Source organism: Anaerosolibacter sp. (assembly GCF_029240175.1).
Taxonomy (GTDB): domain Bacteria; phylum Bacillota; class Clostridia; order Peptostreptococcales; family Thermotaleaceae; genus Anaerosolibacter.
The window spans coordinates 1-57671 of the sequence record NZ_JARBTM010000002.1; the positions used below are offsets into that span (position 1 = coordinate 1).

The 57671-nt window shown below is 39.6% G+C and carries 62 protein-coding genes and 1 other annotated feature (1 of these 63 running past the window's edge); of the genes, 48 read left to right on the forward strand and 14 right to left on the reverse strand.

Translation table 11 applies throughout. The features are described 5' to 3' along the window. The 3 genes from K0R93_RS01220 to K0R93_RS01230 form a co-directional block, all read right to left on the reverse strand. The coding region (locus tag K0R93_RS01220) for an aromatic amino acid lyase (protein WP_300296372.1) at window positions 1–447 on the reverse strand (447 nt) is incomplete at its 3' end. Window positions 448–505: 58 nt separating this feature from the next. Further along, window positions 506–2059 (reverse strand): BCCT family transporter, encoded by a 1554-nt coding sequence (locus tag K0R93_RS01225; RefSeq protein WP_300296375.1) that lies wholly within the window; start codon window positions 2057–2059, stop codon window positions 506–508. A gap of 388 nt (window positions 2060–2447) precedes the next feature. Beyond that, window positions 2448–4097, reverse strand: coding sequence for a sigma-54 interaction domain-containing protein (locus K0R93_RS01230; RefSeq protein WP_300296378.1), 1650 nt, complete (start codon window positions 4095–4097; stop codon window positions 2448–2450). A gap of 382 nt (window positions 4098–4479) precedes the next feature. On the opposite strand from K0R93_RS01230, the gene K0R93_RS01235 reads away from it, so the two are divergent. The 5 genes from K0R93_RS01235 to K0R93_RS01255 all read left to right on the forward strand — a co-directional run bounded on the left by K0R93_RS01235 (window position 4480) and on the right by K0R93_RS01255 (window position 8172). After that, complete coding sequence (locus tag K0R93_RS01235; protein WP_300296381.1) at window positions 4480–5703, forward strand: HD-GYP domain-containing protein; 1224 nt, start codon at window positions 4480–4482, stop codon at window positions 5701–5703. Between the two features lie 67 nt (window positions 5704–5770). Continuing rightward, window positions 5771–6229 (forward strand): NUDIX domain-containing protein, encoded by a 459-nt coding sequence (locus K0R93_RS01240; RefSeq protein ID WP_300296383.1) that lies wholly within the window; start codon window positions 5771–5773, stop codon window positions 6227–6229. Between the two features lie 450 nt (window positions 6230–6679). Beyond that, on the forward strand, window positions 6680–7045 hold the full coding sequence (locus K0R93_RS01245; protein ID WP_300296386.1) for a cupin domain-containing protein: 366 nt from the start codon (window positions 6680–6682) through the stop codon (window positions 7043–7045). Window positions 7046–7117: 72 nt separating this feature from the next. Continuing rightward, the gene (locus K0R93_RS01250; RefSeq protein ID WP_300296389.1) at window positions 7118–7450 is read left to right on the forward strand and encodes a nucleoside triphosphate pyrophosphohydrolase; all 333 of its coding nucleotides are present in this window, start codon (window positions 7118–7120) and stop codon (window positions 7448–7450) included. Window positions 7451–7698: 248 nt separating this feature from the next. Continuing rightward, a complete protein-coding gene (locus K0R93_RS01255) occupies window positions 7699–8172 on the forward strand; it encodes a hypothetical protein (RefSeq protein WP_300296391.1) in 474 nt (157 codons plus the stop codon). A gap of 40 nt (window positions 8173–8212) precedes the next feature. Here the strand turns inward: K0R93_RS01255 and K0R93_RS01260 are convergent, their stop codons facing one another. After that, entirely contained in the window at window positions 8213–9043 is an 831-nt protein-coding gene (locus tag K0R93_RS01260) for an MBL fold metallo-hydrolase (RefSeq protein ID WP_300296393.1), read from the reverse strand. Window positions 9044–9238: 195 nt separating this feature from the next. Between K0R93_RS01260 and K0R93_RS01265 the strand changes: the two genes are divergently transcribed. Both K0R93_RS01265 and K0R93_RS01270 read left to right on the forward strand, forming a co-directional pair. After that, complete coding sequence (locus K0R93_RS01265) at window positions 9239–10447, forward strand: Tm-1-like ATP-binding domain-containing protein (protein WP_300296396.1); 1209 nt, start codon at window positions 9239–9241, stop codon at window positions 10445–10447. Window positions 10448–10465: 18 nt separating this feature from the next. After that, the gene (locus K0R93_RS01270; RefSeq protein ID WP_300296399.1) at window positions 10466–11296 is read left to right on the forward strand and encodes a phosphoenolpyruvate hydrolase family protein; all 831 of its coding nucleotides are present in this window, start codon (window positions 10466–10468) and stop codon (window positions 11294–11296) included. A gap of 64 nt (window positions 11297–11360) precedes the next feature. Here the strand turns inward: K0R93_RS01270 and K0R93_RS01275 are convergent, their stop codons facing one another. Then, window positions 11361–12128 carry a protein-glutamine gamma-glutamyltransferase gene (locus K0R93_RS01275; protein WP_300296402.1) on the reverse strand — a complete coding sequence of 256 codons (768 nt, stop codon included), beginning with the start codon at window positions 12126–12128 and terminating at the stop codon, window positions 11361–11363. After that, window positions 12128–13327 carry a hypothetical protein gene (locus K0R93_RS01280; protein ID WP_300296405.1) on the reverse strand — a complete coding sequence of 400 codons (1200 nt, stop codon included), beginning with the start codon at window positions 13325–13327 and terminating at the stop codon, window positions 12128–12130. Before K0R93_RS01280 ends, K0R93_RS01275 begins: the two co-directional genes overlap by 1 nt. A gap of 174 nt (window positions 13328–13501) precedes the next feature. Here K0R93_RS01280 and K0R93_RS01285 point away from each other — a divergent pair, with 174 nt between their 5' ends. The 4 genes from K0R93_RS01285 to K0R93_RS01300 are packed head-to-tail and all read left to right on the forward strand — an operon-like array spanning window position 13502 to window position 17606. After that, on the forward strand, window positions 13502–15103 hold the full coding sequence (locus tag K0R93_RS01285) for a spore germination protein (protein WP_300296408.1): 1602 nt from the start codon (window positions 13502–13504) through the stop codon (window positions 15101–15103). A 3-nt stretch (window positions 15104–15106) separates the two neighbouring features. Continuing rightward, entirely contained in the window at window positions 15107–16279 is a 1173-nt protein-coding gene (locus K0R93_RS01290) for a Ger(x)C family spore germination protein (protein ID WP_300296411.1), read from the forward strand. 13 nt (window positions 16280–16292) lie between these two features. Further along, entirely contained in the window at window positions 16293–16505 is a 213-nt protein-coding gene (locus tag K0R93_RS01295) for a hypothetical protein (RefSeq protein ID WP_300296414.1), read from the forward strand. Window positions 16506–16517: 12 nt separating this feature from the next. Further along, window positions 16518–17606: a GerAB/ArcD/ProY family transporter gene (locus K0R93_RS01300; protein ID WP_300296417.1), complete on the forward strand. Its 1089-nt coding sequence runs from the start codon at window positions 16518–16520 to the stop codon at window positions 17604–17606. A 66-nt stretch (window positions 17607–17672) separates the two neighbouring features. Here K0R93_RS01300 and K0R93_RS01305 read toward each other — a convergent pair whose 3' ends face one another. After that, complete coding sequence (locus tag K0R93_RS01305; RefSeq protein ID WP_300296419.1) at window positions 17673–18872, reverse strand: FprA family A-type flavoprotein; 1200 nt, start codon at window positions 18870–18872, stop codon at window positions 17673–17675. Between the two features lie 240 nt (window positions 18873–19112). On the opposite strand from K0R93_RS01305, the gene K0R93_RS01310 reads away from it, so the two are divergent. From K0R93_RS01310 to K0R93_RS01330, 5 genes are all read left to right on the forward strand, one after another. Continuing rightward, on the forward strand, window positions 19113–20942 hold the full coding sequence (locus K0R93_RS01310) for a thiamine pyrophosphate-dependent enzyme (RefSeq protein ID WP_300296422.1): 1830 nt from the start codon (window positions 19113–19115) through the stop codon (window positions 20940–20942). Next, window positions 20923–21504 (forward strand): indolepyruvate oxidoreductase subunit beta, encoded by a 582-nt coding sequence (locus tag K0R93_RS01315; RefSeq protein WP_300296425.1) that lies wholly within the window; start codon window positions 20923–20925, stop codon window positions 21502–21504. Before K0R93_RS01310 ends, K0R93_RS01315 begins: the two co-directional genes overlap by 20 nt. Window positions 21505–21736: 232 nt before the next feature. After that, a complete protein-coding gene (locus K0R93_RS01320) occupies window positions 21737–22099 on the forward strand; it encodes an ArsR/SmtB family transcription factor (RefSeq protein WP_300296427.1) in 363 nt (120 codons plus the stop codon). A 20-nt stretch (window positions 22100–22119) separates the two neighbouring features. Beyond that, complete coding sequence (locus K0R93_RS01325) at window positions 22120–22488, forward strand: NifB/NifX family molybdenum-iron cluster-binding protein (RefSeq protein ID WP_300296430.1); 369 nt, start codon at window positions 22120–22122, stop codon at window positions 22486–22488. 138 nt (window positions 22489–22626) lie between these two features. Beyond that, window positions 22627–23724 (forward strand): hypothetical protein, encoded by a 1098-nt coding sequence (locus K0R93_RS01330; RefSeq protein WP_300296433.1) that lies wholly within the window; start codon window positions 22627–22629, stop codon window positions 23722–23724. A 160-nt stretch (window positions 23725–23884) separates the two neighbouring features. On the opposite strand, the gene K0R93_RS01335 is transcribed toward K0R93_RS01330, so the two are convergent. Then, a complete protein-coding gene (locus K0R93_RS01335) occupies window positions 23885–24502 on the reverse strand; it encodes a lactate utilization protein (RefSeq protein WP_300296437.1) in 618 nt (205 codons plus the stop codon). Between the two features lie 219 nt (window positions 24503–24721). On the opposite strand from K0R93_RS01335, the gene K0R93_RS01340 reads away from it, so the two are divergent. Together K0R93_RS01340 and K0R93_RS01345 are read left to right on the forward strand one after the other, a co-directional pair. Next, a complete protein-coding gene (locus tag K0R93_RS01340) occupies window positions 24722–25462 on the forward strand; it encodes a SagB/ThcOx family dehydrogenase (protein WP_300296440.1) in 741 nt (246 codons plus the stop codon). A gap of 106 nt (window positions 25463–25568) precedes the next feature. After that, window positions 25569–26546: a quinone oxidoreductase family protein gene (locus K0R93_RS01345; protein WP_300296443.1), complete on the forward strand. Its 978-nt coding sequence runs from the start codon at window positions 25569–25571 to the stop codon at window positions 26544–26546. A 188-nt stretch (window positions 26547–26734) separates the two neighbouring features. Here the strand turns inward: K0R93_RS01345 and K0R93_RS01350 are convergent, their stop codons facing one another. After that, window positions 26735–27622 carry a LysR family transcriptional regulator gene (locus K0R93_RS01350; RefSeq protein WP_300296446.1) on the reverse strand — a complete coding sequence of 296 codons (888 nt, stop codon included), beginning with the start codon at window positions 27620–27622 and terminating at the stop codon, window positions 26735–26737. 269 nt (window positions 27623–27891) lie between these two features. On the opposite strand from K0R93_RS01350, the gene K0R93_RS01355 reads away from it, so the two are divergent. Genes K0R93_RS01355 through K0R93_RS01370 form a run of 4 tightly spaced genes read left to right on the forward strand, consistent with a single transcriptional unit; the run spans window position 27892 to window position 30481 of the window. Beyond that, the gene (locus K0R93_RS01355) at window positions 27892–28095 is read left to right on the forward strand and encodes a 4Fe-4S binding protein (RefSeq protein WP_300296449.1); all 204 of its coding nucleotides are present in this window, start codon (window positions 27892–27894) and stop codon (window positions 28093–28095) included. Between the two features lie 26 nt (window positions 28096–28121). Further along, the gene (vorB, locus tag K0R93_RS01360) at window positions 28122–29192 is read left to right on the forward strand and encodes a 3-methyl-2-oxobutanoate dehydrogenase subunit VorB (RefSeq protein WP_300296452.1); all 1071 of its coding nucleotides are present in this window, start codon (window positions 28122–28124) and stop codon (window positions 29190–29192) included. A gap of 3 nt (window positions 29193–29195) precedes the next feature. After that, window positions 29196–29948 carry a thiamine pyrophosphate-dependent enzyme gene (locus K0R93_RS01365; RefSeq protein WP_300296454.1) on the forward strand — a complete coding sequence of 251 codons (753 nt, stop codon included), beginning with the start codon at window positions 29196–29198 and terminating at the stop codon, window positions 29946–29948. Continuing rightward, on the forward strand, window positions 29945–30481 hold the full coding sequence (locus K0R93_RS01370; protein ID WP_300296457.1) for a 2-oxoacid:acceptor oxidoreductase family protein: 537 nt from the start codon (window positions 29945–29947) through the stop codon (window positions 30479–30481). The genes K0R93_RS01365 and K0R93_RS01370 overlap by 4 nt, the downstream gene beginning before the upstream one ends. Window positions 30482–30618: 137 nt before the next feature. On the opposite strand, the gene K0R93_RS01375 is transcribed toward K0R93_RS01370, so the two are convergent. Next, the gene (locus K0R93_RS01375; RefSeq protein WP_300296460.1) at window positions 30619–31188 is read right to left on the reverse strand and encodes a PadR family transcriptional regulator; all 570 of its coding nucleotides are present in this window, start codon (window positions 31186–31188) and stop codon (window positions 30619–30621) included. A 175-nt stretch (window positions 31189–31363) separates the two neighbouring features. Here K0R93_RS01375 and K0R93_RS01380 point away from each other — a divergent pair, with 175 nt between their 5' ends. The 3 genes from K0R93_RS01380 (at window position 31364) to K0R93_RS01390 (ending at window position 32647) form a co-directional block, all read left to right on the forward strand. Next, complete coding sequence (locus K0R93_RS01380; protein WP_300296463.1) at window positions 31364–31708, forward strand: hypothetical protein; 345 nt, start codon at window positions 31364–31366, stop codon at window positions 31706–31708. Between the two features lie 45 nt (window positions 31709–31753). Next, complete coding sequence (locus K0R93_RS01385; protein WP_300296466.1) at window positions 31754–32074, forward strand: hypothetical protein; 321 nt, start codon at window positions 31754–31756, stop codon at window positions 32072–32074. Between the two features lie 132 nt (window positions 32075–32206). Beyond that, window positions 32207–32647 carry a hypothetical protein gene (locus K0R93_RS01390; RefSeq protein WP_300296469.1) on the forward strand — a complete coding sequence of 147 codons (441 nt, stop codon included), beginning with the start codon at window positions 32207–32209 and terminating at the stop codon, window positions 32645–32647. A gap of 75 nt (window positions 32648–32722) precedes the next feature. Here K0R93_RS01390 and K0R93_RS01395 read toward each other — a convergent pair whose 3' ends face one another. Next, window positions 32723–33076 (reverse strand): GIY-YIG nuclease family protein, encoded by a 354-nt coding sequence (locus K0R93_RS01395; RefSeq protein ID WP_300296472.1) that lies wholly within the window; start codon window positions 33074–33076, stop codon window positions 32723–32725. 36 nt (window positions 33077–33112) lie between these two features. After that, window positions 33113–34198: a DUF2087 domain-containing protein gene (locus tag K0R93_RS01400; RefSeq protein WP_300296475.1), complete on the reverse strand. Its 1086-nt coding sequence runs from the start codon at window positions 34196–34198 to the stop codon at window positions 33113–33115. A gap of 169 nt (window positions 34199–34367) precedes the next feature. Between K0R93_RS01400 and K0R93_RS01405 the strand changes: the two genes are divergently transcribed. The 3 genes from K0R93_RS01405 (at window position 34368) to K0R93_RS01415 (ending at window position 36917) form a co-directional block, all read left to right on the forward strand. Continuing rightward, complete coding sequence (locus tag K0R93_RS01405) at window positions 34368–34805, forward strand: NUDIX hydrolase (RefSeq protein WP_300296478.1); 438 nt, start codon at window positions 34368–34370, stop codon at window positions 34803–34805. A 197-nt stretch (window positions 34806–35002) separates the two neighbouring features. Further along, on the forward strand, window positions 35003–35602 hold the full coding sequence (locus K0R93_RS01410; protein WP_300296481.1) for a nitroreductase family protein: 600 nt from the start codon (window positions 35003–35005) through the stop codon (window positions 35600–35602). Between the two features lie 340 nt (window positions 35603–35942). Next, entirely contained in the window at window positions 35943–36917 is a 975-nt protein-coding gene (locus K0R93_RS01415; RefSeq protein WP_330684960.1) for a sugar kinase, read from the forward strand. Between the two features lie 56 nt (window positions 36918–36973). Here K0R93_RS01415 and K0R93_RS01420 read toward each other — a convergent pair whose 3' ends face one another. Beyond that, complete coding sequence (locus tag K0R93_RS01420) at window positions 36974–37498, reverse strand: tryptophan transporter (RefSeq protein ID WP_300296484.1); 525 nt, start codon at window positions 37496–37498, stop codon at window positions 36974–36976. A 304-nt stretch (window positions 37499–37802) separates the two neighbouring features. Continuing rightward, window positions 37803–38055: a binding site (T-box leader), on the reverse strand. A 626-nt stretch (window positions 38056–38681) separates the two neighbouring features. Here K0R93_RS01420 and K0R93_RS01425 point away from each other — a divergent pair. The 10 genes from K0R93_RS01425 (at window position 38682) to K0R93_RS01470 (ending at window position 48500) form a co-directional block, all read left to right on the forward strand. Beyond that, entirely contained in the window at window positions 38682–39692 is a 1011-nt protein-coding gene (locus K0R93_RS01425) for a ThiF family adenylyltransferase (protein WP_300296487.1), read from the forward strand. A 263-nt stretch (window positions 39693–39955) separates the two neighbouring features. After that, window positions 39956–42421, forward strand: coding sequence for a heavy metal translocating P-type ATPase (locus K0R93_RS01430; protein WP_300296490.1), 2466 nt, complete (start codon window positions 39956–39958; stop codon window positions 42419–42421). Between the two features lie 127 nt (window positions 42422–42548). Then, window positions 42549–43229 carry a hypothetical protein gene (locus K0R93_RS01435; protein ID WP_300296493.1) on the forward strand — a complete coding sequence of 227 codons (681 nt, stop codon included), beginning with the start codon at window positions 42549–42551 and terminating at the stop codon, window positions 43227–43229. A 295-nt stretch (window positions 43230–43524) separates the two neighbouring features. Next, window positions 43525–43656, forward strand: a complete 132-nt coding sequence (locus tag K0R93_RS01440; RefSeq protein ID WP_300296496.1) for an LDCC motif putative metal-binding protein — start codon at window positions 43525–43527, stop codon at window positions 43654–43656. A 205-nt stretch (window positions 43657–43861) separates the two neighbouring features. Next, window positions 43862–44317, forward strand: a complete 456-nt coding sequence (locus K0R93_RS01445; protein ID WP_300296499.1) for an S-ribosylhomocysteine lyase — start codon at window positions 43862–43864, stop codon at window positions 44315–44317. Window positions 44318–44469: 152 nt separating this feature from the next. Further along, window positions 44470–44721, forward strand: coding sequence for a zinc ribbon domain-containing protein (locus K0R93_RS01450; RefSeq protein ID WP_300296502.1), 252 nt, complete (start codon window positions 44470–44472; stop codon window positions 44719–44721). A 147-nt stretch (window positions 44722–44868) separates the two neighbouring features. Beyond that, window positions 44869–46305, forward strand: coding sequence for a two-component system sensor histidine kinase NtrB (locus tag K0R93_RS01455; protein WP_300296505.1), 1437 nt, complete (start codon window positions 44869–44871; stop codon window positions 46303–46305). Beyond that, complete coding sequence (locus tag K0R93_RS01460; protein WP_300296508.1) at window positions 46277–47626, forward strand: sigma-54-dependent transcriptional regulator; 1350 nt, start codon at window positions 46277–46279, stop codon at window positions 47624–47626. Before K0R93_RS01455 ends, K0R93_RS01460 begins: the two co-directional genes overlap by 29 nt. A gap of 50 nt (window positions 47627–47676) precedes the next feature. Beyond that, complete coding sequence (locus K0R93_RS01465) at window positions 47677–48018, forward strand: YbaN family protein (RefSeq protein WP_300296511.1); 342 nt, start codon at window positions 47677–47679, stop codon at window positions 48016–48018. A 149-nt stretch (window positions 48019–48167) separates the two neighbouring features. Then, window positions 48168–48500 (forward strand): biotin/lipoyl-binding protein, encoded by a 333-nt coding sequence (locus tag K0R93_RS01470; protein WP_300296513.1) that lies wholly within the window; start codon window positions 48168–48170, stop codon window positions 48498–48500. 87 nt (window positions 48501–48587) lie between these two features. On the opposite strand, the gene K0R93_RS01475 is transcribed toward K0R93_RS01470, so the two are convergent. Further along, complete coding sequence (locus K0R93_RS01475; protein WP_300296516.1) at window positions 48588–49943, reverse strand: transposase; 1356 nt, start codon at window positions 49941–49943, stop codon at window positions 48588–48590. 83 nt (window positions 49944–50026) lie between these two features. Between K0R93_RS01475 and tnpA the strand changes: the two genes are divergently transcribed. From tnpA to citF, 10 genes are all read left to right on the forward strand, one after another. Then, window positions 50027–50434 carry an IS200/IS605 family transposase gene (gene tnpA, locus K0R93_RS01480; protein ID WP_300296519.1) on the forward strand — a complete coding sequence of 136 codons (408 nt, stop codon included), beginning with the start codon at window positions 50027–50029 and terminating at the stop codon, window positions 50432–50434. A gap of 45 nt (window positions 50435–50479) precedes the next feature. Beyond that, window positions 50480–50773, forward strand: coding sequence for a hypothetical protein (locus K0R93_RS01485; RefSeq protein ID WP_300296522.1), 294 nt, complete (start codon window positions 50480–50482; stop codon window positions 50771–50773). Between the two features lie 4 nt (window positions 50774–50777). Next, window positions 50778–51461: an ABC transporter ATP-binding protein gene (locus tag K0R93_RS01490; protein ID WP_300296524.1), complete on the forward strand. Its 684-nt coding sequence runs from the start codon at window positions 50778–50780 to the stop codon at window positions 51459–51461. A 65-nt stretch (window positions 51462–51526) separates the two neighbouring features. Further along, window positions 51527–52210, forward strand: coding sequence for a response regulator transcription factor (locus K0R93_RS01495; protein ID WP_300296526.1), 684 nt, complete (start codon window positions 51527–51529; stop codon window positions 52208–52210). 1 nt (window position 52211) lies between these two features. Continuing rightward, the gene (locus K0R93_RS01500) at window positions 52212–53672 is read left to right on the forward strand and encodes a sensor histidine kinase (RefSeq protein WP_300296529.1); all 1461 of its coding nucleotides are present in this window, start codon (window positions 52212–52214) and stop codon (window positions 53670–53672) included. 168 nt (window positions 53673–53840) lie between these two features. After that, window positions 53841–54716: a triphosphoribosyl-dephospho-CoA synthase CitG gene (citG, locus tag K0R93_RS01505; protein WP_300296532.1), complete on the forward strand. Its 876-nt coding sequence runs from the start codon at window positions 53841–53843 to the stop codon at window positions 54714–54716. Window positions 54717–54818: 102 nt separating this feature from the next. Then, on the forward strand, window positions 54819–55865 hold the full coding sequence (gene citC, locus K0R93_RS01510; protein WP_300296535.1) for a [citrate (pro-3S)-lyase] ligase: 1047 nt from the start codon (window positions 54819–54821) through the stop codon (window positions 55863–55865). 17 nt (window positions 55866–55882) lie between these two features. Continuing rightward, complete coding sequence (citD, locus tag K0R93_RS01515; protein WP_300296538.1) at window positions 55883–56179, forward strand: citrate lyase acyl carrier protein; 297 nt, start codon at window positions 55883–55885, stop codon at window positions 56177–56179. Beyond that, window positions 56179–57081, forward strand: a complete 903-nt coding sequence (gene citE / locus K0R93_RS01520; protein ID WP_300296541.1) for a citrate (pro-3S)-lyase subunit beta — start codon at window positions 56179–56181, stop codon at window positions 57079–57081. Before citD ends, citE begins: the two co-directional genes overlap by 1 nt. After that, a protein-coding gene (gene citF / locus K0R93_RS01525; protein WP_300296544.1) for a citrate lyase subunit alpha crosses the window boundary here: on the forward strand, window positions 57074–57671 show its start. The gene runs 944 nt beyond the window's last position; only the first 598 of its 1542 coding nucleotides appear in the window; its start codon is at window positions 57074–57076; the stop codon falls past the right edge of the window. Before citE ends, citF begins: the two co-directional genes overlap by 8 nt.

Sequence of the window (57671 nt, forward strand, 5' to 3'; positions counted from 1 at the left end):
AACGGAACCTTCCTTTGGTGCGAAGGGGGTGAGGCCTAGGTTTAAAAACTGTCTATACATTTCAAGGGTTTCAATACGGATACCGCTGTAACCTTGACCTGCGTGTTGAAGAATCATCAATATCACTGCCCGTGCTTCTTCAATGGATAATGGCGTACCAACAGAAGTAGCATGAGATAAAATGATATTCTTCTGCAGTTGTGCTGTTTCTTCTGTTGAAATCACATGGGTATATAGGGCACCGAAGCCTGTATTGATGCCGTACATTACACGACCTTCTTCAATCCATTGATCTACCAGTTGTCGAGATGCCTTTACCCGTTGGATATAGGCATCAGAAAATTCTACATTAGCGCCATAACGAGTCACAGCAGCGAATTCTTCTATATGGATTTTGTCTCCAAGGATAACAGTCCTAATATTTCTTGCATATGTTTGTTCTATCAATGTAGATGCCTCCTTATAAGGAAAAAGGAGAGGAAATGCTCTCCTCTCTACCTATGGATTATCTTTCAATCTTGTCAAAGAAAAACATCTTTATGGCTGAAATGACCTGTAGTACAAATACGAATAGGACCAAGGAGCCCCCAGCCGCAGCGAGATATTTAACACCGTCAACGCCTTGGGCGCCGCCGGCATAGGCTACCATCACAAAGGCGATAATACCGATGGAAAGTCCCCAAAGAAGCTTCTGCCATTTTGGAGGCTCTTCATCATGTTTGATATTTAATGTACATAGTGAAGCAATCGTTCTTGTCATAGAGTCAGCAGCCGTTGAGAAAGATAGAATCAATGTAAGCATGACAATCGGGATGATCACAGCACCCATAGGTAAATTTCCTAGGAAGGCCCATAATCCAGCAACTGCACCACTCGTTGTAATGGTTGTAACCAAGTCTAGTGTCCCTGCTTGCTGCCATTGAAGGGCTGTAGCTCCCCATACACTGAACCAGATGATACTGAAGACGGAAGGAAGAATCCAGTTAATTACCATGAATTGACGGATGGTTCTTCCGTAAGAAATGATGGCTAAGAACAATCCCATAAGTGGAGCATAAGCTATCCAAATCGCCCAGTCATATAATGTCCACCACATAACCAAAGCTTCGCCGCCGATATCAATCGGGTCTAATCCCCATACCCAGAAATTCTGCAGCCAGTAAGCCATTCCAGCAGTAGACATTCTTAAAATATAAAGGGTAGGGCCAACGAAAAATAAGAAGATAAGAAGTATATAGAAAACTTTGGAGTTTAAATCTGACAACCATTTAATCCCCTTATCGATACCCATTATAGATGATAATGTAAAGGTTGCTGTCGTAATAATTGCTAAGACCAGCCAAACCATGATTCCTTGAGGGATGCCATAGGCAGCCTCAATACCAGATCCAACCAAAGCTAGACCAGCACCTAGAGAAGAAGCTAAACCAAGGGCGATGGCAAGAAGTGCCAATGTATCGATGATATTAGCCCATATACCTTCGGTTACTTTTTCACCAAAAAGAGGAATTAAAGTAGCAGTAACAGATAATGGCTTTTTCTTATTAAAATACATATACGCAACAATGAGTCCACATAATGAATACATCGCATAAGGGATAAATGTCCAATTGTAGAAACAACGGGCGAGGGCATAGATTATTGCCATAGGTGTACCTGGTTCTACCCCTGTCTGTGCCATTTCACCATATATATTACCAAAGTAAATGATAGGCTCATTCACACCATAGGTGACAACACCTGTTGCAATACCGCCAGTCAATGCCATGGCAAACCAAGTGATGAAAGGATACTTCGGTTTTGCATCTTCCCCGCCAAAGCGAATATTCCCAAGTTTTGAAAATGTAATAATAGTAACAAGAATAAGAGCTACAATAGATATGATTTGATACAGCCATCCAAGACCTCTTAAAGAGCCTAAGAAAGAATTCATAGCTACATCTGTTAGCATTTTATTATTGAAAATTCCTAGTAAAGCTGCCCCTCCCACTACGAGAAAAGATGGCCAGAATACGCCGCGGCGTATCTTGTGTAAATTTGATTCACTTACCTTTATCATGTAATCTCCTCCCTTTTATTTTTACGCTGCATTGAAATAACACTTTTGGTGTATCCACCTCCTGTTGTGTAGGTTAGCTATTAAGTGTTGATAAGAGACCGCCTTTATAATAGCAAAATGCAAGAATTTAAATATTTCTTGCATTTACATATAGCAAGCATCATGCCAAGATAGTAGGGGTACTTGTTTTCAGGATGCAAACCTTGGAAATGCAAGATTTAACATTGAGAGAGGAATACGACAGAAGGTCAATTGGTTGAATGTTTTAGAATATTAATACTAAAATTGCTCTTATATGCAAAATAATTTTGCATATAAGAGCTAAAAAGAAGAAATAAACAGACGAAATGTGCAAAATAATTTTGCATCACAGCAAAAATATTTTGCACTAATCTATGGAGATATTAAACTTTCTCATTCGATATTGAAGATTTTGTCGACTCATACCCAGTGCTTTTGCACTTTTGGAGACGTTTCTTCCATGGATGTCCAATGCATTTTCTATAAGCTTTCTTTCAAACGCTTCCATACGCTCATCAAAGTTTCCATCGATGGGCAAATTGGTGGGTGGCACGGAAAAAAGTTGGGGTGCCTTATGACTTACCCTTTTTGTGGATTGTAAATAATCGGGTAGATGTTCAAACTCCAGCACCAGTGCATCCTCTGGGGCGCGGGTGAAAGCATACTCGATGGTGTGACGAAACTCCCGTACATTGCCTGGCCATTCATACTGAAGAAATTCATCTAAAGCTTTTTCAGATAGGGTCATGGGAGGCCTATGATAGTGATTACAAAACTCATCTAAAAAGTATCGGGCTAAAGTTGGAATGTCTTCTTTTCGTTCTTGCAAAGTGGGTATATCAATTTTAATCGTAGAAATTCTATAGTAGAAATCCTTTCTAACCTTTTGCTGCTCCATAAGTTCCAAAAAATCTTCATTGGCTGCGGTAATGATTCTTACATCGCTTCGAATGTACTTGCTGCCGCCTATTCGCTGAAAACGCTTCTCCTGTAACACACGCAGCAGCTTGGCCTGCATCTCAGGGGTAATGGAATTTACTTCATCCAAAAAGAGAGTTCCGCCTTCTGCCATTTCAAAAAATCCCTGCTTTGCAATGCTGCCAGTGAAAGCACCTTTTTCCGTTCCGAAAAACATACTTTCAAAAAGGTTGGTTGGGACAGCACTGCAGTTCACATCAATAAAAGGCTTGTGTCTTCTAGGACTAAAAGAATGTATGCTTTGGGCCATGAGCTCCTTCCCCGTACCAGTAGCCCCTACAATGAGGATGCTTGAATCCGTAAGAGAGACTTTTTTTGCAAAGTGAATGGCATCCTTCATGCTTTCCGATTCATGGACGATATCATCAAATGTATATAAGGGTTCTTGGTGGGTAGGATGCTGACTTTCCACATAGGCCTCTAGGTTGAAGGTGCGACTTTTGATTCTCTTTAATCCAGATAGATCGCTCTCAAAGACACAGGCACCATACAGTTGATCACCAATTTTTAAAGGATATCCAGAGTTGATCGTAGTTAATGTCTTTCCTGTAGTCGTTTTGAAATTATCGCAGCGATTGAGAACAGGTTTTTGTGTTCTTAAAACTGTTAACACAGTACTGAACTCTTCCTTTAAATCATAAAGATCCATCACATGTTTTCCTCTAAAATCTTCATTTTTATACCGTTCCAAAGTCTCACTGGCAGGATTGCCATGCAAGAAGTAGCCATTACGATCATAGATTTGGATACCTTCTGCTACCTGTTGTATCGTTTGTTCATAGAGATCCAGCAAAACCCCGTCACGACTGAGGAAAAGTGTTGCACCAAGGGGTTCATCCACCCATTGATATTTGAAGAATCTACTTTGAATTTCTAAGATACCACCTGATGGATGTATGGAAGTACCTAATATATAATCGATCTTATGACCAAGGGACTCAGACCAAGTTTCTGAATCAAACCATTCTTTAGTGATGCTAAGACAACATACTTCCTGCAGTCGATGTTCGAGATCTATTTTAATAATCAAATCCACCATAGTGATTGAAATCCTCCAATTTATTCAGAATATTAATTCCATTATATCATGAACAGCTCTCTATTCAACCTAAGGCTTTGAGGGAGAAGGGGTCAACCCTGTCTATGTATTATTGTAATGTGTGATATTTGTACAGGAATTATAGTCTATCAAGGGAACGACGCCCTCATCGTTCCGAAACTTTATAGAATTGACCTAGTATATAACTCCCATAAATATCAAGGAAAAAAGACCTGAATCAATTGAGTATGTAGAAGGAGTTTTAACTTTAAAGGTGGAATATAAAAATAAGACAAAACAAGACAAAATAATGCATAATTTCACATACACCTGACAGTAGGTAGGGCCTAGAATCAAAATCTCAATGGGGGAGGATGATAGATTGTTATTTTGCCTAAACGATTTCTTAAGGTCTGTCGCAAACACAATAGATGTTGTAGAAACAGATATATTTGGGGTACCAACGAATCATTCAAAAAGAATAGCATATATCTCTTCGAAAATAGCAGTTGAACTTGGCCTGCCAATTCAGGATGTTTTTGACCTTATATCGTTTGCAATACTTCATGATAATGGGGCCAGTTTGAAGGTTCTTCATGATAGTTTACGAGGTGACTCAAAAGAGAGATTAAGTTTAATAGAAAACATGCAGGAGCACTGCATCATTGGAGAAGAGAATATTAAACATTATCCATTTTTGAATACACACCATAATATCATCAAATATCATCATGAAAGATATGATGGATCAGGATTTTTTAACATATCAGGTGATGATATCCCTATGATGTCTCAAATCATTAATTTTGCAGACACATTAGACTTAAATTATGATCTGAGAAATGTGAAGAAGAGCTCTAGCTTTGAAGAGCGTATCGTTGATTTTATAGAACAACAAAGAAATAAATTCTTTTCTGTTCAAATAGTGGATGCTTTCTTCAACGTTATGAAAGAAGACGACTTTTGGAATGAGCTATCAGATCAGGCTATAGATGCTGCTTTAAAAGAAAATACACCGTCATTTAGTAAAGACTTGACATATGAGCAAATACATAATGTCACAAAAACTTTTTCAAAAATTATTGATGCAAAATCTCAATTTACTCAAACCCATTCTGCTGGTTTAGCAGATAAAGTTGAAAGAATGGCAGCCTTTTATCATATAAATCACGAAGATAAGATGAAATTATTAATTGCTGCCGACCTCCATGATTTAGGGAAGTTAGCTATTAATAATTGTATATTAGATAAAGCGGGTAGTTTGACAAGGGAAGAGTTTGAAGAGATGAAAACACATCCTGTCATAACCAGAAACTGTTTACAACTGATTAGAGGTTTTGAGGATATCGCAGAATGGGCAGGGAATCATCATGAAAAACTTGATGGAACAGGATACCCCAGAGGATTATCAAGTAACCAACTTGACTTCCATTCGAGGCTCTTAGCCTGCTTGGACATATATCAGGCGTTACGGGAAGAAAGGCCTTATAGAAAAGAAATGTCCCATACGGAAGCCATGTCCATATTACGAAGGATGGCGAATGAGAATTTAATAGATGCTGAAATCGTAAAGGATATCGATAATATTTTTAGAGAAGAACGGTAGGAGAAATCCTACTTTTTCTTTTTAATGATATAATAAAGCTGAGGGACATATGAAAGGATGAATACTAGTGAACAACGAGCATATCCACATAGATGTTAGTATGAATAAAGAAGAAAAACTAGATAAATGTACAGGCATAATCGTTTTAAAAGAAATCAAAATTCTATTGGGCTTAAGAACCGATGGACAGGGCTGGTGTATTGCCGGCGGAAAGATGGATAAGGAAGAGACTGCCTATGAGTGTGCAGCAAGGGAGCTGGAAGAGGAATTTGGACTAATCCCATTGAAATTAGAGTACTTAGGACAAGTTGAGTCTAGGGCCCTTGTAAAAGGGATTGATAGAATCGTAGCACCCCATATCTTCCTCTGTACCGATTTTGAAGGTCAGATTCAGATTGCCCCAAATGAAATGACAGAATATAAGTGGGTGGAACTCAACCAATTAGATAAAATCAAAGACTTTTTTCCACCAAGCCAAAAGGCGCTGAAAGTTTTTATGGATAGACTGTCAGAAATCGGAAGTTAGCCTTGAAGATAGGCTCGAATAGGGTTGTCCGATCCAACAAAAGATTGAGAAATACATTTAAAATCACGGATCGACGAGGGGATCAATCCTTATAAAATACCGAATAGATTGGTAGGGGCGATTCACGAATCGTCCGCATACACGATATCCCAACCCGCTGGCCATCCTAAACAGAGTGAGACTACTGGAAAAGTACACAGTAGTTACAAGTATCTAAGTTTGTCATTCAGAGCGTAGCGAAGAATCTCAGTATTTTAAATGCTTTAGAGATTCTTTATTTAACTACCTTTCATTCAGCATTACAGAGTCTGTGGCACTATAAATAGTAAGTACTCCGCCAAATTAGGGCGATTCGTGAATCGCCCCTACAAATTAATTAATCTTAACCTGCGATAAATGTCCTAGAATCAATACTGTTCTTAAACAAAGAGAAAAGGAGGAAGTTAGAAGATGTATTTACAGGGTAACGTATACAAGTTATTTGAAGATGTGGAAGGCTACTGGTCTCCCAAGATCGTTGGAGAAGTAAATGATCAATATGTTAAACTGGCAAAATTCAAAGGAGAATTTGTCTGGCATGACCGTGAGCACGAAGATGAGATGTTCTATGTAGTCAAAGGCAGCTTTGAGCTGCACTTTGAGAATGAGATCGTTGTTCTAAGTGAAGGAGACTTCCACGTAGTGAAGAAAGGGGTTAAGCATAAGCCTGCAGCCATGGATGAGGGCTGGGTAATGCTTATTGAAAAGAAAGAGACGAAACATACAGGAAATGTAGAAGGTGAACTTACAAAATCCATAGAGAATCAACTGAAGTAGCAGCTCGGGTATGAATTAAAGCTATACGACATATAAATTGAGAGGTAAAAAATAGGGTTGGGGGGATTCCTCATGAAAAGAGAGATTATTTATAATAAATTGGTAAGGGACATGATTCCAGAAATCATTGAAAAGGACAATAGAGAATGTGAATTTTACATAGCATCAGAGGATGAATATATCAACCAGTTATACAGCAAGGTGGTAGAAGAATTAAATGAATTCAAGGCCAATCCATGTGAGGAAGAGATGGCAGATATACTAGAAGTGCTTTCGGCAATAGGTAAGCACTATAACTTCGAAGAGGATTCAGTACAGCGGATTCGGTATAATAAAAATCAAGAAAGAGGTAAGTTCGATAAACGGATAATCCTTCAGAAGGTAATGGTGCACCCTATGGCTTAAATCATGGGTTGATGGGTGACCCTTCCTATAGAATGAAATTAAATCCAGACTTGAAAGGTCACTATAACAAGAAGGTTTGTGAATATGAACTGACGGGAAGGGCTTTTCAGTTATATTGAAAATTAGCGTGAGATGCGTCGAATAATGTCTGATGAAAATGCCCATTTCAGGCGGCTCAGGGTGAGATAAATTCCTTATTCCGGTTAAACTATATGTACAGATATCTTTATGGAAGAGGGAGGAAATAATTGAAGAATGAAAAAGCTGACGCACTTGAAAAGGCACTATGGAGTGTTGCATTGCCTGGGTTTGGACAATTATTAAATAAGAAATATTTTAAAGCACTCCTATTGTTCGTTTTAGAAGTGATAATAAATGTTAAATCAAATCTTAATACAGTAATCATATTGAGCTTTTATGGAGATCTGTCGAGGGCTATTCAAGTCACAAATTATCAATGGTTGATGTTCTATCCTTGTTTATATTTGTTCGGTATATGGGATGCGTATAGGGATGGGATAAAAGAAGCATCACCATTTCTATTTCTACCTTTCGTTTTGTCTGCATACACAGCGACGGTAGCAGTAATTTATTCTCGCACGTTCCGTATAGGAAACGTCTTGCTGGGGCCAATCTTTCTGCCTATACTTACGATTGTTTTGTCAATGATCATTGGATTTATCGGAAAATCTTTTTTATTAAAAATGCTGGCTAAGGAGTAGCCAGCATTTTTTTTGGTTGTGTCAGCATAAAAAGATAGCATTACTTGTCAACAAAGCGTCCATGTTCTGGTACGGCGATCTCTTCAAAATGTTGTGTCAACAGTTCTAGATGACGTTTTAATTCTTCACCTGCCATAGGTTGTCCATGGCTAGGTATTACTAAAGAAGGCGCTAGGTCTCTGATACGTTTTACCGATGCTTCTGCTTGTTCCCAATCCGTAGTGAGGTAGGCTGGCGGGCCGCTTATTTGTTCTTTTTGGGTGATGACTGACATCAAGGATTCTTGTTTCACGGTGGTAAAAGCATCGCCGACAATAAGGACACGGTCTTTTTCTCTGAAAAGGCAAACGTGACCTTCCGTATGACCTGGTGTATGAATCCATTTCCAGCCTTTCATACCTGGTACGCTTCCGTCCGATGGGAGCGCTACGGCACGGTAACCTACATCAATGCTTGTATGGGGGAAGGTAGGGGACATTTTGGCTACCATACCGCCGCCCACTGTAGGATCAGCCAATGGATAATCTTTTTTACCTGTTATATAGGGCAGTTCCAGCTGATGGATATAGACTGGAACATCCCAATGATTTGCCAGGGTAATGACAGAGCCAACGTGATCAAAATGCCCATGGGTTAGGATAATTGACTGAGGACGGCTGTTTTCTCTAAAGCGTTCTTTTGCAGCTTGTAGAATAAAGTCCCCAGAGTTTTCTAGACCTGTATCCACCAATACCCAATTATCATCCTTATCATTGGGATCACCAACGATACAGGCGTTGACAACGGTAAATTCTAATGCCAATATATCTGAAGTAATTTCTCGAGATGAGGTAGTTAATGCCGATAAACCTTCGACCAGTTTGTTTCCCACAGTAAATCCTCCTATCATTTCGTTATTTATTCTGTCATATAGGATATGTAGAAATGTGTAAAATATCCAGACATTTCGCGTACCAGAAAATGAACATTTAAGAATAATATCAGCATAAACGCTCTGGGACTAGCATAAGTATTGCTCAAATGGACAGTATTGAGGTTGTTTAAGTATGGGAAGGAGCGTGTGTTTATGAAAACAGTTGCGATTCTAGGTACCTTAGACTCGAAGGGGGCAGAGTTCAAGTTTATTAAGGACACAATAGAGAAAGCAGGGGTTAACACCTTTGTGATCCATGCAGGTGTATGGGAAGGGGCATTTGCAGCAGATGTTTCTAACGAAGTAGTTGCCCAAGCCGCAGGGGCATCCATCAAAGAATTACAGGAGAAGAAAGACAGAGGTTATGCCATGGAGATCATGGCCAAGGGTTCAGCTAAGATTGTGAAAAAGCTGTATGACCAAGGCAAGTTCTCCAGCATCATCAGCTTAGGCGGGACTGGTGGCACCAGTATCGCTTGTGGCGCCATGCGGGCACTGCCCATAGGGGTACCAAAGCTTATGGTTTCTACGGTGGCTTCTGGGGATACGAGGGCATATGTGGGCGTATCTGACTTGATCATGATGCATTCTGTGGTGGATATTTCAGGGATTAACAGTATTTCAGTAAGCATTCTTTCCAATGCAGCCCATGCCATTGTTGGGATGACTGTCCATGAGACAGTGAAGCTGGAGAATGAAAAGCCTTTGATCGCAGCTACCATGTTCGGTGTAACAACGCCTTGTGTTACCAAAGCAAGGGAATATTTAGAGAATGCAGGGTATGAGGTGCTGGTTTTCCATGCCACAGGGGTAGGCGGGCAGGCCATGGAAAGCTTAGTAGAAGCAGGGTTTATAAAAGGTGTGCTGGATATTACCACGACAGAGTGGTGCGATGAACTGGTAGGCGGCATATTGGCAGCAGGGCCGAATCGATTAGAAGCCGCGGGAAGATGTGGAGTGCCCCAGGTGGTATCTACTGGTGCACTGGATATGGTGAACTTCGGACCCTACGAATCCGTACCTGAGAAGTTCAAGCACAGAAATTTATATAAGCATAATCCATCCATTACATTGATGAGAACGACGACAGAAGAATGTGGTGAATTGGGCAGAATCATCGCCGGTAAATTAAATATGACAGCTTCACCTACCACTTTGGTACTGCCTTTGAAGGGCGTTTCTCTGATAGACGTGGAGGGGCAAAGCTTTTATGGACCAGAGGAAGATCAAGCATTATTTGATGCACTTAGGGAGAACATTGATCGAGACAAGGTGAAGGTTGTAGAGTTTGAGAAGGATATCAATGATGAGGAAGTAGCGTTATATATGGCAAAAGAGCTGGTAGAATTAATGGGAAGATAAAATCGGGAGGGATTGCATATGAGATTAGGACGCAGTGAAATACTAAAAAATCTAAGGGCACAGATTGCTAAGGGAAAAATCATCCTTGGGGCAGGTGCAGGTACGGGGATTTCAGCAAAAAGCGGCGAAGCAGGAGGCGTGGATTTGATCATCATCTATAACTCTGGGAGATATAGGATGGCAGGCAGAGGTTCCTTGGCAGGATTATTGCCCTATGGGGATGCGAATCAGATCGTAATGGACATGGGAAATGAGGTTTTGCCAGTGGTAAAGAAAACCCCTGTATTGGCAGGGGTATGTGGAACAGACCCTTTTAGACTGATGGATATCTTCTTAAAGCAGTTAAAGAATGCAGGGTTTGCGGGGGTTCAGAACTTTCCAACAGTAGGGTTGATCGATGGGGTATTTAGAGCCAACCTTGAAGAGACTGGAATGGGGTATGACCTAGAGGTGGAGATGATTCGTCTAGCCCATGAACTGGATTTGCTGACCACCCCTTATGTGTTTGATGAAGAGCAGGCTAGAAAAATGGCAGAAGCAGGGGCAGATATTCTCGTTGCTCATATGGGTTTGACCACAAAGGGAACCATAGGGGCTAAAACTGCTTTAAGCTTAGATGACTGTGTAGAGAGGGTTCAAGCAATTCATGACGCAGGGAGAGCTATAAATCCTGATATATTGGTGATTTGCCATGGGGGTCCCATCGCCGAGCCAGAGGATGCAGCCTATGTGCTCGCTAGAACAAAGGGTGTTGTAGGCTTTTTTGGGGCATCCAGTATTGAGAGATTTGCCACAGAGGTTGGGATCCGGAAACAGGCAGAGGCATTTAAGAATATTAGCATCATGTAAGTAAACTAATGAATAGACAGATTGGGCGATTCGTGAATCGCCCCTACTTTTTTTGAACTCTGAATCAACTTGAGCCTACAAAGCTTAAATATCTGTGAGCCAAATATTTAAAATCTGGAGTGGTTACAGAATCCAATAAGCGGGCTGGTTGAGTTGCCTCAGCCTTGCGGTATTTCTCTAAAACCTCAATGATTTTATCCGCTGTCCCGATGCCGATGCCGTGGCCATAATAGGTGCCATTGCCTAGATCGATCACATTCTCACCCTGCCAGTGGGGCGTCAAAGGGTCCACATCGGGATTATCGATGTATCTACAGTCACCGGGTAGGTAATCGGGCACTTTTTTGTAGGTGGTAACACCTAGGTCCGTATCTAGAGACTTCCAGTTCATTAGATATATTTCAGAAAATAATTCATTAAAAAGCTTTTTCGGAAGTATATTCAGGAGAGCTTTGTAGTAAACAATGATGATGGCTGTGGCGCATTCGGTACCATACTTTGGGCCGTTGATGAAAATGTCCTCAATGGCGTCAGACGGCAGCACCCCATTCTTTACAGAGAATCCACCTTCTTCGCTTCGTTCCCAGAAGTCGGGATTGCAGATGGATTGTCGGAATGTTTTAAAATCCATCTTGCTTTTATAAAGGTCTTTAGCTGCTTGAATGATATTTACTCGTAAATCTAGCTCAAACTTTAGATAGTCCATTGATCGATAGGAATAAATAAATTCACTGGCCGTTAATATCTCTAGAATTTTTCTCTCCATAGGGCCCACTGAATACTGATTCACAAAATCATCAAGGGAGATGATTGTACCAGAGATAATAATCATTACCTCACCTCCCTATTTGATTTGGCAATGGATAATTGTTTTTCAATAGGATAATCAATCCATGTTTTCCAGGAAGATAAATCCCTTTGATGGAGCCTATAGGAGAAGTTGGCTAGCAGTATCTTGGTATCATTATCTAGCTCCTTATATTCATCTAAAAGGAGGGATTCATTTTCTGTAAAGGCTTCAAAGCTTCTTCCAGTAAGAAGATCAACAGTTTTGTATAAGTATTTGGCTTCCAAAATAACTACGTAAGGCATTGGATTTGTTGATTGTTGAAAAGATTCACCTGTAAAAGACAAGAACGAGCTGTTTTCTTTCAACCAGTCAGTAAAGGCTGTATATTCTTCAAGGGTTTTGCTATGGTCATCGATAGAGGGGCAAAACCTTAGAAGTTTGCGGGCCAATTCAATTTCCTTAGGTTCTTCAGATTTTAAGTGGTCTGCGATGAAAATCAAGCTATTTGGATCGTGAGATTGGAAGAAAGCCCAGACCAAATCGTTAATAAAATGTCCTTTTGTATAGCGCTTGAAGATCATGTCTGAGATTGTTGATAAAATTGTTTTGTCCCTATATATTTTTATGAGTAGTACGGCAGTGATGTCTAGGACTTGGTCATAATCATTGCTAAGTCCGTCGTCTATAGACCCTGTTTCCAATATCCATTTCAAGACGGAATGAACGGTCTGTATATAATCACAGTAGGAGCATGGCATAGATAAAGTATCTCTTTTACCGAGGAGGATCTCATTTACAATGGACAAGGCAGTACGATTTCTTAGGCTTAATTGATCAAAAACCCCATGCTTCTCAATATCATGTCTCAGCCAAAAAAGACTAGTAAAAGGCAGTGTTTCGTGGTTTATGAGATACAATGCTTTTTCTAGGTCAGTTTCTATCAGTGCGCGAAATGCAGTTTCTATGTTGTTCAGTTCATCATGGGAACGCGTTTGCCTTAGAAGCTTTGTAGAGGGTGAAGGATCTAAAGATAAGTAATATTTCTCATCCTTGGAATCATGAGGCCATTCAGGTAGTATGTGGCTTTGTAAGGGGGAAAAATGGACATTTCTTGTATAGGTTTCATACAGATCCTTTACGGGCAAGTTTATTATATTGGAGAAGTACCATGTATAGGGCATAAAGTAGGGATAAATGGGCTTGGTCGAGAGCAAGTAGGGGCATCTACAGTATGGAAACATCATTGATTCACCTCAAATTTTTAGTATCTATATATAATATGAGATGAATCCAAATTTGTTCGATAATCATATGTGTATATATATATATCAATAAAGGCATAATCATGGATATCTATTCAAAAGATGTTTTTGGATGTTCAAGCTTCAGACAGGGCATGAAGAGAGGTGTTTTAAGTGTTTAAAAAGTTATCGAGGCTTTATCGATTTTTCATGTTGAAAAGAGAAAATGAACATCAACAAAATGATCGTGAAAATGAGGAAAAAAGAGAGAATATTTCCAAGTCTCTTAAAGATATAAAGCTGAAGCTGCGGGCAAATTTTGTGGATGGCAGCGATTTTGTTATGAGAGAAATTGCTGTGGGTGAGAGATCTGAAATAAAGATGATCATCGCCTATATTGATGGTTTGGCAAATAAGCAGGTGATTAGCGGAGATATACTACAACCCCTTCTGATAGAATCAAAGTCCACCCATGTGGAACAATGGTTTCATCGTAAAGATATCATTGATGTATTAAGAGAAAATCTTTTGCTTTCTTGTGAACTCAATGAGGTTAGAGATTTTAAGGATACCATTGATGGCATACTATATGGAGATACGATCATCTACATAGACGGACAAGAAGCTGCTTTAAAAGTATGCTCCAAAGGCTGGGCCTCTAGGGCTATCGATGAGCCAGATACAGAGATGGTGATCAAGGGTCCCAGGGAAGGATTTGTGGAAAGTTTACGGACGAATACCTCTTTACTTCGTAGGAAAATTAGAAATCCCAAGTTGAAATTTGAAATGATGCAAATTGGAAAACAGACAAAAACGGATGTGTGTATCTGTTATCTGAAAGGAATTGCTAACGACGATATTATAGAAACGGTTAGAAGACGGATTAAGAAGATGAATATTGATGGTATCTTGGCCGTAGGATATATTGAGCAATTCATTGAAGATGCGCCCTTTTCGCTTTTTGCTACGGTAGGAAACAGTGAAAAACCTGATAAAGTAGCAGCGAAGATTTTAGAGGGCCGTGTGGCGATCATCTGTGATGGCACACCCATCGTATTGACTGTACCCTATTTGCTCATCGAAGGTTTCCAAAGCAGTGAGGATTATTATACAAGGACCTATTATGCAACTTTCAATAGGATTCTCAGATTTGTGGCATTGGCCATAGCAGGATTACTGCCTGCTTTTTATGTGGCGTTGGTGTCTTTTCATTCCGATGTCATTCCTTTTGAACTTTTGTTATCCATTTTATCATCCAGGGAGCAAGTACCTTTTTCACCTTTTATTGAGGCAATGTTCATGGGCGTTGTCTTTGAGCTGCTGAAGGAGGCGGGTATACGAATGCCCAAAGCTGTGGGACAGGCAGTAAATATCGTAGGTGCTTTGGTTATTGGGGATGCGGCAGTAAAGGCTGGACTTGTAAGCCCCATTATGCTGATTGTTGTAGCGTTGACAGGCATCTCGACTTACATCGTACCGCCCTTTAGCGATACACTGCCTATACTTCGCCTGATTATGGTGACTGTAGCGAATGTATTGGGATTTTTAGGGATATTCATCGTTTTGGTAGCTCTTTACATCCATGTCAATTCTATACGTTCCTTTGGTGTGCCCTATATGGCACCTTTAGCCCCTCTAACGGGTATGGATCTAAAGGATACCTTTGTAAGGATTCCCTTATGGATGATGCTAACACGACCTAGGGCATTAACATGGGAGAATACAGATCACACAAAATATCGAATGAAGAAAACCTTTATCAAGAAAGAGGACTAATCTATGCAGAAAGGAAAAATCAAATTCTTTCTAATTTGTTTTATTTCGATCGCCAGTTTGACAGGGTGTTGGAGCAATAAAAATTTAAACAGTAGGGCCTTGGTTGCAGGTGTTGGATTGGATAGATCAGATGATGGCCAAGTGGAGCTTACATTGCAGATTATTAGGCCTTCTGCCGTAGGGAACACTGAAGGTGGGAAGTTAAATGATGAACCAGTATGGATTCATTCATCAAAGGGGACCACGGTATTTGAAGCCGTTAGAGCTCAACTGACGACCATCAATAGAAAACCGTACTATAGCCATGTTGTAGCGATTGTTATCGGAGAAGAAATGGCAAAGTCAGGGATTGAAGATCTTTTAGATTTCTTTGAAAGAGATGCTGAACCCAGGCTTACATCAAAGATGTTGATTGCAAAGGGTACAACAGCAAAAAAAATATTAAGTGTGAAAAGCAAACTAGAAACAATACCTGCTCAGAATATCTCACAAATCACAGAAAATAGAGAGAGCAACCCAGTCATTCAACAGGTAACACTATTTGATTTGTTACAGCAGCTTAGTACCAGCGGCAGAGAAGCTACCATTGGAGCAGTAGAAATAAGCGATGAAGGAAAAAATGCAGATGAAAGTAATATACGTGTCAGTGGCAGTGCAGTTTTTAAAAGGGATCGATTGGTGGGCTGGTTAGATCCCATAGAAACTGCGGGCGTTCAATATATTTTGGGGGATGTTACCAGCGGGATTATCGTGATACAGAATCCCAATGATCCTTCAAAAATGATATCCATCGAGGAAGTAGGGGCAGAGGCAGAAACCAAAGTGGTGTTGGATGAAGACCGTTTGGGATTCAGGGTAGATATCAAAGCAAAAGGAAATGTCGGCAGTCAGCGGGGGCACGGTGATATAACCAGTGAAGCAGTCATTAGGAAAATTGAAGAAGAAACAGCCCAAGTCATAAAATCGCAAATCCTCCAAGCCATCAATGTATCAAAGAATAAATACAATAGTGATATCTTTGGCTTCGGTGCAGCATTACATAGGGAATATCCGAAGATTTGGCGTCAAGTTCAAGATGATTGGGACCGTCAATACCAGAAAGCTACGGTAGATGTAACAGTAGAATTCAAGATAAAACAATTAGGGCTTATTGGAAAATCTTTAGAAATTCAATAGAGGGGGTGTTCCTGTGCCTGTTTTGGCTTTAATCCTAGCCTTTTTCATCGTTCTTGCCCTGGATTTTAGATCTTTGCTAAAAACCAATCATAAGGTGCGAACTTGGATTATCTATTTTGGCCTTTTGTCCATAGGTTTTCTCATGAGCTTACTGCAGGCCATCGATAAGGCACCACCGAGCCCAGTTGTCCTTATTGAAAAAGTTGTTCGAATGTTTATCAATTGAGGTGATACAATGGTGAAAAATGTGAAAATCTCTCCGCTACAATTAGGGATTTTTATGATTGCGTTTCTCTTAGGGGATGCTGTCATTGTTAGCCCTGCCAAAGGCGCTCATCAAGATTCATGGCTTGCCATATTATTCGCTTGGATAGCCTCCTATTTTTTAATTGGAGCATATGTCTATATATCAACACTATATCCAAATAAAACCCTTATAGAAATGCTACGGGAAGCTTTTGGTAAGATTGTGGGAACCATCATTGGAATCATTTATATTTGGTATTTCATACATCTTGCTGCTTTGATTTATAGGAGTTTTGGGGAATATATGGTGGCGGTGAATTATACGGAAACACCGAGGATTTTTATCAGTTTCGTTTTGATGTTGGTTTCTGTATATGCATTAAAAAGCGGCCTAGAGGTAATGGGGAGAACTGGGGAAATAAGCTTTGCAGTGGTTCCACTGACGGTAATCTTTATATCAAGTATGCTGATCAAGTTTATAGATGTAAAAAGACTGCAGCCGGTTTTGGAGTATGGCATTGGACCTGTCCTCAAAACCAGCTTTGCTGTGCTAACCTTTCCATTTGGTGAAGCCATTGCGTTCATGATGATATTTCCTTTTCTGAATGATCAGAGGAAAATCTTAAGAACTTCTTTCATTTCTGTTACAATTGCTGGATTCCTGTTATTTAGCATCACGCTTCGCAATATGCTCATTCTTGGACCGGATATGGTTTCAAGATCCCTGTTTCCTTCCCATATTGTTGCTACTCTGCTACCAGGAGCAGTGCTAGATCCATTCCTATCCTTAGCATTTTTGGCATTGGGTGGTTTTCAATCCCTTATTTGTGCATATGCAGCTATACTTGGAATTACGCAGATTTGTCATTTAGATGACTATAAGCCCCTTGTATTTCCTGTAATGATCATTATCGTTTCCCTATCAAATTGGTTATACAAGGATTTATCAAGCATGCTCCGAGTAGCAAAAGAAATCTATCCTTTTTATGCCATTCCATTTCAATTCATCATTCCTTTCATTCTATTGCTTGTTTCCATTATTAAAAAGAGAAAATCGAAAGAATCTTCTCTATCTGAATAATATAATAAAGAGTCAAAAAGGATGGCTCATCCTTTTTGACTCTTCGGATATAATGCTTGTTATGATTTATTGTTGTTCTCTAAGTTTTATTACCATTTCCTTTGCTAGGGCTATGCAGCCTTCGATATCATTACCGCATGCCGCACATTTGGCTTCTACGGGTTCAGTAACCACAGGAAGCTTGATTGCCTCGGCAAATTTCATAAGATTGCTTACCCCGCCGCCATTCCAGCTGTAGGTACCAAAGATGCCTAAGATTCGATTCTTTAGACCTACATGGAGAAGTTTATCCGTTAAACTCTGCACGGGTGGGAACATAGCCGTGTTGTATGCACAGCTGCCGATGATCAGTCCTTTGTACTTCCAGATATCACGTAGGATAAATGAGGCATGGGTTTTGGATGCATCATATATCTTAATGTTTTTTATACCTTCCTCGGATAAGGTTCTGCCAATGGTTTCTGCCATTTTTCCAGTATTGCCGTACATCGTACCATAGACGATGACAACACCTTCCTCAGCTTCATATTTACTCCATTGATCATACAGGGATACCACGGTTGAAATATCATTACGCCAGATTGGCCCATGGGTAGCGCATATGGTTTTAATCTCTAAGCTGCTCAACTTTTTTAAAGCAGATTGAACAGTTGCACCATACTTACCAACGATATTGGAATAGTATCTACGCATTTCATCCTCAAAGAAGTGCATGTCTACTTCATCGTTGAAGATCCCGCCATCTAGCGCACCAAAGCTGCCAAAGGCATCCCCAGAAAAGAGGATTTGGTTGGTTTCTTCATAGGCCATCATGGTTTCTGGCCAGTGAACCATCGGCGTCATGTAGAATTTTAATCTATGCTTTCCGAGATCTATGACATCTCCCTCTTTTACAGCATAGTGATTCTCTGTGATTCCATAGAAGTTTTGAATCATATCAAAGGTCTTTGGATTGCCTACAATTTTTATATCAGGATATAATTCAACGATGGACTGCATGGTGCCGGAATGGTCAGGCTCCATATGATTCACAATAAGGTAGTCCACTTTTCTATCTGGGCCGATGATTTGTTTTATCTTCCCAAGGTATTCACTGGTTTGTCCACCATCAACGGTGTCCACCAAAGCTATTTTTTCATCAACAATTAGGTATGAATTATAGGCAACGCCATGATCAAGGGGCCAAAGATTTTCAAACAAAGCAGTTCTACGATCATTTATGCCTACCCAATAAATTTGATCTGTAATTGAAACAGAATTAAACATAAAGAAACTTCCTCCCTTACCAATAAATGTACTATTGATTTAAATTATTGCACAATAGAATGGATTTGTACACAAAACATTAAAAAAATACCCCGATTTCTAAGCGATAATCAGCATATTCTAGAATAAAAATATTAAAGTGTGGTATCTATAGAAACGTGTGGATTTTATTTAGTTATTGTATACATATCAAAAGCAAAAAATCCGTAAATGAGAATTGAATCGTAAAGGAGTGACAGGATGGAAACAATGCTTGAAGAAAAAAGAGTATTGACAGGGAATGAAGCTATTTCCAGAGGCTTTTATGAAGCAGGAGGAAAGATTGCTGCCAGTTATCCAGGGTCGCCTACTGTGGAAATCATTGAGAAAATCAAAGAATATGAAGAGGTGTACGCTGAGTTTTCAACCAATGAAAAGGTAGCCCTAGAGGTAGCTATCGGAGGTTCTTTTTATGGTGTTCGGTCCTTGGCGGCCATGAAGCATGTTGGAGTAAATATTGCGGCTGACCCGCTGATGACCTTTACAGAAACAGAGACCAATGGAGGCTTTGTACTGGTTTCAGGTGATGATCCTGGTTTAGCTAGTTCCCAAAATGAGCAGGACAACCGTATCTTTGGAAAATTTGCCAACATGGCCATTGTAGATCCTTCTGATGGGCAAGAGGCAAAGGATTTCACAAAGCGTGCTTTTGAAATCAGCGAGGAATTCCATGCACCTGTGATGCTTCGGATCACCAGTCGATTATGTCACAGCAGAAGTGTTGTAAGGATTGAGGAGCGAAAAGTACCCGAGAATAAGTATGGGATGGACCCAAATCATGAGAAATACTGTATGATACCATCCTCCTCTAGAAAAGCCCAGTTCTTCATGAGAGAACGACTGGAGAAGCTTGAGGAATACGCGTATGACACAGATCTAAATCGGCTGGAACAAAAAGAAGGGACCGATACATTGATCATAACTTCAGGTCTTATGTATCAGAACCTAAAGGAGCTTGACCCTGAGGTCAGTATCTGGAAGCTGGGACTGATCTACCCTATATCAGAGAAAAGAGCAAGGGAAATCGCAAGTCAGTATAAACGGGTAATTGTTCTAGAAGAAATGATGCCCTTTATAGAAAATGAATTGAAGCTCATGGGGATTGCCTGTGAGGGTAAGAAATATTTCTCGTTTACTGGAGAGCTGCATATCAATCATATCGAAGAAGGATTGCATAAAGCGGGTGTCATTCAGGAAAAGAAGACCCATGACTATGAGCTAAGGGACACTGTACCTAGGCCGCCTCTTTTCTGCACAGGATGTCCTCATCGTCCAACATTCGATATCATCAAAAAATCCAAGGCCAAGATTGTTATTGGTGATATTGGATGTTATTCCTTGGCCCATCTGCCACCCTTTGAACTGTCGAATTCCATCATCAGTATGGGTGCCAGCATTGGGATTGTCAAAGGGTTGCAAAAGGCCATGGCATTGCATGATGATCATGAGCCGTTGGTTGCAGTCATCGGTGACGGTACGTTCTTCCATTCAGGGATTCCGGGTTTTATCAATCTCCTTCATCAAAAAAAAGAAAAGCAGAATATTACCATCGTTGTACTGGATAATCGAACCACAGCCATGACAGGCGGTCAGCCCAATGCCAGCTCCGGCTTGTACAATGACAGAGATGATATGAAGATTGGGATAAAGACACTGGTCGAATCCTTAGGCTTTGATCGGATCAAAGAGATCAATCAATATGACTATAAAGCAGCAGCCCAGGTGTTTAAAGAAGAAATCGCCCACGAGGGAATTTCCATTATTGTGGTGAATGGGCCCTGTGCATTGAAATATAATCTAGAAGAACCCTATTTCTATGTGGACCCTCATATCTGTATCAGCTGTAGGTCTTGTATAAAAACAGGATGTCCTCCTTTAAGAATGGTGAAATATGAGGGAATCGAAAAATTGAAATCTTCCATAGACAAGGACATGTGTGTGGGATGCAGTGTCTGTGCCCAGGTATGTCCTGTCAATGCAATCAAATCATCGGCAAATATAGATAGGGAGGATGAGCAGATTGATCACTAATATCATGTTAGGCGGTGTAGGTGGGCAGGGCCTTGTTCTTATGACGAGAATTATTTCCCAAGCAGCTTTAAAGGCCGGGTATGATGTGAAGAGTAATGATGTGGTGGGACTGTCCCAAAGAGGGGGTATGATTTGGGGAAATGTTCGATTTGGTGACAAAGTGTATTCACCAAATATACCACCCAAGGAAGGCGATATATTGGTGGCCATGGAGCCTTTGGAAGCACTGCGATGGACTTCAGAGCTGAAGGATGATGGGATCATCATCATGAATACGAAGAGATGGTATCCCATGGCAGTACAGCAAGAAAAGGTCAACTATCCTGAAGAGGACATTGATAACCTAAAAGAACGCTATAAAGTAGTAGAGATCAATACCTTTGAAGAAGCTGTAAAGATGGGAAAGAAGCAAATATCCAATGTGATGCTGCTGGGTGCCTTGGCGAAGCAGCTGTCGATTAACACCGATATCTGGAAAGAAACCATCCGTGACAATGTACCGAGGAAGTATATAGATTTAAATTTAGAGGCCTTCGATTATGGTTATGGTTTTTCGGGTTAAAAGAAATAAGCGTGGAGTAATGAGAAGCAGGGGTGGACCTATGTGTCCATCCTTTCATGCATTTATATGGGCAGACACATAGGTCTGCCCATACTCTTTTATAATGAGGCTATATCTTATGATATGCATTACAGCAGTAAATGGAATAAAATAACTTTTCTGCCTTGACGGATTTAATTAAGTATATTATTATTTAATTAACCATATACTTAACTAAAACAAGGAGTAAATCATGGAACAAATGGTACAGGTGTTTAAAGCACTGGGTGACGAAACAAGATTAAAAATATTGATTATACTTTCTAGGCGAAGGATTTGTGCGAAGGGGATAGCGAAGCACCTAAGTATTTCAGAGCCGGCTGTATCCCAGCATATAAAAGTGCTAAAAGAGGCAGGAATCATCGCTGGAGAAAAAATAGGATATTATGTTCAATATGATTTACAAGAGCCCATCCTTTCAGATATCATAAAGTTTATTGAACAAATGCATCATGATCACAGCTTAAACAGCTGCAAATTGGGTGTACATATACCAGGAGAATGTATGGCAGCATGTAAAGCCAGCAAGAACAAATGCTGTCAAAAAAATAAATAATCCTTGAAAGGAGAATCCGTATGAAAGTATGTATTCCAGTAAAAGAAAACAAAGGCTTAGAAAGTATTGCGTATAACCATTTTGGGTCCGCTCCGTTTTTTCTGATTTATAATTTAGACAATGAAGAAATGAAAGTGATTGAAAATGAAGATCTACACCATGCCCATGGGATGTGCCAGCCCCTGAAAGCCCTAGGGGGAGAAAGTGTAGATGCCATTTTAGTAGGCGGTATTGGAGCAGGAGCATTGATGAAGTTAAGCCTTCAAGGAATTAAGGCATATCGAGTTGCCAACGAAACAGTACTGAAGAATATAGAGTTGTTAAAAAGAAATGAGTTAATGTTATTTGGCATGAATGATGGTTGTTCACAACATGATTGTGGTCATTAAATGATATTGCTGGAATAGAGTGAAAAGATACGTTCTTTTGACTCTATTTTTTATTTATGATAAGTTGTTATTATATGGAAAAAATAAGTGAAAACAATAAATGAATATATTTTTTATAATCGGTATAGGGAGGAGTATATGTATCTAAAGAGAATAGGAGCGATTTTTCTCATTCTTACCATCGTATTGGCACTGATCACAGCATGTGGAGACACATCCGTTAAACCCCCAAACAAAACGGACAGTGGAGAAGGTAGAGAACCCTTGGGAGAGAATATGCAGGGTCTAAAAATTACTGAGCTAAGTTTAGAAGAGTTAAAGGAACCTTCTGATCATGCAGAAGGTGTTTTCACCCATGGGAGCATGGCGGGTGTTGGTACCTTTCATATGGATCTGAAGAATGGCAAAACGCTTAGGTATGAAAGTAAAATCACGAATCGAGGCATTCCTGCTCCATATACACCACAGAAGACTACCATAACTTTTTATAATAGCACCCAAGATATGCAGGCAGCCCCGTTAAGGATAGCGGATGAATATGGTGCATTTGAAATTAGAAAGGTTTATGAAACCCCGCGATTTTTATTAATCAGCGGTAGCTTTAGAGATGGCAGATGGCAGACATTTCATGCCGTATATTTACTAGATATGCAGACAAGAAGTCTAACCTTTATAAACGAAGTGCTAAATCGTAATTCAGTGAGAATCCGTAATTGTTTCCCAGGATACGTGGAGGTTGAAGTGTGTGATATTCCAGGCTGGCCAACCATTGATCTATCCCATTCAGATAATGAAACCTTATTTTATCGTATCCTATTCGATGAAAAAGCTGAATCAAATGAAATGGTGAGGATAGCAAATAAGTATAAATTCCGGGAGCTCCTTAAGAAATATACGAATCAAACTGAGCAGATGGCGGGCTACTATAGGGATGAATCAGGGGAAGAGGTTAATATAAGGAATCGACAGAATATCATAAAGATTATTAACTATCTAGACACTTTGGAGCTCTACAAGGTAATAAAGGATCAAGAACATGCTTATGAAGATAGAATGATGGCTTTTCGTGTAGAGGATGGAGAGGAAGTTCTGATTGGGAGAATTGGTGAGGATATCCTTACCATATCACTTTCAGAAAAGTTTTATATCAAGGAGTTTACCGCCTATGTTACAACTAAACCAATTGATGCATCGTATATCCGAAAGCTTCTCCACGAAGATAGGGCGGAGCAATAATATTTGATGATAGAAGAAAAATAGGCATAATAACGAATTGGGGCGAGGGTATGCTTAATATGTATCTATATGACATTGTTCGTGCCTATTCTAAAGAGGAAGTTAATCTTAAAAAGGATCGTAGGGTCGGACGACTCTGTCCGACCGTAGTCATTCTCATTTAGAAGCCTAAATCCTCATCAATAATGAAGACTTGCATACGGTCTTTGACATACTGACCTTCAATGACCACAAGGTTATAACAAACACGGTCATCGGTTTTACAATCAACGCATTTTTTTAGCTGAACACAGGGAGGATTAAAACCGGCCCTTTTAGCATTTAAAGGGGCTGCATGGGTTCTTGAACGTTGGATGGCAGCATCGAGGGAATCTGTAATTTTATTGGTGCCTACGACGATGATTACCTTTTCGGGACCATAGATCATGGCTGCTACCCGATTGCCGCTGTGGTCGATGTTGACGATATGGCCTTCTGAAGATATGGCATTGGTGCCTGTAATGTACCATTCGGCAAGAAGGGACTCTTTTTTTATGCGTTTTGATTCTTCCTTTGTTTTAGCAAAGGTTTTGTCATATACCACATTTCCCCGTGATGAAAGGGTTTGAGATATGGCCATGGCTTTGAGGGTTTGTGAATTTCCGATGCCTATGGAAGTGTCCGTGGGAATAAGATCTAATATCCTTAGTTTTGCTTCATCTAAGCTATGAAAATATTCTGCCCCAATGTTTCTTTTGCCAAGGTTGGTAATGACTTTATCGATTATCTCTGTACCCAATATATTGACCTCCCTAAAGTAATGATTGTTGTTTATATACTAATAGAGTATATTTCGATGGTTCAGATAAAAATTCCTTTATTTGGGTTTTGGCAGATGCATACTAGGATGACAAGATAACTGTTCTTTTAAATAGACGTTGCGGGTTTAAAGGATATTGGAATATTATGTTGAATGTACTACAAAAATAAGTATGAATACATAGGGAGGCGAATGAAAATGAAGACAATAAAGGAGAATAGAGAATTTTTAAAAGGCGGAGATTGGGGTGCTTGGAATGAAACTGAGACGGATCAACGGAAGAAGGTTCCTATGCCTGACTTGCAAAAGCCATATGACCAAGGAGCGATATTGATCGGTCTTGTAGTCCCAGAGAAAATGACGGTGGGACAGGTATCTCTATTTGATGTAATTCAGAAAAGAAGAAGCAGAAGAAAATTCACAGAAGAAGCGCTAAGTCTAGAAGAGTTATCTTTTCTCCTGTGGGCAAATCAAGGGGTAAACGAAAAAAATCAGCGATTCAGAACAGCACCATCGGGTGGTGCGAGACATCCCTTTGAAACCTATTTATATGTTCAGCGGGTTGAGGGACTGCAAGCTGGGTTGTATAGATATCTACCGTTAGACCACAAGCTGCTGTTCTTATCTGAAGATCAGAACTTCCCAGAGCGGCTTGCTGATGCATGTCGGGAACAGGATTTTGTAGGGCAGGGAGCTGTAACCTTTATATGGACTGCCATTCCCTACAGGACAGAATGGAGATACGATGTTCTATCCCATAAAATTATTGCCTTGGATGCAGGGCATCTTTGTCAAAATCTCTATCTTGCCTGCGAATCCATTGATTGTGGAACCTGCGGCATTGGAGCCTACCATCAAGAAAAGATGGATGCTTTGATCAATGTAGATGGCAAAGAAGAGTTTACTATTTATATCGCCCCTGTGGGGAAGGTCAAGTAGACGATAATAAATCACAAAGGTGCTAGCTTCTCAAAATTTTGGGTAGAATAAGAAATAGAATTACTATGATAAATCAGGCTTTGAAATAGGAGGAGGGAGCATTTTAATGAAGGCGATCGTAATTGAGGAATTTGGCGGCCCAGAGGTACTAAGGTTAAAAGAGATAGATGTACCTAAAGTAGAAGCAAATCAAGTGCTGATACGGGTTGCTGCTGCAAGTGTGAATTTTGCGGACATCAAGACGAGAAAGGGAGAATTCCATGGTGCAGGCAAACCACCGGTCATTCCTGGACTCGATGCAGCAGGCGTGGTTGAGTCTGTAGGCGCTAACGTAAAAACGATTCAAAAAGGTGATCGAGTCATCGCATTCCCAGGCAAGGGGTCGTATGCAGAATATATTGTGGCCGATGAAAGGCTTACATTTCCTATACCAGACAGTATAGATTTTGACACTGCCGCTGCCAGTCCATTGGTTACCTTTACAGCCTATAATTTACTCCATCAGGTGGGAAGAATAAGAGCAGGAGAGTCAGTTCTGATCCATGTAGCTGCAGGGGGCATCGGTACCACAGCCATACAGATAGCAAAGCTGTTAGGTGCAAATCAGATTATTGGTACTGTGGGAAGTGATGAGAAAATTCAGGTTGCAAAACAAGTAGGTGCCGATCTGGTCATCAACTATCGCAAAGAAAGCTTCTCCAAAGTGGTAAATGAGGCCACCGATGGAAAAGGGGTAGATGTGATTCTAGATTCTGTAGGCGGAGATAATTTTAATGAAAGTCTTGAGTGTCTTGCCATGTATGGACGTATCGTGAATTTTAATAGTTCCAGTGGTTCTGGTGGCACTGTGAATACGAAGCAGCTTCATGGCAGCTGTCGTGCTGTATTGGGATTTAGTATAGCAACCACATTAAAGCAGCGCCCTGAAATGATTCAAGAGACTGCTAAGCAGGTATTGCCGATGTTAGCGCAAGGAAAGATCAAGATAGTGATCAGTGGTACATATCCACTAGAAGATGCAGGAAAGGTCCATGAACTCATCGAAAGTCGACAAACTGTAGGGAAAATTTTATTGAAACCTTAAGAAAGGCTGCCTTGGCAGCCCTTTTATTTTGGGAAAAAAGGTTGGACAGGGTCATATAAGCCCACAGAAGATTAACAAAGACAAATAATAAAAATTAAGATGGTAGGGGCGATTCACGAATCGCCCGTAGGTCAAAGAAATCGGATGATTCGTGAACCACCCCTACAGTTTTTGCATACATGAAGGGATCAAAACTTTATTGATTCTAATTCCTTTAAAAATAATGATATAGAAGGATTTGCATTGCTTTTTTTCCATGCTGCTGACAGCTCATATTCATTGGTATCTCCTTCTATGTCAATAAAACGGAGACTTGGACTGGAATGGCATTGTAAACTTTTTGGAAGAATGGCAATGCCCATACCTGCATCGACCAACAGAAGCACTGTTTGCAAAAGTCGTGGCTCGCTGACGATATCAGGGAAGAAACCATTGTTTGCACAGATAAGCAGGGTCTGATTGAAGCCTTGGGGTGATTCCTCTCTATTTAAGATGATAAAGTGTTCATGGGCGAGATCTGCAATGTTTATGCTGTTTTGATTTGCAAGGGGATGCTCGCAGTGCATGACGATGCAAATGGTTTCTGTAAATAAGTTTTTCTTTTCAAGGCCGCCTACATTTTCTAAACCAAAGGAAAGGGTGAACCCGATGTCTAATTCACCCGTATTGAGGGCATCAATAAGGGCGCCATGGGTATACTGATCCAATTGCAATTCAACTTTAGGGTAGTCTCGCCTAAATTGCCGAATCAAGTCAGGGAGAAAATTCCGCTCGGTATATCCTAAAAAACCAATCTTCAAATTCCCGATGATGCCCAGTTCCGCTTGTCGGGTTTTTTCAATGGCCTCTGAGGACTTGTTTACCAGATTGATTGCCTCGCGAAGTAGGACTGTACCAGCGTTGGTCAGCTTAACGGAACGTTTATTTCGAATGAACAGCTGTACGCCGATATTTTTTTCAAGATCTGCGATTTGTTGGCTTACAGCAGATTGGGCAACAAATAAATGCTTAGCTGCTTCTGTAAAACTCAGGTATTCAGCAACAGCAATAAAATAACGTAATTGTCGTATATCCATCCAGATTCCTCCAATTCAAAGCGCAAGATGAAATGTCTATAAAGATCATATCATGAATTTATGGATCTATAAACAGAAATCACTTTTTCTTATTACTGATATAGGATTATACTATTTCACAGTGTGTGTAATATTCTGTATTCTATTAATATAGTTGAATAATTCCACTAAAATTTTAATACGCAGGAAAAGGATTTCAATTTATTAGATAGACATAAAATCAAATAGACATGGTGGATTCGATGAGTGATGGAAAGGGAGGGTTTGTAATGCCAAAGGTAAATGTGTTAGACAAATTCTGCAAAAGCTGTGAACTATGCATTGAGGTTTGTCCTAAAAAAATCCTAGCAGTGGGAGACAAAGCAAATGCCAAGGGATATTTTACAATAGTTTGCACTGATGAAGAAAAATGTATAGGATGTAAGATCTGCGCAACGGTGTGTCCAGATGTAGCCATAGAGATTTATAAATAGAGGATGGGAAGGGAGCTGATACAGAGATGGAAAAAGTATTAATGAAGGGTAATGAAATTATTGGCGAAGCCGCCATTCGTTCAGGATGTAAGTTGTTTTTTGGTTATCCAATCACGCCATCTACGGAGGTAATCGAATACTTATCTGCGCAATTTCCAAAAGTTGGAGGTACTGTAGTTCAGGCAGAGGATGAAATCGGTGCTATCAACATGTGTTATGGTGCTGCTTGTACAGGAAATAGAGTTATGACTGCATCATCAAGTCCAGGGGTTAGCTTAAAGCAAGAAGGACTTTCCTATAGTGCTGCCGTAGGATTACCGATGGTTGTTGTAAATGTAAACCGCTGTGGTCCAGGACTGGGTGGGTTAGGACCAGCACAGTCCGATTATTTCCAATCTACAAAAGGTGGCGGTCATGGAGACTATCGTCTGATCGTACTGGCACCTTCTAAGGCCCAGGAACTTTATGATTACACAATGGAAGCTTTTGATTTGGCTGACAAATACCGTAATCCAGTTTTGATTTTATCAGACGGATTTTTAGGTCAAACCATGGAGCCTGTGGTTTTAAAAGAAAGACCAGAAGCACCTGCGTTTGACAGAAGCTGGGTTGTTGATGGTGCAAAGGGTAGAGAAAAGCGTGTTTTGGCAAGCTACTCTCTAACCAATGAAATTGGTGAAGCGAATAACCTGAAGTGGGAAGCAAAATATAAGCATATCCAAGAGCAAGAACAGCGTTGGGAGGAATTCCATACAGAGGATGCAGAATACTTGCTTGTGAGTTACGGAACAACGGGTAGAATCTGTAAAAGTACTGTATTGAATGCCCGGGCCAAGGGAATCAAATTAGGATTAATTCGTCCTATTACTTTGTGGCCTTATCCAGAAAAGGCATTTATTCCTTATAAAGAAAAAGTAAAGGGAATCGTAACCGTGGAGTTAAACACAGGCCAGATGATCGAAGATGTGAAGCTTGCCGTTGAATGTAAAGTGCCTGTGCACCTGTACAGAAGACAAGGCGGTATGTTACCGACAGAGGACGAAATACTAGATTTTGTAGAAAATAAATTTAACCTATCAGCAGTAGAGGAGGTATAGACCATGGAAAAAATATTTGGTAGAAGTAAAGGTTTGACAGATGTGCCTTTTTCATTCTGTCCAGGCTGTACCCATGGAATTATCATGAGACTAATTGCTGAGGTACTGGAAGAGTTAGATATCATTGAAGATACAATCGGCGTTTCACCTGTAGGATGTGCAGGTTTTAGCCAGGATTTCTTCAGCTGTGACTTCGTAGGGGCTGCCCATGGTAGAGCCCAAGCCGTAGGTACAGGTATCAAAAGATCATTGCCTGATAAGATTGTTTTCACGTATCAAGGAGATGGTGACATTGCAGCCATCGGAACACAACATGCGATTCATACAGCTGCAAGAGGTGAAAAGATCACTTCCATCATGGTAAACAATGCGATTTTCGGTATGACTGGCGGTCAAATGGCACCAACTACCTTAGAAGGAATGAAAACATCTACCAGCCCTTATGGCAGAAATATTGGTACCAATGGGTATCCAATCGACTTACCAAAGCTTGTTGCTAATCTTGAAGGAGCAGTATATGTGGCGTCTGTTTCAGTAGATTCACCTAAGAACATCAATCAGGCCAAGAAAGCCATTAAGAAAGCCTTCCAAGTACAGCAGGCAGGGTTAGGATTTGCCTTTGTCAGCGTGCTGTCAACTTGCCCAACAAACTGGGGCTTAACACCTTCAGACAGTATGAAGTGGCTAAGAGAGAATATGATGCCTGTTTATGAGCTAGGTGAGCTTAAGGTGGCAGAGGAGGTAAAAAGCTTATGATGGATAAAGTAATACTTGCAGGATTTGGCGGCCAGGGTGTAATGTTTTTGGGAAAGGTCTTGGCCTATGCAGGAATGAGTTCTGACTTGGAGCTTTGTTGGATTCCTTCCTATGGACCTGAGATGCGCGGCGGTACAGCTAACTGTTCTGTAATCTTATCGGATGAAGAAATAAATTCTCCTGTGATTGCCTATGCAGATGCAGCCATCGTGCTAAACAAACCAGCCTATGATAAATTTGCTCCTCGGGTAAAGCCAGGCGGTGTATTGGTAGTAAACTCTTCATTAGCAAAGTTAGATAATGTGAGGGATGATATCACCATCGTCGAAATCCCTGCTACGGATATGGCCAATGAGTTGGGTAACACAAGTATTGCAAATATGGTTTGTCTAGGAGCCCTGCTGCCAAGCTTAAAGCTGGTAGACTTGGCGAAGGTGGAGAAGGCCATGGGTAAACTAACAAAAAAGAAGCCAGAGCTATTGGAAACCAACATCAATGCAATCAAAAAAGGTATCTCCTTCGTAAACTGTTAGCAAATAATGAAAGAGTCTGCATAGAAAACATGCAGACTCTTTTTGTATGAAAAAAGGTCGAATGAAAAGACTTAACACTAATATATATATAAACTAGTATGATGTTATAATTAATGAAAGTTATAGGGTTTAGAGAATCATTCATTCATCGTTAGAAAATAATTCCATCGATCAGATGCTTTGATGAATTGAATAAAATCTTGTGTTACAGCATACTCCGTTTCAAGCAGTCTAATGTTACGATGGAGTGAAATGAACGAATACTCAGGGATGTCTGGTATTGACCGATATTCTGAAAGGGCCTCCGCTGTTATTACCTTCTCTTTTTGGATGGAGGATAAACGGGTATCTAGCAGTTCCAATACCTTTGAACGATCCAAATGGCAGATAAATAGAGACGCTAAGTTGAACTTAACTGCATCCATGAGATCACTCTTTAGGGATGAAGCAAGCATTTCTAAGAAGCTTGTTTCACCTTTGATGGTAATAGAATAGACTGTCTTTTCTGGCATTGCACCTTCTTTTTCTTTTCTTCCATCAATGAGTCCTTTTTTTTCTAAGGTTTTTATGGTCATATATACGGAAGATGGTGAGATTGAAGTCCATTTGGATATATTTAAGAAATTTAGGACTTTTATTATTTCGTAAGGATTCATGGGAGTTTCTTTAATGAGTCCTAGTAAAATAAAAGCAGTTTTTGATTGCAATTTTTCCACTCCTATCATTGGATATCGTCATATCAGAATAACTACTAATAGGCTACTATATCAAAATGACTTCTGTCAATTGCAAATTGAATAAAACATGTAGGCCGTAAAGTTTGTGTATAAAATCCCTTGATTTTGGTAATAGTTCAAAATAAAAAAGGGGAGAGAAGTACCAGTGATTGGAGCATGGGGATATCGGATTATGGATAATGCCACAGCTCAGGAGGTAATTGACCGCTTTACTGAGCTTCATGCAAAGTATGGCAGTCTAAAGGATGCTTTATACGAACTAAAGACGCAAATTTTATTGGATAAAATGTTTCCTCTCAAAGTGTTGGCGTTGGCCCAAATAGAGTACGAATGTCAGGGAAAGGTTAGTCGAGAAACTCTGAAAGTGACCTTATCTGCATTAGACAAAGAATTAAAACAAATTCATCGATGGGATCATCCCATGGAAAGAAGACAGTATCTTTTGATGTTCAGGGATTGCCTATTGGACAAGCATCGGGAAGTCTGCTAGAGGATAGTGTTTAGATGAATAATAAGTAAAAGGGAGGTTAAATTCGTGCTTTTGACTGAAAAGCAGCTGCATAAGTTTTATACATATATGACGGTTACAACTGGTGGCCTGTTAACGGTTGTTGAATTGAAAAAGCAGATCTTAGAGAAGTACAAAGACGACATAGAGTTTTATAAAAGATTTGAAAGTGAAGAAGCAAAAAGTCAGATGTTACTTCTTAGAGAACGTATCAAAGAAAGCCAAGAAGAGATTGACAAACATACACATATTATTAAATTTGTTCTCAATGGTTTGCAGGAGTGCAACATTGAAGAGAGTCAATTCACCCACTACATGGAAAAATGGATGTCCGCATCTGTAGGGTAATGGGAGGGAGGAAGACTCTCTTTTTTATTTAATAGGAGAGTTCTACTCTCCTATTAAATAAAAAAACGGAACCTTTTCTGCAAAATGCCGTCTAAATCATAGAAACAAAAAATAAAAGAAGGGATGATATATATGAAGAGGAAGTTTTCTACTATAATAGTAGTCGTTGTAAGTGGATTGATGCTATTTGGCTGTGCCCAAAGCAAAGGGGATATTGCCGATCAACCAGATCCAAATAGCAACCCAGCAGGAATAGTCCTAGCGGGAGCAGATCAGGAAAAAAATATCAGTCTTGAGGATGTAAAGACCATTGAACTCTATGATCTTGATGGAAAACTAGTAAATGGTGAGTTAAATAAAGAGGAAATTGTAAAAGCGTTTAATGACAGTATGATTGATGATACCTCGTATATTCAAATGATCACAGGTTATCGAATGGTGATCACACTGAAGGATGATGGACAAATTAACATTTCGAGCTATGGTGATGAAACAAGAGTAGTTGCGATGGTTAGGGACACCACATACCATTTAATCAGTCCTGAACTGGCTAAAATACTTTTAGGCAAATAAATGAAAGTCCCCCTTGATAGGATGAATTCTTATTCTTCTATCAAGGGGGACTTTCATTTGCCATCACAAGCCGTTTTAATATTCGTTCGCTGTTCCTAGTTTTTCTCGCCAAAGATCCTCTAGTACCTTTAGAGCTTTCTTAATTTCAGCAGTTGTCATTTCAGGAGTAACATCCAATAGCTCCAATACTTCTATGGAGAAACTATCAAATCCATATTCCTTCATAGGATTGGCTAACTTTTTATGCACAGCATCATAGGATTTGACTTTTTTTGCAAAATCAAATTTATTGTAGATGCTCTGAATATCTGAATTGGAGCTTAAAAAGTATTCCCCAGTTTGATGATTCACAATACGATATACCCCAGCATCATGCTTCATTTCTTTATACTGGGCGATAAGCTCTTTGCGGTTTAATTGTGTAGACATAGTATCCTCCTTTAAAATCCTGAAAGCAGTATCCATCTATTTTTTGTTGTAGCCCTGTGCTCCAAAGGGCTGAAGCTTCTCAATCCATTTTCTTTCTAGCTTTTTTAGTTCTTTTGTCACGTTTTTAGGGTTCTCATCTTCCTCGAAAGATTCTAGAATCTCGAAAACAAAGGCATCTTGGCCGTACTGATTCCATTCATCTTGCAGGGTTTTATTACTGTGGGTACCGGTTTTGAGCATGAATTTTATGCCATTGAGTTTTTCAATATTTCTTCCGCTGTTAATAAAAATCTTTTCATTTTGAGTATTACGAATTTGATAGACTCCACTGATAATCTTTTCCGCTGTCTTAGAAAGTGCAGGGGAGCCTTTAACCCAATATTCGCTGCAATCTTTGTTTCGGTCCATGAAACCATATTCAATGAGATATCTTCGGATGGCAACATAATCATCCTCATAAACATCTTTGAGTATTTCGTTAAGCTCCCGTTCTATATAAGATCGGCCAGATTCAAAACGTTTTACGATTTCTCGCAGCACCACAAGCTTATGTTTTTCCTGCATGGAAAAGGTTTTTAGCTTTCCATTGATGCCTTGAGGAAAATACTTCCGAAGAAGTTTTTCATTTTCATCTTCAGTGATAGCATAACGGTCGTCCACCATGGTCGCTGTTTTATGGGGTTTAACCATAGAGACAGCATTTTTGTTTCTTTCTTTTAAAAGGTCCATCATTACCAAAAAGATTTTGGATTGTCTTTCTTTCTCTTTAAATCCAAAACGATGGTTTCGGATGGTGGAAGCACTGCCTATGCCTAATTCTTTTTGTACTTCGTGATCGCTCTTTCCTTGATAAAACAGACCCAATAGGCTGCTTTGGTGGTCAGATAAACCAGTAATCTTTTTATCAAGGCTATTCAAGTATTCGAAAACAGAGCCATGGGTATCGGCTATATGCTTAACCATATACTTTTGCGCCTCATAAAGAACATGATCTACGGGATAAATAATTCCCTTTTCTATTTTTTCACCACATAACAAGCAAGTAAAATAGTCATGGTCTTCGATATAACCATTTTTTATGTCTTCTAAAGAAGCATGCCATAATTCCTCGTTGTTTTTCATATATAAACACCTCTTGTCATTGTTTGTAGTTATATAGATAATATAACATGATATCTATAAATAATCAAGGGTGGATTGATAATAAGAAAAGTCTTTATAGAAGTTTACAAAGTGTTATAATAATTAGGAAATTATTGTATTTGTTAAAAGGATGAGTAGGGGGATACATATGAAGGTTAAAATGTTGGGGTTTGGAAATGTTCAACAGAAAAAATTGAAATACGCAGTCATTTGCACAATTTTTCAAGGGCAATGGATATTTGTAAGACATAAGGAGCGGTGTACTTGGGAAATTCCAGGGGGGAGAAGGGAACCGGGGGAGGACATCAATGCTACTGCCTCGAGGGAATTGTTTGAGGAGTCAGGTGCAAAGACGTTTACTATTACACCCATTTGTGACTATTCTGTTACTGTAGAGACGCAATCTACCTATGGTAGATTGTTCTATGCAGAGGTGGAAGAATTAGGTGATTTGCCAGAATTGGAAATAGCTGAAGTTATGCTATCTAAGGAGCTTCCAGAGAAATTAACTTATCCTGAGATACAACCTATTTTACATAAGCAAGTCCTTTCTTATTTAAGTGTAATAAAAAGAGATAAACAATAAGCCATCAAGGATGGTTATATTTATAGAGGCATAGTGTTGTAGGGAGTGACACCCTCGTCGTTCAGATTAGGATACGGTACATACTAGAGGGAATAGGAACATATAGGGTTGAGGTGATAAATCTACTTGCATAATATTGTATACATTGGGTAAAGAATAGATATATTTGTGACAAATAAGTCTTGGAGGAAACAAGAATGAATAAAGGATTTAGTGAAGCAGTAAGGGATAGGAGATCTATCTATGGTATAAATAAAGACTTTGTGGTTACTGATGAGAGAATACTAGAAGTGATTTATCATGCAGTAAAGCATACACCTTCGCCTATGAACTCTCAAAGTGCCAGGGTGGTGGTTCTATTGGGAGCTCAACATGATAAGCTATGGAATATTACCATGGAAACACTTCGTAAAATTGTTTCGCCTGAAAAATTTACCCGAACAGAAGAAAAAATAAATGGGTTCGGAAGTGGATATGGGACGGTTTTATTCTTTGAGGATCAAGCTGTGATTGAAGGACTTCAACAGAAATTCCCTAGTTATAAGGAGAGTTTCCAAACTTGGTCGCAGCATTCAGCTGGAATGCTCCAATATGTGGTGTGGGCTTCTTTAGAAGTTGAAGGTTTTGGTGCCTCATTACAGCATTATAACCCAATAATCGATGATGAAGTGAAAGAACAATGGAATATACCAACAAATTGGAAGCTCATCGCCCAAATGCCCTTTGGAAGACCAACAGCGCCAGCAGGGGATAAAACGTTTATGCCTTTGGATCAAAGAGTAAAGCTATTTAAGTAATTAGATTGTGAAAAGGCCTACAGACAGTGGGTCTTTTTTATAGTGGGTATAAGTAGAAAGAGGCGGCATAAATGCCGCAGATCAAGATCGAGATCCAGATTGAAAACCGTAGGGGCAGGGTCATCCTGCCCTTCTTCTGCTGATCTCTTGGGTCTTCGGGCGGGGAAACCCGCGCCCCTACCATCTTTACTCGATCTCAATCTTGATCTCGATCTTACGTCGCAATATTTTTCTTTTCTGCTTTAAGGGGATACTAAAATGCAGTATTTCATTTCACTGAAAATTCATACATAATATTGCTATATGACGTCAGACAACTATAATGAAAGTAGGGGATGTAATGATTGAAATACTGCGGAGAGGAAGTATGGAAGTAGTAACCTTTGGCGAAACGATGGTAATGTTTAATCCCGATTCTACGGGGCCCCTTCGATATGTGCATAACTATAACAAGACCATAGCCGGTGCAGAATCAAATGTGGCTATTGCATTGGCTAGGCTGGGGCATCAGGTCGGATGGTTCTCAAAATTGGGAGATGATGAGTTTGGCAGATATATAAAGTCTGTAATCATGGGAGAAGGGGTAGATGTATCAAGAGTAGTTATCGATGGGTCTAGACAGACGGGACTTGTTTTTAAGGAAAGATTTGCCCATGTAAATCCCAATGTTTATTATTATAGAAAGCACTCTGCGGCAAGTAATATTGAAATAGAAGATTTAGATATGGGGTATATTCGATCAGCAAAAATTTTGCATATTACGGGTATTACCCCAGCGCTATCAGATGTAAATAGAAAAACAATCCATCACATTATTGAGAAGGCAAAAGAAAACGGTGTTCTCATATCCTTTGATCCGAATATACGCTTAAAGCTATGGCGTGCAGAAGAAGCTAGAGCTACAATTCTTGATTTGGCAAGGCAGTCCGATATCATTTTTCCAGGCATTGATGAAGGCGAGATCCTATTAGGGACCGATGATTATCAAGAGATTACGAGGATCTTCTTAGAAATGGGAAACAAATTTGTTGCAACAAAGCTAGGAAAGAAAGGTTGTTATGTGGCAAGCAGGGAGGAACAAACGTATATAGAAGGGTATGTGGTAGAGAAGCCTGAGGATACGGTGGGGGCTGGAGACGGATTTGCTGCGGGATTCTTGTCTGGACTCCTAAGAAACTTAAGCTTGAGAGAGTGTGGACAGTTAGCCAACGCAGTAGGTGCCATGGCCACATTGGTTAGGGGCGACATGGAAGGATTCCCGACCATGTCACAGGTAAGAAACTTCATGGGAATTGAAAAGTATATCGATCGATAAAAATCAGCAAACGACAAAAGAACATGGACTCAGTCCATGTTCTTTTGTCGTTTGGGTTAGTCCGCGATTTGTATGCCTGTTACCTTCATTGCCATCAATACGGTTTGATACAGGAAGGTTGTTAAAAAGATATTGGTTACTGCTGTTGGTAATACGATGCCTAAGAATAATACCTCCAGAGGTGCGGGTAATCCCACAATGAAGAGGGCTGAGGTAAGAAATATGGTGCCGCTAATGATCGTACCTACGAAGGAAATGATGCCTCTGGCGACGGTTTGATTCTGAAATTTTTCTGAGAGTTGAATCATACCATAAACCATACAGCAGGTAATGAGTTTATCAATGATGTTTGGGAGCTGCCCCCCTGGAAATGTTGTGGTCATGGCAGCAATGAGACCGCCAAGCAAGCCGGTAAGAATTGTGTTTTTGAAATCTCTATTAATTAATAATGCTACAAAAACCACGGAAAGCATGACATCAAATTTCATGCTGCCGATGGTACCAGGTACAATTTGACGAAGGATTACACCGATGGCGATCAGCAAAGCTGTTAATATGTTTTTTCTTAGATTTACATTCATGAGAATCTCTCCTTTTATTTTTTTCTTTTATGGAAAACCAGTGTGATTCATCTGATGTTCATGGCATGCTGATCACCTCCTTGTTTTTTTTATCCCCAATAGAATAGATAATCATTTTCTGAATATAAAAAATTCGCATATTGCTATCGCAACTGCTCATGGCGCCAACGAAATTTCTTCGAGTAAGACTCTCAAAATTTGCGTTGCTTAAAATGCCCCAATAATAGTTACTTATGCAATTTTTTAAGCTCCAATAGAATAGATGGTCGTTTTCTGAGCATAAAAAAGCCCTTCATCCCTGTAAAACAGGGACGAAAGGCTTGCTTCCGCGGTACCACCCAAATTAGATAGAACGAGGCTATCTCACTTATCCAGATACGGAGTAAAAAAACTCGATATCCTGTTTCTATAACGGGAAACGCCCGGCACAGGCTACTTATGATTTCACCCTGCATCTCCTAGGCCCATTCAACAGAAGCTTATGTGTCGGACTCCCACCAACTCCGACTCGCTGAAACAAAGTAGTTCTGCTTACTAATCCTATTCAAAGAAATTCTTGTTTTTTGATTATTCTAATAATAGTACAGAGACACGATAATGTCAACAGAAAATTTTATTTATTTCAATTGGGTGGGAGAATTTGGTTTAGAGGTTTTTATATCAACTGTACCAAATGGCGAATGAGATGTAGCATATCCTACACGAAGTAGGACAAGATAAGACGGATCATAGAAAAAGAAAGGCTTATTTTAAGACATCATTTAGATCATGAACATAATTGTTCAAAATATGAATGGCATAAATACTCATTTTAAACTATTCGTTTTGTCGCTGTGCGATATGGGTAAGAGGAAAATATACGATTGAATTATCTTTGGCATAGGTATTGCATAATAGTTCATCAGACATTTAAGGTTCCCCCCTTAAACTGTCAAAATTTCCATAGCTAGTGGGCCCCCACTAGCTATCTTTATCCGATGGCTAACAACTCTAAGACTCCCGCTTGCACGCTGTGTAAGCGATGATCAATAAATCAAAGATTTATGATCACTGCTTATATAAGCGAGAGGCAAGAGTTGTACAGCCTCTGGATAACACGACTTGGCGTTCAGGTGGAGTTACAAACTCCATCTGAACTGAGTCTTAGTTGATAAAAAAAGCGAATTTGTTTGGAGGAAAATACATGGAGAGATATGCAAAACAGATTCTTTTTGATAAAATCGGAAACCTTGGACAGGAGAAGCTGCTGGCATCTAAGGTTGTAGTTATTGGGTGTGGAGCATTAGGAACTGTTATCGCAAATAATTTAGCTAGAACAGGTGTAGGCTATATAAAAATTGTAGATCGAGATTATATAGAGTTGTCTAACCTTCAAAGACAGATCTTATTTGATGAAGATGATATGGCAAATAGCTTACCAAAAGCGATTGCAGCACAAAATAAACTGAGAAAGATTAATTCAAGTATAACCATTGAAGGGATCATTACGGATGTAAACCCTAAGAACATAATAGAAATTTGTAAGGGTATGGATTTGATTCTCGATGCCACGGATAATTTTAATATTCGCTATCTGATCAATGATGTATCTATAAAATTGGGTATACCATGGATTTACGGTGGTGCAGTAGGTAGTATGGGCATGACCCATACCATTATACCAGGAGAAACGCCTTGTTTTCGATGTATTATGCCTGAGATCCCTCCGGCTGGCTCAGTGGATACCTGCGATATGGTGGGCGTCTTAAACAGCATTATCAACATTGTTGCCTCGTATCAGACTACAGAGGCGATTAAACTGCTGATTGGAGAAAAAGAGGAGCTTATAAGAGGCGTAAGATATATAGATGTATGGAATAATGATTTTGAAACCATAGAAAAGCGTAAGAAAGAAAACTGCCCTGCATGCAGTCAGAAACATTTGGAATTTCTAAATCATGAAGCTGAGGATGCTGTATATCTATGTGGCAAGGATAGTGTGCAGGTGAATCCGATGAACAAGGGGATATCTGCAGAAAGCTTAATCCAGAGATTGGAAGCATCGAATATAAATGTAAAGAAAAATCAGTTCTATATCAAGTTTCAAGTAGAAGATGTGCAAACAACGCTTTTTTATGACGGAAGAGCGATTTTAAAAAATATCTCAGATGTGAATCAGGCTAAAAGTTTTTATGCAAGATACATAGGGTTATAAGCAGCAGGAAAGTCAAAAAATGAAAATGTATATAAAAAACCCCTGTAATCCTTCTTAAGCTTGAATAGGAAGGATTACAGAGGTATAAAGAAGAGGCATAAAGAGCAAATAAAATTCTTGTTGACAAAAGATAAAAGCAAGGATAATATATAATTAAGATACCCAACGGGGGTATAGTATAAATAAAAATCTTACCTTCGGGCAGATTGGTGATATGCACAAGAACTATGAATAACATTTGTGTTTAAAGGGAGTGTTAAACGATGAAAACAGAAAATCTGAAGGTTTTTGGCATGACCTGCGCCGCCTGTGCAAAAGCAGCAGAACGGGCTGTGGGCAAGCTTGACGGTGTGGAGAAGGTAAATGTAAATTTTGCCACAGAAAAGATGAATGTGGCATTTGATGCTTCCAAGCTTTCTATGGAAGAGATCAAGGCAGCCGTTGCAAAGGCAGGCTATGAAGCCAAGGAAGAGATCGAGACAAAAGAAGTAGCCATACCTGTGGCAGGTATGACCTGCGCTGCATGTGCAAAAGCTGTGGAGAGGGCTGTTGGTAAGTTAGGCGGTGTAGAAAGTGTGGCAGTAAACTTTGCCACAGAAAAGGCCGTAATAAAGTATAATCCGAAGGATGTAAGGCTTTCTGAAATTAAGCAGGCAATCATAAAGGCTGGATATACACCATTGGAGATTGAAAATAAGAACAGGGTCGATGAAGATAAGGAAAGAAAAGAAAAAGAAATCAAAACCCTGTGGCTGAAATTTGTGGTGTCTGCCATATTCTCCATACCCCTGCTGTATATTGCCATGGGCCCTATGGTACCATGGTTGGGATGGAAACTTCCAGCGTGGTTAGAACCAATGAATTTCCCACTGCTTTATGCACTGGTTGAATTGGTCTTGGTAATCCCAGTGATGATTGCAGGGAATAAGTTTTTTACTGTAGGATTTAAAGCGATTGCTCGTAGAAGTCCTAATATGGATTCCCTTATTGCCATGGGTACGTCGGCAGCATTTCTTTACAGCTTATATTCCATCTACAGAATAAACATAGGGGACTTCATGTATGTGGATGACCTATACTTTGAAACAGCTGGTGTCATTATCACATTGATCCTACTAGGTAAATATTTAGAGGCAGTATCTAAGGGAAGGACTTCAGAGGCCATTAAAAAGCTTATGGGTCTAGCACCGAAAACCGCAATCGTGATTCAAGATGATAAAGAAATTGAAATTCCTATAGAAGAAGTGGAAGTGGGAGATATCATCCTTGTAAAACCTGGAGCAAAAATTCCAGTGGATGGGGAAGTTGTTGAAGGCCATACAACCATTGATGAGTCTATGTTGACAGGAGAAAGTATCCCCGTAGATAAGAAGGTAGGAGATAAGGTTATCGGAGCTAGTATTAATAAGCACGGCTCCATAAAGTTTAAGGCAACAAAAGTAGGAAGTGATACGGCTTTGGCTCAAATTATCAAGTTAGTAGAAGATGCCCAGGGTTCTAAAGCTCCAATTGCCCAGATGGCAGACATCGTATCAGCTTACTTTGTGCCGACCGTATTCGTCATCGCAACCCTATCAGCCCTAGCGTGGTATTTAAGCGGAGAAAGTACAGTATTCTCTTTAACCATCTTTATTGCGGTACTGGTGATTGCTTGTCCATGTGCCCTTGGATTGGCCACACCTACAGCGATTATGGTTGGTACGGGTAAAGGCGCTGAATATGGTGTATTGATTAAAGGCGGAGAAGCCTTAGAAACAACCCATAAGATCCGGACCATCGTATTTGATAAGACAGGTACCATCACCGAAGGTAGACCAGAGGTAACGGATATCGTAACCACAGGAATCATTGAAAGAGATAAGTTGCTTCAGATTGCCGCATCGGCAGAAAAAGGCTCCGAGCACCCTCTTGGAGAAGCCATAGTAAGAGGCGCAGAGAAGGAAAACTTGGAGATGTTGAAATTAGGTAAATTCCTAGCCATACCTGGACATGGAATCCAGGTAGAGATCGATGGACAGCTGATTTTGTTAGGAAACAGAAAGCTTATGGTAGAAAGAAATATCGAATTGACACAGCTTGAAAATGATTCTGACCGATTGGCGTCCGAAGGAAAGACACCGATGTATATGGCCATAGGTAATCAGTTGGCGGGTATTATTGCGGTAGCCGATGTGGTGAAGGAGAGCAGTGCCAAGGCGATTAAGAGGCTCCATGAGATGGGCATTGAGGTAGCCATGATTACAGGTGATAACAAAAGAACGGCCGAGGCCATTGCAAAGCAAGTAGGTATCGACAGAGTATTGGCAGAGGTATTGCCTCAGGACAAAGCCAACGAAGTGAAGAAGCTTCAAGGAGAAGGCAAGAAGGTGGCAATGGTTGGGGATGGTATCAATGATGCGCCAGCATTAGCCCAAGCAGACATTGGTATTGCCATTGGGTCTGGTACAGATGTGGCCATGGAGTCAGCAGATATCGTACTAATGAGAAGTGACCTAATGGATGTACCGACAGCCATTCAGTTGAGTAAGAGTACCATAAGAAATATTAAGCAAAACCTGTTCTGGGCCTTTGCTTACAACGTGGCAGGTATTCCATTGGCTGCGGGTCTATTCTATGCCTTTGGTGGACCAAAGTTAAATCCAATCTTTGCAGCGGCAGCCATGTCTTTAAGCTCCGTTTCGGTATTAACCAATGCATTAAGGCTAAAAGGTTTTAAACCGTACAAATAGAAGTGTAGGTTGTAGGGGCGATTCACGAATCGCCCGTTGACCATAGATGTTGGGCGATTCGTGAATCGCCCCTACAAAATATTATTTTAAATATAATGCTAAACTAAAATGTGATGGAGGAATCACGATGAAAGCGAAAAAAATGATCCTATTGGCAACGACTTTAAGTGCAGCTCTAGTATTTTCAGCTTGTCAAGCAACTGATGTGGTAGGGAAGATAGCTGTAACGTCCTTTGAACAGGTACTCAATACTGCATCTGATAATGTAACCTTTGATGAAGAAAAAAATAGCTGGTCATTGGAATCACCTGCTGGAGATGAATTCAAATGGAGCAAGGATTTTAGCGCAACAGAAGTGGACGGTATTTTAGAATTTGATGCAGCACCATTTATCAATGCAGGACTTGATGTAACAAAGTTACCAGAAGGGTATGTCTATGACCAAGCATCAGATCGATTATCCCTGAATTTTGAGATCGGTCAAGAGAAGTTTGATTATAATGGAGATGCAACAGCATTGGATACATTCAAAAATATCGTTGAGAAGAAAAGAGAGATTGTTGGTTACCATGAGGCATTAGATCACTATGGTATGGCAGTAGGTAATGGGAATATGTTTGAGTGGGCAAAGGATATGAGCACCAATGACAAAGATATTGTTTTCGTTGTAAATCCGCAGCCATTTATTGATGCAGGTGTAGATCCAGAGAAGGTGGAAGGCTGGGCATTTGCAAAGGTTGAAGTGAAGGATAAGGATGGAAAAATGGTGGAAGTAGATAAGTTTTTAAAGCCTTTTGATTTGAAGTAAGATAGTGCGACAAAAGAATAAGATCAAGATTGAGTAAAAGTGGTAGGGGCGCGGGTTTCCCCACTCGAAGACCCTAGAGATCAACCGGTTTGTAGGGAAGGTCCCCTGTGGCCTTCCGGTTATAGGATGGTAACATCTTAGAATTATAATGATACAACATGACGGAACGGCACGGGGGCACGTTCCCTACGTTTTAATCTTGATCTTGATCCCCACAACTTTTAGTTATCGTGTCAGTACGGTTCATAAAGCTTCCTACTATGTCTTGGCTTTTACATGAAAGGAGGGTGGCTGTATGAAAAACTGGTTTAAGCACTTTCTTAAGAAAATTGAGGAAGCGAATAAAAAAAACTTTGGTGATCAGCGGCTGGACTGCTGTGATGTAAACCAAAAAAGCAACAATAAAAAAATACCCCCCCATAAATAATGATAAAAAACTTCCATTTCCCTAGGGTTTACTGAGGGGTGGAAGTTTTTATTTTGCAAGGTAACGGATTATTGTTATATAAGATTTTCTTAAGGTAAAGAAAATCTTTGGCATGTGCGCGGGTTTGTGGTACACTGAATCTATTCAGAAATAGAATTCAGAGTATTATGATTATTTATGTTTGGGGGTTAAAGGAGGACTGTTTATGAAAAATATTGTGGTGGAGAGCTTTACCATGGATCATACTAAGGTAGAGGCGCCATTTGTAAGGAAGTGTGGTCGAATCGAAGCACCTCAGGGAGATATAATCACGAAGTTCGATTTACGGTTTACCCAGCCGAACAAGGAAATCATGCCTACGGGTGCGGTTCATGCACTGGAGCATTTAATGGCAGGCTTTATCAGAGAAGAACTAGACCACGTCATAGATTTGTCTCCCATGGGTTGTAGAACGGGATTCTATTTGATTTTGATTGGGGATATCGAAGAAGAAACGGTATTGCAGGCTCTGATGACTTCCCTGGAGAAGGTTCTAGAAGCAACGGAAATCCCTGCAGTAAATCCAATTCAATGCGGTAATTATAGGGATATGTCACTGTTTGGCGCCCAGGAATATGGGAGAGAAGTTCTTGGAAAGTTAAAACAAAAATTCATCGTTTAATAGGTTAGAAAATCGACAATGGAAAATCATTGTCGATTTTTGTTTTTGGCATAAGTATTGCTTAATATTATAGCAATAGATTTATATCTCATATGGATGGAGAATATATGAAAAGATAGGGTGTTATAGGAGAGAAGGGAAGTTGATTCATTATGATGTTGATCGGTATAATTGTTTTGATGTTGATCCTATATCTAATCTGGTTAGAAACACCAGAGGATCATAGACAACATATAACAAATAAAGATGCAAAATGCTACAACTGTAATCATGAAATCCGGGAGGATTTTGTATATTGCCCTCAATGTAGGATTGCGCTGAAGGAAAAATGTAAAGACTGTGGTAAATATATTAATACGGATTGGAGAAGCTGTCCTTATTGTAATAACCAAAAACTTGAATAGCGTGAAATGAGCGATGTGAAAATATGATGGATATCCTACAAGGGTTGTAGCATATGACACAGTTTATTATAAATGATTGCATAGATATAGAGGGAAATATGGTATCATATGGGTATAGAACTTTTGTAGGTATGCAGGGGGTAACAAATGAATAGAAAAGAAAAATATAAATGGTTTATCATTTTAAGTGTAGCAGGAATTACATTTCTTCATTATGTTACAGGGTCATCCATTTGGGGATTCCACGACTTTTACAGGAGGCTTTACTATATCCCTATTATACTAGCAGCTTTTCAATTTGGTCTGAAGGGCGCTATGTTGACGGCCCTGTCTGTCATTGTTCTATACGCTCCGCACCTGCTGATATATTTTGGGAGAATTAATATAGAGGTAATCAACCAGATGTTAGAGGCATCTATGTTTATCATCATAGGAATGATTACTGGTGCTTTGGTGGAATCCGAATCGAAGGTTAGACGTCTATTGGAAATTCAGATTACGAAATTAACAGATCTTGAAAACTACACTCAAAATATATTGGATAGTATATTAAACGGTGTGGTGGCCATTGATCGAGAGATGAAGATTAGCTCTGTGAATAGGGAAGGTGCAAACCTCTTGCATATGGAAGATCACAGAGACGGTACATATATCTATGATTATTTTGAGGATGGGGAAGACATCAAAGAACTGATTCATAAAGCCATCATTCAAGAGCGTAACGTTTCTCCCTATGAGACCACAAGCTTGAAGGAGCATCATGGAAAGCAAATGATCCGGATTCATGGCTATCCCCTAAGAAATATATTGAATCGTGTAGCTGGGATGGTTATTATCCTGGAGGATATTACTGAGCTGAAGAGATTAGAGGCTCAGATCAGAAGGGTAGATAAACTTTCAGCTGTAGGGGAACTGGCTTCGGGTATTGCCCATGAGATAAGAAATCCTCTGGGTATTATTAAAACAATTTCTCAAACCATTAACAAGGAAATCGAAGATGAAGATATAAAGGAAGGGCTAGAAATTATTGAGATTGAAATCCATCGTGCAAACAAAGTAATTCAGGAATTGCTTGATTTTGCAAAACCAAGTGTCTTCAACTATAAAACACAAAGCATTGATCAGCTCCTTGGGGATGTAATTCGTATCACCTATAAATATGCTGAGCAGCATAAGGTAAATATCCACTATAAAAAAGATGAAGACTTCTCTATTTTTCTAGATGCAGACAAACTAAAGCAGGCGTTGGTCAATGTGATTCTCAATGCGATTCAAGCGATGTCGGATGGTGGGAACCTATTTGTTCACTTGCACGGGAAAGATCATTGGGTACGAATCTCTTTTATAGATGAAGGAAAGGGAATTGAACAGGAACGGATAGAAAAGGTATTTGAACCCTTCTATACTACGAAGGAGAAAGGTACCGGACTGGGATTGGCCATTGCCCATCGAATTATAGAAGAACATAAGGGCTATATGGAAATTGAAAGTGAAGTAGGGACTGGTACGAAATTGGATATATTTTTACCACGACAGGCGGAAGGAGGCCATGGAGATGATGAAAAAAATACTCATAGCCGATGATGAAAAAAATATGATATGGGCCATGAAAAAGGCCCTAAAGGACGAAGCGTACAAAGTTATCACTGCCGGAGATGGTGCTGAAGCAGTGGCCTTAGCCCAGGATGAAGAGCCTGATATCGTGCTGCTTGACCTAAGGATGCCCAAAATGGATGGGATGGAGGCCTTGGCTGAAATCAAGAAAATAAACCCAAAGATACCTGTGATCATGCTGACTGCCCATGGTACTATGGAAAGTGCCATAGAGGCAATGAAGCTAGGTGCTGTTGATTATATTTCTAAGCCCTTCGACTTGGAAGAGTTAAAGATTGTTATTCAGAAAGCATTGAATATAGGGAATATGCAAGAACAAATCGCCTTTTTAACAGAAGAATTAAGCAAAAGTACAGGCAAGATGATCATTGGGGAAAGTGTAAAAATAAAGAATGTACTGCAGCTTGTCAGCCGTGTGGCCAATAGCAATGCTACTGTGTTGATTACAGGGGAGAGCGGTACTGGAAAGGAACTCATTGCCAACGCTATCCATTTCAACAGCCAGCGAAAAGGAAAACCCTGTATCAAAGTGAACTGTGGTGCCCTGCCAGAAGGTTTGTTGGAAAGTGAGCTGTTTGGTCATGAAAAGGGAGCGTTTACAGGCGCTATTTCTAGAAAACCTGGAAGATTTGAGCTGGCCGATGGCGGAACCCTATTTTTAGATGAAGTGGGAGAGCTTACACCGAGCATTCAAGTGAAGCTGCTGCGTGTACTTCAAGAAAAAGAATTTGAACGGGTCGGCGGTACCGAGACTTTGAAGGTGGATGTTAGAATCGTGACAGCAACCAATAGAAACTTGGGAGAAATGGTGTCGAAAGGGACATTTAGAGAGGATCTCTTCTATCGCCTGAACGTTATTCCTATTGAACTTCCGTCTTTAAGGGAGAGAAAAGAAGATATACCCATGCTGGTCGAATATTTTACCGAAAAATATTGCAGGGAAAGTGGAAGGGATAAATTAGTCTTTGATAAAGATGCCATGGATGCATTGGCCAATTATCAATGGAAGGGAAATATTCGAGAACTGGAAAATGTCATCGAGAGAATCGTTATTCTCAACCATGGGGAAACCGTTGGGAAAGAAGCATTACCTAAGGAGATCGTATTTTACAGTAATGAATCTACTCCTTTTATTTTGCCAGCAGAGGGTATTGATTTAGATTCTGTGGAGAAGAGTTTGATTGAGCAGGCTTTAATCCGAACAGAGAACAATCAAACCCATGCAGCTAAGCTATTGGGAATTACCCGTCATACATTGATGTATCGTATGGAAAAACATAACTTAAAGTAAGATGAAAGAGGGGAAATGAGATAGATAAGATTATAAAAGGTGTACTGATTGTGATCGGTACTTTGTCCATGGTTCTAGGGTTTATAGGAATATTTCTTCCTGTATTGCCTACTACACCATTCTTGATCCTTGCATCAATTTGTTATATCAGAAGTTCAGAAAAGCTCCATCGATGGCTTATGAATCATAAGTTATTTGGTGAATATATTCGTAATTACCAAGAAAAAAAGGGGATTCCATTAAAGGTGAAGATTTTTGCCATTGGTTCACTTTGGCTATCCATAGGATATTCAGTGCTGTTTATTATTCCTGTTACGATGATAAAAGTGCTAATGTTCGGGATTGCAGTAGGGGTTACCATCCATATCCTATCCTTTAAGACCTTAGAATAGAACAAAATTGTGAAACATAAAAAGGACCAACTGTATGGTCCTTTTTATGTTTCACAATTTGCTTTTCATTGCATCACAAATCCATCACACTTAGGAAATATAATACAGTTATGCATGAATAAAAGAGGTTGTAAGGGAGGTAGTCGTAGTTGTTAACAAAATTATATTCCAACAAATTTCTCAAGATGGTGGTGCTATTGGCAATCATTGGAGGGATAGGTTTTGCTGGTTACAGGGCTATGAATAAAAGCAAAACAGCTTCGAGTGAGACGGTGACAGCCAGAGAAGAAACGGTAACCAGAGGTGATATTACCATTGGGTTTACAGGGGATGGAGAAGCTGAAATTCCCGTGATAAACCTTGATTTTTCATTAAGCGGCAAAATCAAAGAAATCTATGTGAAAAATGGAGATCAGATTCAAGAAGGCCAGGTGCTTGCAAAGCTTGATGACACGGAATGTGAACCTCACCCCCTAAGATGAAACTTTTTAGAGGGTGCTTCTATTTGCATTAACAAACAGACTCTCTGACTTGGATACGGCCTAAACACGCATATAAGAGCATGACTCTTATAACGCTTTATTTAGGCTAATTAACGAAGCCAAAGTGCGCTCGGTCCTAGCCTGAAGTTCTGGAACTTTTGCCAAAACGTCAGACTCTCTCTTTTCAGAGAGAGTTTTTATTATTTCTCTTATAAAATATCGTGCCCCAATATTATATGAGGCGTTAAGATCAGAATGATACTGCTTTCCTGTAGAAAAGATACACAAGTCCTTTTTGGGATTTCTTATGACGATGCCACTGCCGTCAAAGGCTAGGGCAGATGTGTTCTTAGGGCTTACACGACTTATGCGAATACCTTCCCTGTGGGCTATTTCCTCTACTTTGTTTTGGATTTTCATCTTTGCCCAAAATTGCAACTTTTCTTTATGTCTTTGGGCGTAGCCGTATGTGCCTTTCGGCATTTTGAACTTACTCAAATGCTCAAAAACAACAACATCAGCATCATGCTTTATTGCAAGCTTCATGATTTTATTGACTGTATCATTAACAATTTGTAGTTGCAAGTTGTTAATCTTTCGCCAGTAATTAGGAAGTTTGTTTTTGCTGTTTACGCATGAATGCTTTTGAGTCTTTTTAAGCCTGCCAAGCCTATGAAGCATTTGGTCTTTTTCTATCGGCTGATTGATAAACAACCTGTCGATGACAGTTCCGTCGGACTTCATGGCAGAGCAAACTGCGCTATTGGTTAATCCTAAATCTACTGCAATAGCTATTTTATCCTTTAATTTCTTTTCTTTAAATTTAAAATTTCCCTCAAAGGGAATATGTAAATAGAACTTGTTACCACTCTTAATTAGAGTAGGATTACACTCTTTATAGGTTTCTAAATCTCTTTTTTTAAGGTTTTTACTATCAAAAGTAATGGCGATCCATTGCCAGTCATTATCCTTAAAAACCTTAATCATAACTTCGCTAGAAGAAAGTTTTTGAAACATATTTCCCTTATAGAAGGCAGGAAAAGAATAATGTTTTGTACTTAACGCCGGAGGCTTATCCTTTAGAATCTTGCCTTCGGCTTGTAATTGAGCTTTCTTTTCTTGGTAATTGCTTAGATTTGAGCGATAACTACTAACAATACCTACAGCCTCGTTAATAGCCCCTCTCCTAAAATAGCTTGGAAACTTATAAAAAAGGGAATCGAAACTCTTATATTTAGGGTTTTGGTTTTCCTTAGTTTCGTGAATTAATTTTTCTACAAAGGAGCATTTATCGTTGGCAAAACTCAAGTTAGAGATGTCCTCCCATTCATTATTAACAACTTGAATAATAAATCCGAGGGCATCTCTATAGATATTAAGGGTTGGCACAAATATATCGCTATGACTTGTAATCCTGCATTTTACTGTTTTTGCTAGTTTCATGTTTTCACCTCCTTGTATTTTTCAATAATCCATAGTAAAATTATACCATGCTATATATTGGTTGTAAAGGAGATCGATGCATCATGAAACTAGAATTTTCAAGCAATAGACACTCTGTTTATAGTTTAAAATATCACTTGGTTCTCGTAACTAAGTATAGACATAAATGTATTAATGGCAAAATATTTGACGCAATAAAAGATAAAACATTAGAACTGTTTGAAAAGTGGGAATGTACTTTAATTGAAATGAATCACGACCTGGACCATATCCACATTTTATTTGAAGCACCGCCCCAAGTGCAGTTATCCAAAATCATTAACAGCTACAAAACAGCCACATCTAGGTTGGTCAGAAAGCATTTTGAAGAACATTTAAAAAAGTTTTACTGGAAAGAGTATTTCTGGAACAGGAGTTATTTAATTCTATCTTCTGGCGGTGCGCCCATTGAAGTGATTAAAAAATATATAGAAGAACAAGGAAAAGAATAAATTTAAAGCCACTATCTCCACCCAAGATAACCCTTTGGATGGAGTTTGCGTGGCCTAGTGCTTCCCAATCAAGCAGGACAAATACCGCCGAGCGGTAGTCCCCCAATGGGTGGAGGACAAGGGCAAAGGTCTGGAATCCAAAGGGAAATTAAGCTGACTGGTGAAACTTTGACATTATTGATTCCTGTAGGTGTGCCGATTAATTCGTTTGCTCAAGGTGGCATGAAGGAGTTAGATATTGCAGATATTTATGAGGGAATGATGATGCAAATATGGTACGATAAAGAAGATGAAGCGAGCAAGACGATCATCCGCGTTATGGTCATGCAAGGAAGGTAGTCCTATGGATAATAATGCGGTAATATACATGAAGGATATTGTAAAATCTTATAAAATGGGCAAAAATACTTTAACCGTATTAAATGAGATTTCTTTGAATGTTAATAGAGGTGAATTTGTAGCAATTCTTGGACCTTCTGGCTCGGGTAAATCTACCTTAATGAATATCATTGGGTGTATAGATGTGGCTGATCAAGGAGAATATGCTTTGGCTGGAAAAGACATCAAGGCTAGAAATGAAGATGAATTGGCAGATATCCGCAATCGGGAGATCGGTTTTATCTTTCAAAAATTTAATCTACTCACTAAATATACTGCCCTACATAATGTTGCTTTTCCCTTACTTTTACGGGGGATGAAAAAAGAGGCTGCCTATGAGAAGGCCATGGGGCTATTGGAAAGAGTAGGTTTAGGAGATAGGGTACATCATAAGCCTATGGAATTATCTGGAGGGCAACAGCAAAGGGTTTCCATTGCCAGGGCGTTAGCGGGGCAGCCCAATATTCTGCTGGCAGATGAACCCACAGGCAATCTGGATTCCAAGTCTGGGGGAGAGATTATGGAGATGTTTCTAGAACTCAACAGAGAAGGAAACACCATTGTGTTGATTACCCATGATATGGAGATTGCCAAACAAGCCAAACGGATTATTCAAGTGAGAGATGGAAGGATCTATGATTCTATGTAGATTTAGGATAGTTTTCGAAGGTGTTTAAGTGAAATAAGATAAAATGGTTTAAGGAGAGACATGAGATGGGTGAAGGCAAAATCCTTGTAGTCGATGATGAAGAAAAAATGAGAAATGTGATCAGGGTATTTTTGATGAAGGAAGGGTATGAGATCCAAGAGGCTTCTAACGGGAGAGATGCTCTGGAGAAAGTTTCATGTGATCGTTTTGATCTAATCCTTTTGGATGTAATGATGCCTGAGATTGATGGTTGGACTGTTTGTAGAAAAATCAGAGACGATTTTTCCATCCCGATTATTTTGATGACGGCTCGGGGAGAAGAGTATGATAAACTGTTCGGTTTTGAATTGGGTGCCGATGATTATATTACCAAACCCTTTAGTTTAAAGGAAATGACGGCCAGGGTAAAGGCAGTCATGAGAAGAAGCAAGGAAAGTAACGAACGAAATCATAAGATTATAAAGCTTGGAGCCTTGGAAATTAAAACCCTATCGAAGCAGGTGTTTATTGATAAAGCGGAGATTACCCTAACACCAAAGGAGTATGAACTTTTGTTCTTCTTAGGCAGAAATGCAGAGATTGTATATTCCCGGGAACAGCTTCTCAATAGAGTATGGGGATATGACTTTATAGGAGATGCTAGAACGGTAGATACCCATATCAAACAGCTGAGAGAGAAGCTGGGTAATCATAAAAAATTCATACAAACCGTTTGGGGAACAGGCTATAAGTTTATGATAGGAGAATAGTATGAAAGGCATAAAAAGTAAACTATGGTTTGCAATTTCATCATTGGTCGTCGCCATTTTGATTATCATATGGCTGTTTCAAGTAGGGTTCCTAAACGAATTCTATATTCATGAACGAAAAAATGTTCTATCCAATGAAGCGCAAAAATTGAGTACCCTTCTATTAGAATCAGACCAGCAAAACATGATTTCAGAGAAGGTAATCGAAGAAATCGAGGCATTTACATCTTCTGTGAATGCCAGGATAATTATTCTTGATCAAGGGGGAGAGACTCAGTTTTTTAATATCCTAGATAGATATTTTTTGAAAGCAGGGGAATTTAATCGTCCACAAGCTAGATCTATCGGACCTCTATTAGGAGATAAAGAAATAGCTGTGCACCTGGCGAAGAATCAACCCTTCACCGTGGTGAAAAAGAGACCACAAAGCCATGATGCTTCTATCTTTGTAGGGATGCCCGTGATGCGTGAAAATAAAAAAGTCGCGGATATTATTATTACTTCTCCTTTGGCACCCATCGAAGAAACCATATCAATTCTCAAGAAACAGTTGACCTATGTGTCGATTTTTTCCTTGGGGATTGGAACATTGCTGGCATTATATCTAGCAAGGGTTTTTTCAAAGCCTATTTTGAACATCATCGATGCATCAAAGGAAATCGCGAAGGGTAATTTTAATGCTAAAGTAAGCCATACGTCAGACGATGAGATCGGGATACTGGGTGAAACCATCAATGACATGGCGAAACAATTGGATCGCATCGAACAGTTGCGAAAGGAATTTATCGCCAACATATCCCATGAGTTGAAGACACCTATTAGTTTGATCAAAGCCTATGCAGAGCTGGTGAAGGAAGTTGAAGGTATCGACGTGGATGATAAAAATCAGTATTTGCAGGTAATTACCGAAGAATCTGATAGATTAAACAATATGATCGAAGATATCTTGTATTTATCGAAAATGCAGGCTGGGTTTTCAAATCTGGTATATGATCAAATTTCCTTGAATGATTTGCTATATGGAGTAGTTGAGAAGCTAAGCTATTTTGCACAGAATAGAAACATCGAAATTACTGTGGAAACCCATGAAGAAAACATTCTTATTTATGGGGACAAAGATAAAATATATCAGGTGCTTTATAACATTATCAACAATGCCATTCAGCATTCCTATGAAAATACAAAAATATGGATTAGAACCCAGCTGACCGACCATGGACTTCGAATAGAAGTCATTGATAATGGAAAGGGAATTGCTGAGGAAGATTTACCCTATATTTGGGACCGATTTTATAAAATTGATAAGTCCGGAAAAAGAAATGACAGTGGTACGGGTTTAGGCATGGCTATCGTAAAGAACATCTTAGAGGCACATCATATGAGGTATGGTGTAGAAAGTCAGCTTCATAAGGGAACAAAGGTTTGGATTGAGATGGAATTAAAAAAAGAATCAAGCCATTAGAAAGAGGGGGACTAAGGAACTAATAAACCATATCTGTAACTTATCAAAAACCGTCCATGAAATATAGTCATAGACGGTTTAAAAATGCCAGGGTTTTAAAATATATATTCAATTGCTGCAAATTTGAGATATAATAGGTATAATTCAAAGAAAAGGATGTTGTAAAGCTTGAAAGAGATAATTTGTGCATATATTAGTGAATTAGCCATTAAGGCTATGTTATATGAAGTGTCTGCAACACCAAAGCCTGGCCTTGTAGACCGAAATAATGCTGGAGCCCATAAAGATATGGATTTCTTTACTTTTATGGCAAGTAGTGCGTCCTTAGGGCATACTTTTTTTCAATGTGCAATGGCAGGAATTAATTTTGACAATGAGGATTTTACTTTGTTGCTTGACATCTTACGGCCTATTGGGGTTGAGGGAGAAAAAAGAATGTTTGAAGCAACCAAGGGGGTAAATACTCATAAAGGATTAATTTTTTCTTTAGGGATTATTTCAGCAGCAGCAGGGACTTTGTATAGGAAGAATGGGGAAGTGAAGATAAACTCTGAGAATACTTGTCAGAGAGTGATGGAAATTTCAAAAGGAGTTTCTATCAGAGAACTCAATACACAAAATGTTAAGGAAAAATATACTTATGGCGAGAAATTATATAAAAGGTATGGGACAAAAGGAATTAGAGGGGAAGTAGAGTCCGGTTTCTTTACTGCTAGAAAGTATGGGTTACCGATATTGGAGAAACTTGATGCGGAGCAAAAAGGAAGCTTGAACGATCGGTTGATACAAGTGTTGCTGCATTTGATGACGGTGACAGAGGATAGTAATGTTCTTGGAAGACATGACATAGATACCCTCCATTATGTACAGCAGACAGCACGAGAAGTGCTGGCCCTTGGAGGAATATTTACTGTCGAAGGTAGAAAAAAGCTGTACGAGTTAGATGACGTATTTATTCATAGGAATATTAGCCCTGGCGGTTGCGCTGACTTACTTGCAGTGGTTATAATGTTATATTCTTTGGAAAAGCCTAAAAAATTTTAGGTTTTTTTCATATTTTTGGAAGGAATTTTAATGAATTAGACGAATATAAATAATTGTATACGGGATACCGTATCACATTTTATTATAAGGAGCTAATAAAAAATGGAGTTTGAACATTTTACAGAATATCGCATTAGCCTAAATAATAAAAAAGAAGTGGAGAACATAAAGGCTTTTCTAGCACTACATGGACTCCAGTTAGATAGTGACGTTGAATATACTGTAGGCGTTTTTGATGGTGAGCGACTGGTTGCCACGGGATCTATATGTGGAAAAGTATTGAAATGTATTGCTGTTGATAAGGAATATCAAGGCTTAGGAATCGCAAATAAACTTGTCTCCCATTTAATCCACGAAGAATATCAAAGGGGCAACACCCATTTATTTATTTTTACAAAGCCTGAGAACTATACGATGTTCTATGAACTTGGGTTCCATAAGATTGCAGAGGTACCCAATAGCGTAATGCTAATGGAAAATCATCCTGCTGGTATAAAAAATTTTATAGAGGAAATCAAGAAGCAAAATAAGTCTGGACAGAAAATTTCTGCGGTTATCATGAATTGCAATCCCTTTACATTAGGACACCTATACTTGATCGAAAAGGCAGCCAGGGAAAGCGATATTCTTCATATATTTGTTGTATGGGAGGAACGATCAAGTTTTCCTGCAGAGGTAAGGTATCGGCTGATTGAGGAGGGAACGAAGCATTTGTCCAATATAGTACTACATAAAGGAAAGGATTACATTATATCCTCCGCTACTTTTCCAACCTATTTTATCAAGGAATATCAGCGTGTAGTAGAAATCCATGCATCACTGGATCTAGAAATTTTTCGTTCATATATTGCACCAGCCCTAGGAATTACCAAACGATTTATTGGAGAAGAGCCCTATTGCCCTGTAACTCGTACCTACAATCGCATCATGAAAGAATACTTACCCCAAAAGGGCATTGAAGTTGTTGAAATTCCACGACTGCATAGGGGAGAAAATGCAATTAGTGCATCTCTGGTAAGAAGGTACATTCGAGAGGGAGACGTTGATAAAACGCAACGTTTCGTTCCTAAGACCACGTATGAATTCTTAACATCGGTTGAGGCAGAGCCAATTATTGAAATGATACAGCGGGACGATCATAGACATTAAAAAAAGGAGGTGGGTTTATGGAAATTGTGAAGGTTGGAATGGCTGGTACCATGGAGTCGAGTGATGCAATTGTTACAATCGAACCAAATACCGATTCGGGTATACAGATTTACTTACAAAGCTCTGTAGAAAAACAGTTTGGTAATCAAATTCGAAGTGTTATTACAGAAACCCTTCGTGCATTGGACGTAGATCACGGGATTGTACGTGTGAATGATAAAGGGGCATTGGATTGTGTGATAAGAGCAAGGGTACAGACCGCAGTACTTCGAGCTTCTGATGGAGGACAGTTTAATTGGAAGGAGGAAGACTAATGGGTAAGCTCAGAAGGACGATGATGTATGTGCCTGGGAATAATCCTGGGATGATCAAGGACGCCCATATTTTTGGATCAGATTCCATCATGTTTGATCTAGAAGATTCTGTATCAGTGAAGGAGAAAGATGCAGCCAGATTTTTAGTTTATAATGCACTAAAAACCATTGATTATGAAGGCGTAGAAACCGTTGTGAGAGTAAATGGTCTAGATACACCTTATGGGAAAGAAGATTTTGAAGCGATTGTGAGAGCCAAGCCTAATATTATACGATTGCCAAAGACTGAAAAGCCAGAAGATGTACTGGAAGCAGATAAGTTAATATCAAAGATTGAAGATGAAGCGGGAATCCCCAGTGGTACTGTGAAGTTGATGGCGGCGATAGAAAGTGCGCTGGGTATCATAAATTCTTATGAAATCGCAAAGGCTAGTCCGAGGCTAGTTGCCATTGCCATCGGTGCAGAAGACTTTGTTACAGATATGAAAACAACGCGATCCTTAGATGGGGTAGAGATATTGGTAGCAAGGAGTCAAGTACTGCTGGCAGCAAGGGCGGCAGGTATTTATGCCTTAGATACAGTATTTTCAGATGTTAATGATGAAGAAGGATTTATAAACGAGGTTAAACTGGCTAAACAGTTAGGGTTTGATGGGAAATCAGTTATCAATCCAAGGCAGATCGAACCTGTGCATCAAATATATACACCGACCCAGAATGAGATTGAAAAATCCATCCGGGTATTGGAAGCCATAGAAGAAGCAGAGCGAAAAGGATCAGGAGTAATCTCTCTTGACGGTAAAATGATCGATGGACCGATTGTAGACCGGGCAAGACGCGTAATTGATCTAGCCATTGTTACAGGTGTATATGTGGAAGAGGAGGGTGAAGGAATTGCTTAAGAATGCTTTAGGCAGAGAAATACCAGAAAAAATTGATGGTATAGGCGAGCTAAAGCTGTATCAGGGGCCTTTTGAGTATGAACCGAGCGGACGAAGGTTCGGCAGAAAGATATCAAAGGTTTTGCCTGGACAGAGTAAACTCCTGAATAGTTTAGAGAATGTTATAAATGAAATTGGAATGAAAGATGGAATGACCATCTCGTTTCATCATCATTTTCGAGATGGTGACTATATTGTAAATATGGTTATTGATATGCTTGCAAAGAGAGGAATCAAAGACTTACGATTGGCATCAAGCTCCTTGTCAAATATACACGAGCCACTGATAGAACACATCAAGAATGGCGTGATTACAAGGATAGAAACCAGTGGACTTCGAGGGCCGTTGGCAGATGAAATTTCTAATGGACTAATGGATATTCCAGTGATTATACGATCCCATGGAGGGAGAGCCCGGGCCATTGAAGCGGGAGAACTAGCCATTGATGTGGCATTTTTAGGGGTACCTTCCAGTGATGCCTATGGGAATGCAAATGGATATGAGGGAAAGTCAATTTGCGGATCGCTGGGCTATGCAAAGGTAGATGCCC

Excerpts from the sequence above, each read along its gene's own strand:
- K0R93_RS01225 (WP_300296375.1), bottom strand. The coding sequence starts at position 2,059 with ATGATAAAGGTAAGTGAATCAAATTTACACAAGATACGCCGCGGCGTA.
- K0R93_RS01230 (WP_300296378.1), bottom strand. The coding sequence starts at position 4,097 with ATGGTGGATTTGATTATTAAAATAGATCTCGAACATCGACTGCAGGAA.
- K0R93_RS01245 (WP_300296386.1), top strand. The coding sequence starts at position 6,680 with ATGTATTTACAGGGTAACGTATACAAGTTATTTGAAGATGTGGAAGGC.
- K0R93_RS01250 (WP_300296389.1), top strand. The coding sequence starts at position 7,118 with ATGAAAAGAGAGATTATTTATAATAAATTGGTAAGGGACATGATTCCA.
- K0R93_RS01265 (WP_300296396.1), top strand. The coding sequence starts at position 9,239 with ATGAAAACAGTTGCGATTCTAGGTACCTTAGACTCGAAGGGGGCAGAG.
- K0R93_RS01270 (WP_300296399.1), top strand. The coding sequence starts at position 10,466 with ATGAGATTAGGACGCAGTGAAATACTAAAAAATCTAAGGGCACAGATT.
- K0R93_RS01275 (WP_300296402.1), bottom strand. The coding sequence starts at position 12,128 with ATGATTATTATCTCTGGTACAATCATCTCCCTTGATGATTTTGTGAAT.
- K0R93_RS01280 (WP_300296405.1), bottom strand. The coding sequence starts at position 13,327 with ATGTTTCCATACTGTAGATGCCCCTACTTGCTCTCGACCAAGCCCATT.
- K0R93_RS01290 (WP_300296411.1), top strand. The coding sequence starts at position 15,107 with ATGCAGAAAGGAAAAATCAAATTCTTTCTAATTTGTTTTATTTCGATC.
- K0R93_RS01305 (WP_300296419.1), bottom strand. The coding sequence starts at position 18,872 with ATGTTTAATTCTGTTTCAATTACAGATCAAATTTATTGGGTAGGCATA.
- K0R93_RS01310 (WP_300296422.1), top strand. The coding sequence starts at position 19,113 with ATGGAAACAATGCTTGAAGAAAAAAGAGTATTGACAGGGAATGAAGCT.
- K0R93_RS01315 (WP_300296425.1), top strand. The coding sequence starts at position 20,923 with ATGAGCAGATTGATCACTAATATCATGTTAGGCGGTGTAGGTGGGCAG.
- K0R93_RS01320 (WP_300296427.1), top strand. The coding sequence starts at position 21,737 with ATGGAACAAATGGTACAGGTGTTTAAAGCACTGGGTGACGAAACAAGA.
- K0R93_RS01325 (WP_300296430.1), top strand. The coding sequence starts at position 22,120 with ATGAAAGTATGTATTCCAGTAAAAGAAAACAAAGGCTTAGAAAGTATT.
- K0R93_RS01330 (WP_300296433.1), top strand. The coding sequence starts at position 22,627 with ATGTATCTAAAGAGAATAGGAGCGATTTTTCTCATTCTTACCATCGTA.
- K0R93_RS01340 (WP_300296440.1), top strand. The coding sequence starts at position 24,722 with ATGAAGACAATAAAGGAGAATAGAGAATTTTTAAAAGGCGGAGATTGG.
- K0R93_RS01345 (WP_300296443.1), top strand. The coding sequence starts at position 25,569 with ATGAAGGCGATCGTAATTGAGGAATTTGGCGGCCCAGAGGTACTAAGG.
- K0R93_RS01350 (WP_300296446.1), bottom strand. The coding sequence starts at position 27,622 with ATGGATATACGACAATTACGTTATTTTATTGCTGTTGCTGAATACCTG.
- K0R93_RS01355 (WP_300296449.1), top strand. The coding sequence starts at position 27,892 with ATGCCAAAGGTAAATGTGTTAGACAAATTCTGCAAAAGCTGTGAACTA.
- vorB (WP_300296452.1), top strand. The coding sequence starts at position 28,122 with ATGGAAAAAGTATTAATGAAGGGTAATGAAATTATTGGCGAAGCCGCC.
- K0R93_RS01365 (WP_300296454.1), top strand. The coding sequence starts at position 29,196 with ATGGAAAAAATATTTGGTAGAAGTAAAGGTTTGACAGATGTGCCTTTT.
- K0R93_RS01370 (WP_300296457.1), top strand. The coding sequence starts at position 29,945 with ATGATGGATAAAGTAATACTTGCAGGATTTGGCGGCCAGGGTGTAATG.
- K0R93_RS01390 (WP_300296469.1), top strand. The coding sequence starts at position 32,207 with ATGAAGAGGAAGTTTTCTACTATAATAGTAGTCGTTGTAAGTGGATTG.
- K0R93_RS01395 (WP_300296472.1), bottom strand. The coding sequence starts at position 33,076 with ATGTCTACACAATTAAACCGCAAAGAGCTTATCGCCCAGTATAAAGAA.
- K0R93_RS01400 (WP_300296475.1), bottom strand. The coding sequence starts at position 34,198 with ATGAAAAACAACGAGGAATTATGGCATGCTTCTTTAGAAGACATAAAA.
- K0R93_RS01405 (WP_300296478.1), top strand. The coding sequence starts at position 34,368 with ATGAAGGTTAAAATGTTGGGGTTTGGAAATGTTCAACAGAAAAAATTG.
- K0R93_RS01410 (WP_300296481.1), top strand. The coding sequence starts at position 35,003 with ATGAATAAAGGATTTAGTGAAGCAGTAAGGGATAGGAGATCTATCTAT.
- K0R93_RS01415 (WP_330684960.1), top strand. The coding sequence starts at position 35,943 with ATGATTGAAATACTGCGGAGAGGAAGTATGGAAGTAGTAACCTTTGGC.
- K0R93_RS01420 (WP_300296484.1), bottom strand. The coding sequence starts at position 37,498 with ATGAATGTAAATCTAAGAAAAAACATATTAACAGCTTTGCTGATCGCC.
- K0R93_RS01425 (WP_300296487.1), top strand. The coding sequence starts at position 38,682 with ATGGAGAGATATGCAAAACAGATTCTTTTTGATAAAATCGGAAACCTT.
- K0R93_RS01430 (WP_300296490.1), top strand. The coding sequence starts at position 39,956 with ATGAAAACAGAAAATCTGAAGGTTTTTGGCATGACCTGCGCCGCCTGT.
- K0R93_RS01435 (WP_300296493.1), top strand. The coding sequence starts at position 42,549 with ATGAAAGCGAAAAAAATGATCCTATTGGCAACGACTTTAAGTGCAGCT.
- K0R93_RS01440 (WP_300296496.1), top strand. The coding sequence starts at position 43,525 with ATGAAAAACTGGTTTAAGCACTTTCTTAAGAAAATTGAGGAAGCGAAT.
- K0R93_RS01445 (WP_300296499.1), top strand. The coding sequence starts at position 43,862 with ATGAAAAATATTGTGGTGGAGAGCTTTACCATGGATCATACTAAGGTA.
- K0R93_RS01450 (WP_300296502.1), top strand. The coding sequence starts at position 44,470 with ATGATGTTGATCGGTATAATTGTTTTGATGTTGATCCTATATCTAATC.
- K0R93_RS01455 (WP_300296505.1), top strand. The coding sequence starts at position 44,869 with ATGAATAGAAAAGAAAAATATAAATGGTTTATCATTTTAAGTGTAGCA.
- K0R93_RS01460 (WP_300296508.1), top strand. The coding sequence starts at position 46,277 with ATGATGAAAAAAATACTCATAGCCGATGATGAAAAAAATATGATATGG.
- K0R93_RS01475 (WP_300296516.1), bottom strand. The coding sequence starts at position 49,943 with ATGAAACTAGCAAAAACAGTAAAATGCAGGATTACAAGTCATAGCGAT.
- tnpA (WP_300296519.1), top strand. The coding sequence starts at position 50,027 with ATGAAACTAGAATTTTCAAGCAATAGACACTCTGTTTATAGTTTAAAA.
- K0R93_RS01490 (WP_300296524.1), top strand. The coding sequence starts at position 50,778 with ATGGATAATAATGCGGTAATATACATGAAGGATATTGTAAAATCTTAT.
- K0R93_RS01495 (WP_300296526.1), top strand. The coding sequence starts at position 51,527 with ATGGGTGAAGGCAAAATCCTTGTAGTCGATGATGAAGAAAAAATGAGA.
- K0R93_RS01500 (WP_300296529.1), top strand. The coding sequence starts at position 52,212 with ATGAAAGGCATAAAAAGTAAACTATGGTTTGCAATTTCATCATTGGTC.
- citC (WP_300296535.1), top strand. The coding sequence starts at position 54,819 with ATGGAGTTTGAACATTTTACAGAATATCGCATTAGCCTAAATAATAAA.
- citD (WP_300296538.1), top strand. The coding sequence starts at position 55,883 with ATGGAAATTGTGAAGGTTGGAATGGCTGGTACCATGGAGTCGAGTGAT.
- citE (WP_300296541.1), top strand. The coding sequence starts at position 56,179 with ATGGGTAAGCTCAGAAGGACGATGATGTATGTGCCTGGGAATAATCCT.